General features: G+C 62.4%; 27 protein-coding genes (1 of these 27 cut by a window edge). 14 read left to right on the top strand and 13 right to left on the bottom strand.

What is annotated here, in order from left to right; all coding sequences use genetic code 11:
- Positions 1 to 458: 458 nt before the first annotated feature.
- Both uvrA and JIN81_RS14965 read right to left on the bottom strand, forming a co-directional pair.
- Positions 459 to 6,296, bottom strand: a complete 5,838-nt coding sequence (gene uvrA / locus JIN81_RS19520; RefSeq protein ID WP_200281555.1) for an excinuclease ABC subunit UvrA — start codon at positions 6,294 to 6,296, stop codon at positions 459 to 461.
- A 31-nt stretch (positions 6,297 to 6,327) separates the two neighbouring features.
- Positions 6,328 to 7,155: a YdjY domain-containing protein gene (locus JIN81_RS14965; protein ID WP_200281552.1), complete on the bottom strand. Its 828-nt coding sequence runs from the start codon at positions 7,153 to 7,155 to the stop codon at positions 6,328 to 6,330.
- Positions 7,156 to 7,241: 86 nt separating this feature from the next.
- On the opposite strand from JIN81_RS14965, the gene JIN81_RS14960 reads away from it, so the two are divergent.
- The 5 genes from JIN81_RS14960 (at position 7,242) to JIN81_RS14940 (ending at position 17,203) form a co-directional block, all read left to right on the top strand.
- Positions 7,242 to 13,832, top strand: coding sequence for an Ig-like domain-containing protein (locus JIN81_RS14960; RefSeq protein ID WP_200281549.1), 6,591 nt, complete (start codon positions 7,242 to 7,244; stop codon positions 13,830 to 13,832).
- Entirely contained in the window at positions 13,829 to 14,656 is an 828-nt protein-coding gene (locus JIN81_RS14955; RefSeq protein ID WP_200281546.1) for a hypothetical protein, read from the top strand. The genes JIN81_RS14960 and JIN81_RS14955 overlap by 4 nt, the downstream gene beginning before the upstream one ends.
- Before the next feature lie 174 nt (positions 14,657 to 14,830).
- Positions 14,831 to 15,580: a hypothetical protein gene (locus tag JIN81_RS14950; RefSeq protein ID WP_200281543.1), complete on the top strand. Its 750-nt coding sequence runs from the start codon at positions 14,831 to 14,833 to the stop codon at positions 15,578 to 15,580.
- Between the two features lie 53 nt (positions 15,581 to 15,633).
- Positions 15,634 to 16,173 (top strand): plasmid pRiA4b ORF-3 family protein, encoded by a 540-nt coding sequence (locus tag JIN81_RS14945; RefSeq protein ID WP_200281540.1) that lies wholly within the window; start codon positions 15,634 to 15,636, stop codon positions 16,171 to 16,173.
- 166 nt (positions 16,174 to 16,339) lie between these two features.
- Positions 16,340 to 17,203, top strand: a complete 864-nt coding sequence (locus tag JIN81_RS14940; protein WP_200281537.1) for a universal stress protein — start codon at positions 16,340 to 16,342, stop codon at positions 17,201 to 17,203.
- A 23-nt stretch (positions 17,204 to 17,226) separates the two neighbouring features.
- Here JIN81_RS14940 and JIN81_RS14935 read toward each other — a convergent pair whose 3' ends face one another.
- The 3 genes from JIN81_RS14935 to JIN81_RS14925 form a co-directional block, all read right to left on the bottom strand.
- Positions 17,227 to 18,636 carry a TonB-dependent receptor gene (locus tag JIN81_RS14935; protein ID WP_200281533.1) on the bottom strand — a complete coding sequence of 470 codons (1,410 nt, stop codon included), beginning with the start codon at positions 18,634 to 18,636 and terminating at the stop codon, positions 17,227 to 17,229.
- Complete coding sequence (locus tag JIN81_RS14930; RefSeq protein ID WP_200281530.1) at positions 18,633 to 19,601, bottom strand: hypothetical protein; 969 nt, start codon at positions 19,599 to 19,601, stop codon at positions 18,633 to 18,635. The genes JIN81_RS14935 and JIN81_RS14930 overlap by 4 nt, the downstream gene beginning before the upstream one ends.
- Positions 19,602 to 19,773: 172 nt before the next feature.
- A complete protein-coding gene (locus JIN81_RS14925) occupies positions 19,774 to 22,185 on the bottom strand; it encodes a transglycosylase domain-containing protein (protein WP_200281526.1) in 2,412 nt (803 codons plus the stop codon).
- A 145-nt stretch (positions 22,186 to 22,330) separates the two neighbouring features.
- On the opposite strand from JIN81_RS14925, the gene JIN81_RS14920 reads away from it, so the two are divergent.
- Entirely contained in the window at positions 22,331 to 23,329 is a 999-nt protein-coding gene (locus JIN81_RS14920) for a class I SAM-dependent methyltransferase (protein ID WP_200281508.1), read from the top strand.
- Here the strand turns inward: JIN81_RS14920 and JIN81_RS14915 are convergent.
- The gene (locus JIN81_RS14915) at positions 23,322 to 24,068 is read right to left on the bottom strand and encodes a spermidine synthase (protein ID WP_200281505.1); all 747 of its coding nucleotides are present in this window, start codon (positions 24,066 to 24,068) and stop codon (positions 23,322 to 23,324) included. The two genes, JIN81_RS14920 and JIN81_RS14915, sit on opposite strands and share 8 nt — an antisense overlap.
- A 137-nt stretch (positions 24,069 to 24,205) precedes the next feature.
- On the opposite strand from JIN81_RS14915, the gene JIN81_RS14910 reads away from it, so the two are divergent.
- Positions 24,206 to 24,949 carry a hypothetical protein gene (locus JIN81_RS14910; RefSeq protein WP_200281502.1) on the top strand — a complete coding sequence of 248 codons (744 nt, stop codon included), beginning with the start codon at positions 24,206 to 24,208 and terminating at the stop codon, positions 24,947 to 24,949.
- Between the two features lie 68 nt (positions 24,950 to 25,017).
- Here JIN81_RS14910 and recA read toward each other — a convergent pair whose 3' ends face one another.
- Positions 25,018 to 26,046 carry a recombinase RecA gene (gene recA / locus JIN81_RS14905; protein ID WP_200281499.1) on the bottom strand — a complete coding sequence of 343 codons (1,029 nt, stop codon included), beginning with the start codon at positions 26,044 to 26,046 and terminating at the stop codon, positions 25,018 to 25,020.
- A 171-nt stretch (positions 26,047 to 26,217) separates the two neighbouring features.
- Positions 26,218 to 26,937 carry a TFIIB-type zinc ribbon-containing protein gene (locus JIN81_RS14900; protein ID WP_325100891.1) on the bottom strand — a complete coding sequence of 240 codons (720 nt, stop codon included), beginning with the start codon at positions 26,935 to 26,937 and terminating at the stop codon, positions 26,218 to 26,220.
- A gap of 109 nt (positions 26,938 to 27,046) precedes the next feature.
- Here JIN81_RS14900 and JIN81_RS14895 point away from each other — a divergent pair, with 109 nt between their 5' ends.
- Positions 27,047 to 27,220, top strand: a complete 174-nt coding sequence (locus JIN81_RS14895) for a hypothetical protein (protein ID WP_200281493.1) — start codon at positions 27,047 to 27,049, stop codon at positions 27,218 to 27,220.
- A gap of 163 nt (positions 27,221 to 27,383) precedes the next feature.
- On the opposite strand, the gene JIN81_RS14890 is transcribed toward JIN81_RS14895, so the two are convergent.
- Both JIN81_RS14890 and JIN81_RS14885 read right to left on the bottom strand, forming a co-directional pair.
- Positions 27,384 to 28,268: a polyprenyl synthetase family protein gene (locus tag JIN81_RS14890; protein WP_200281490.1), complete on the bottom strand. Its 885-nt coding sequence runs from the start codon at positions 28,266 to 28,268 to the stop codon at positions 27,384 to 27,386.
- A gap of 3 nt (positions 28,269 to 28,271) precedes the next feature.
- Positions 28,272 to 29,273, bottom strand: coding sequence for an aspartate-semialdehyde dehydrogenase (locus tag JIN81_RS14885; protein WP_200281486.1), 1,002 nt, complete (start codon positions 29,271 to 29,273; stop codon positions 28,272 to 28,274).
- 167 nt (positions 29,274 to 29,440) lie between these two features.
- Between JIN81_RS14885 and ppk2 the strand changes: the two genes are divergently transcribed.
- Positions 29,441 to 30,241 carry a polyphosphate kinase 2 gene (ppk2, locus tag JIN81_RS14880; RefSeq protein ID WP_200281468.1) on the top strand — a complete coding sequence of 267 codons (801 nt, stop codon included), beginning with the start codon at positions 29,441 to 29,443 and terminating at the stop codon, positions 30,239 to 30,241.
- 56 nt (positions 30,242 to 30,297) lie between these two features.
- Here the strand turns inward: ppk2 and JIN81_RS14875 are convergent, their stop codons facing one another.
- Positions 30,298 to 32,115: an esterase/lipase family protein gene (locus JIN81_RS14875; protein ID WP_200281465.1), complete on the bottom strand. Its 1,818-nt coding sequence runs from the start codon at positions 32,113 to 32,115 to the stop codon at positions 30,298 to 30,300.
- A 401-nt stretch (positions 32,116 to 32,516) separates the two neighbouring features.
- Between JIN81_RS14875 and JIN81_RS14870 the strand changes: the two genes are divergently transcribed.
- The 3 genes from JIN81_RS14870 to JIN81_RS14860 are packed head-to-tail and all read left to right on the top strand — an operon-like array spanning position 32,517 to position 35,201.
- Complete coding sequence (locus tag JIN81_RS14870) at positions 32,517 to 33,281, top strand: polyphosphate polymerase domain-containing protein (RefSeq protein WP_200281461.1); 765 nt, start codon at positions 32,517 to 32,519, stop codon at positions 33,279 to 33,281.
- On the top strand, positions 33,235 to 33,933 hold the full coding sequence (locus JIN81_RS14865; protein WP_200281458.1) for a DUF4956 domain-containing protein: 699 nt from the start codon (positions 33,235 to 33,237) through the stop codon (positions 33,931 to 33,933). The genes JIN81_RS14870 and JIN81_RS14865 overlap by 47 nt, the downstream gene beginning before the upstream one ends.
- Complete coding sequence (locus tag JIN81_RS14860; protein ID WP_200281455.1) at positions 33,930 to 35,201, top strand: porin; 1,272 nt, start codon at positions 33,930 to 33,932, stop codon at positions 35,199 to 35,201. Before JIN81_RS14865 ends, JIN81_RS14860 begins: the two co-directional genes overlap by 4 nt.
- 70 nt (positions 35,202 to 35,271) lie before the next feature.
- On the opposite strand, the gene JIN81_RS14855 is transcribed toward JIN81_RS14860, so the two are convergent.
- On the bottom strand, positions 35,272 to 35,754 hold the full coding sequence (locus JIN81_RS14855) for a hypothetical protein (protein WP_200281452.1): 483 nt from the start codon (positions 35,752 to 35,754) through the stop codon (positions 35,272 to 35,274).
- A 406-nt stretch (positions 35,755 to 36,160) separates the two neighbouring features.
- Between JIN81_RS14855 and JIN81_RS14850 the strand changes: the two genes are divergently transcribed.
- Together JIN81_RS14850 and JIN81_RS14845 are read left to right on the top strand one after the other, a co-directional pair.
- Positions 36,161 to 39,229, top strand: coding sequence for a LamG domain-containing protein (locus tag JIN81_RS14850; RefSeq protein WP_200281449.1), 3,069 nt, complete (start codon positions 36,161 to 36,163; stop codon positions 39,227 to 39,229).
- Complete coding sequence (locus JIN81_RS14845; RefSeq protein WP_200281446.1) at positions 39,226 to 40,596, top strand: sulfatase family protein; 1,371 nt, start codon at positions 39,226 to 39,228, stop codon at positions 40,594 to 40,596. The genes JIN81_RS14850 and JIN81_RS14845 overlap by 4 nt, the downstream gene beginning before the upstream one ends.
- An 83-nt stretch (positions 40,597 to 40,679) precedes the next feature.
- On the opposite strand, the gene JIN81_RS14840 is transcribed toward JIN81_RS14845, so the two are convergent.
- On the bottom strand, positions 40,680 to 41,817 hold the 3' portion of the coding sequence (locus JIN81_RS14840; protein ID WP_200281443.1) for a sulfatase-like hydrolase/transferase. The gene runs 266 nt beyond the window's last position; the window shows 1,138 of its 1,404 coding nt (coding positions 267–1,404); the start codon falls outside the window, past its right edge — the gene reads right to left on this strand; the stop codon is at positions 40,680 to 40,682.

The following is a 41,817-nucleotide window of genomic DNA, read 5'->3' as shown; positions in this document are numbered from 1 at the left end:
ATCGCTTGGCCCCTGATCCCTCAGTCCCTGACCCCTTTGTCGGAATGGGCTGAAGAGATGGGGAAGCGCGAAAGGGGCGTGGAATGGGTGCTCCGCATGCTCTGCGGTTGGTGAGTGGGAAGGAAAAAGGAAAAAGGAGAAAGTGGAAAGTGGGGGAAGGCTCCGCTTGCTCTGCGGTTTTTGAGTGGAGAGTAAAAAGTAGAAAGTGGAAAGTGGCCGGGTGAGCTGCAGCGGCTTGGAAAGCCGCGCTCCTTATATGCTGGCATCGCTTGGTCCCTGACCCCTCAGTCCCTGAACCCTTGGTGGGAATGGGGCTCGGGTTGCTTTGGGATCACGGCCCTTCAGGCCGTTTTGTCTGGGCGCGGGTCTTACCCCAAGGCTGCGCCCTGGGCTGAGGGATGCCGGCCCGTTGGGCCTGGTTCTTTGGGTGTGGGTCTTGCTCGCGTCTGGACCTTGTCTCAGGCGAGTTCGGCTCTGAGGAATGGGGCGGTTCGGGAGCGCTTGGAGGCGGCGACTTTTTCCGGGGAGCCCTGGGTGACGAGTTTGCCTCCGCCTTCGCCTCCCTCGGGGCCGAGGTCGAGGATCCAGTCGGCTTCGGCGGCGACGGCCATGTGGTGCTCGATGACGATGACGGTATGACCTTCATCGACGAGGCGGTGCAGGACGTCGATGAGCTTCCGCACGTCTTCGAGATGCAGGCCGACGGTGGGTTCCTCGATGAGGTAGAGGTTGCGTGTCTTGAGGGCGGCGGAATTGAGTTTAGCCTTGGCGCTCCGTCCTTTGATAAGCTGGGAGACGAGCTTGATGCGCTGGGCTTCTCCCCCTGAGACGGTGGGGGACGGTTGGCCGAGCTGCAGGTAGCCGAGGCCGGTATCGGCGAGCAGCTGGAGGGGGGTGGCGATGCGTGGCTGGGACTCGAAGAAGGCGGCGGCCTGCTCGATGGTCATGTGGAGGACTTCGCCGATGTTTTTCCCGCGGAAGCGGATCTCGAGGGTGGCGGGGTTGTAGCGCTGTTCGTTGCAGGTGTCGCAGGGGATCCAGGTGGTCGGCAGGAAGTCCATCTCGAGTTTCACGCGTCCGTTGCCTTCACAGGTCGGGCAGCGGCCGTCGCCGGTATTGAATGAGAAACGGGATGCCTCGTAGCCGCGCATGCGTGCTTCGGGGAGTTGGGCGAAGAGCTTGCGGATGTCGTCGAAGACCTTGACGTAGGTGGCGGGGCAGGAGCGGGAGGTTTTGCCGATCGGGGATTGGTCGACGGTGTAGCAGGACTTGATGGTCGTCTGGCCGGTGACTTTCCGGTAGGTCCTGCCCTTGGTGGATTTGCTGAAGACGGGGGCGATGCACTGGTGCATCAGTGTGGATTTCCCGGAGCCTGAGATGCCGGTGAGGACGGTGAGGCGGCCGATGGGGATGGCGACATCGAGGTCGTCGAGGTTGTTGACGGTGCAGCCGGTGAGTTTGAGATGCTTGTGGGACTTGGGAATGGTCCGCCGCTCGCCGCGCATGGGGTGGGTGATGGGGTGGGTCAGGGCCTGATAGGTCGGGGATGCCTGTTGGGCTTTGGTCGGAGTCTTTGCCGTGGCTTTCCTGCGCGCGCTGCTGCGCGGGGTTTTCTTCCCGGGCTGGGGAGCGGCTTGCGCTGCTGTGCTGCCGATCCGGGGTGGGGCACCCTGATAGACGATCTCGCCACCGAGCCGGCCGGCTGCGGGGCCGAGGTCGATGAGGTGGTCGGCCTTGGCGATGGTGTCTTCGTCGTGCTCGACGACGATGAGTGAGTTGCCGCGGTCACGCAGGCCGATGAGGGTGTCGAGCAGCTGGGAGTTGTCGCGCGGGTGGAGGCCGATGGTGGGTTCGTCGAGGACGTAGAGGACGCCGCGCAGGTTGGAGCCAAGCTGTGCGGCGAGGCGGATGCGCTGGCTTTCGCCGCCTGACAGGGTGTTCGCGGAGCGGTCGAGCTGGAGGTAGCCGAGGCCGACGTGGTTGAGGAAGTCGAGGCGCTGGGTGATTTCCGGGAGGACGTCGCGGGCGATCAATTTGTCGCGTTCGGCGGTGAACCTGACCTTGGTGAAATGGCCGGTGGCGTCGTGGACGGAGAGGTGGGACAGCTCGGCGATGGACAGGCCTTGCGAACGGCTGCGGCTGGATTTGGAGGCATCGAGACGGACGGCGCGGGACTCGGGGTTGAGCCGGGTGCCGTGGCATTCGGGGCAGTCGACGAGTTCGTCGTCGTCCATGCGGGCGACCTTGCGATCGGCATCAAGCTCGGCGGCGAGGACGGAGTCGTGACCGGAGGCATCGAAGTGGCGGCGGCGTTTCGGGATGCGTCCGTGGCCGCGGCATTCGAGGCACCAGCCGTAGGGTGAGTTGAAGGAGAACAAGCGTGGGTCGAGTTCATCGAAAGACTCGTTGCAGGACGGGCAACTGGCTTCGGTGGAGAGCAGGACGAGTTTCTTGTCGGGAGTGAAGATCTTGAGTGTGCCCTTGCCGATCTCGAGGGCGCGCTCGATGGCCTCGGGCAGGGTGGTCGGTTGCTCCGTCTTGCCCCGGGTGGTGCGACGGGCAGCGGATGGGGATCGGCTGGGTTTCCGGGTGGGGTCGATCTCGGCGACGACGACGTCGATGTCGTGTTCCTGGTAGCGGGTCAGCCGTTGGAAGCCTTCGGCCTCCTTGAACTGCCGGTCGACGAGGAGTTTGGAGAATCCTTGTTTGAGTGCCCACTCGGCGATCTCGGTGTGGTAGCCCTTCCGGCCGCGGATGATCGGAGCCATGACGGCGACGGGGCCGTTCTTGAGGTGGGTGCGGATGGTTTTCTCGATGGCGGCGATGGATTGCTTCTCGACCGGCACATCGCAGTCCGGGCAGTAGCGGGTGCCGAGCTTGGCGTAGAGCAGCCGGATGAAGTTCCAGAGTTCGGTGACGGTGGCGACGGTGGATTTCATGCCGCCTTGTGAAACGCGTTGTTCGATGGCGACGGTCGGCGGCAGGCCGTTGAGGAGGTCGAGGTCGGGTTTCTCCAACTGCTCGGCGAACTGCCGGGCATAGGCGGACATGGAATCGAGGAAGCGGCGCTGGCCTTCGGCGAAAAGGATGTCGAAGGCGAGGGTGGATTTCCCCGATCCGGAGAGGCCGGAGACGACGACGAATTCGTCGCGCGGGATGTCGATGTCGACGTTCTTGAGGTTGTGCTCACGCGCGCCGCGGAGCTGGATGCAGGGCTTGGCTAATACGGCGGGTGCCGTAGAGGGAGCGGGAGCGTCGGTGGACTTGTCTTTGGCGCGGTTTTTTGAAGCGCGTGGTTTTACCAACAGTGGCTTGAGGTAGCGGGCGGTCTCGGTTTTGAGCCTGGCGATGTCTTCGGGTGTTCCTTCGGCGACGAGTTGTCCGCCGTCGGCGCCGGCCCCCGGGCCGAGCTCCATGATCCAGTCGGCGGATTTGATGACGTCGAGGTTGTGCTCGATGACGAGCAGCGAGTGACCGTTGTCGACGAGGCGCTGGAAGACGCCGAGCAGGCGCTCGATGTCGGTGAAGTGCAGGCCGGTGGTGGGTTCGTCGAGGATGAGGAGGTTGCCTTTCCTGCCGCGCTTCCTGCCGGTGTTCTCGGCGAGGATCTGGCAGAGTTTGAGGCGCTGGGATTCCCCACCCGACAGGGTGTTGAGTGGCTGGCCGAGCTTGATGTATCCGAGTCCGACTTCGGACAGAGGGCGGAGGGCACCGCGGATCTGGGCGTGACGCTTCTGAGTCGGCCCGGTGAAGGACGCGCTGTCCCCGTAGAACTCGAGGGCCTGGTCGATGGTCATCTCGAGGACCTCGGCGATGGACTTCCCGCGGTAGAGGATGTCGAGGGTGGATGGCTTGTAGCGGCGGCCCGAGCAGTCGGGGCAGGTCACCTGGAGGTCGGAGAGGAACTGCATTTCGACCTTCTCGAATCCGGCGCCGGCGCAGCGGTCGCAGCGGCCTTCGCCCGAGTTGAACGAGAAGAATCCGGTGTTGCAGTTGCGTGCGCGGGCGTCGGCGGTCTGGGCGAAGAGCTGGCGGATCTGGTTGAAGGCCCCGAGGAGAACGGCCGGTGTGGAGCGCGGGGTCCTGGCAAGTGGCGACTGGTCGACGAGCAGGACTTCGTCGATGTACTGGGATCCCCGTAGTTCTCGGATGGGAGCCGGTTCAGTCTCGCCGAGGGGTTTGTTGAATTTCTTCAGCAGGTTGGCGTGGAGGACATCGTGGGCAAGGGTGGATTTCCCGGAGCCGGAGACTCCGGTGAGGCAGACGAACAGGCCGAGAGGCAGTTCTGCGTCGAGTTTCCTGAGGTTGTGCCGGGTGGCACCCATGATGTTGATGGACTGCTCGCCGGGGGGACGCCGCGATGCGGGAACGGAGATTTTTTTCCGGCCGGAGAGCCAGGGGAGGGTGCCGCATTCTTCCTTGGTAGATGGTTTGGCGGTGTCCTTGCCTTGGGTCTCGGCGGGTTTGTCCTCGACCTGTGGCCGGGCATTCACCGGTCCTTGGAAGATCAGGGTGCCGCCGCTTTCGCCGGAGCCGGGTCCGATGTCGAGGAGTTGGTCGGCGGCGCGCATGACGGTCTCTTCGTGTTCGACGACGACGAGGGTGTTCCCCTTGTCGCGCAGATCGTGCATGACCTTGACGAGGCGCTCTATGTCGCGGGCGTGGAGTCCCACGGTGGGTTCGTCGAGGACGAAGAGGGTGTTCGAGAGCGAGGCTCCGAGGCAGCTGGTCAGGTTGACGCGTTCGATCTCGCCGCCGGACAGGGTGCGGGCGGGTCGGTCGAGGGTGAGGTATCCGAGTCCGACCTGGTCGAGGTAGCCGAGGCGCGAGGTGATCTCGTTCAGGACCAGTTCGATGGGTGCGGAGCGTTGCTTGATCGTCTTCTGGAAGCCGGTGAGGAAGGGGTGGAGGTCGTTGACGGGCATTTGCCACAGATCGGGCAGGGTTTTGCCGTCGATCCTGAAGCAGAGGGCTTCAGGCTGGAGGCGGCGACCGCGGCAAGTACTACAGGAGGTGTAGGAGCGGAAGCGGGAGAGGAAGACGCGGACGTGCATCTTGTAGGCCTTGGTTTCCATCCAGTCGAAGAAGCCCTTGACGCCGTACCACCCTCCGTCGCGCCAGAGGTCCTCCATTTCCTCCATGGAGGCGCCGGGGTTGTCCCCGTAGTAGATCCACTCCTGGGTGTCCTCATCGAGGTCGCCCCACGGGGTGTGGATGTCGACGTCCCGCTCCTTGCAGTTGCGGATCAGATCGCGCTGGCATTCTTCACCCCGATCTCCCTGGAAGGGCTTGATGGCTCCCTCGGAAAGCGTGAGGCCGGGGTCGGGCACGGCCTTCTCGAGGGCAATCCCGATGACCCGGCCGAATCCGCGGCAGGTCGGGCAGGCCCCGACGGGGTTGTTGAACGAGAAGAGTGAGGGGGTGGGGGGACGAAGGGTGGTGCCGGTGGCGGGGTTCTCCCACTTGGTGGAGAAGGATCGGGTTTTGAACTTCGAGGGCTTCTCGCTGAAGTGGGAGATGATGGAGGCGTCTCCCTTGCCGAGGGAGAAGGCGGCCTCGAGGGCTTCGAGCAGGCGGGTTTTGGTGCGCGTTTCAACCGTCAGGCGATCCTGGACGACCTGAATGACGGGCGCCGATTTTTTGGCCCCTCTGGACTTTTTCACCGGAACGGTGGTCCCGGAAGCGGGGGCGTCGTCGGTGCGGAGGATCTCGCCGGTCGGGGTGATGACGCGCAGGTACCCCTGCTGGTTGAGGAAGGGAAAGAGCTCATCCGTCGGGGTATCGGGCGGGATGGGGACGGGAAAGGTGACGAGGATTTTTTCGCCGCTCAGGTGGTCGAGGGCCCAGCTGGCGGCGGACTCGGGGCTGTCGGGCGAGATGATCTCGCCGGTCTTCGGGTCGTGGCCGGTCGCGGTGCGGGCGAAGAGCAACTTGAGGTAGTCGTTGAGTTCGGTGAGCGTGCCGACGGTCGAGCGGGTGGTGCGGATGTTGTTTTTCTGCTCGATGGCGATGGCCGGGGGGATGCCGTCGATGCGCTCGACGTCCGGCTTGTCCATGCGATCGAAAAACTGGCGGACGTAGGGCGAGAAGGTCTCGACGTAGCGCCGCTGGCCTTCGGCGTAGAGGGTGTGGAAGGCGAGTGAGGATTTCCCCGAGCCGGAGGGGCCGGTGACCACGGTCAACTGGCCGAGTGGGATGTCCAGATCGAGCCCTTTCAGGTTATGCTGACGGGCGCCGCGGATCTGGATGGATGTCGCGGGTTGGGTGCTCTTGTTGCTCCGTTTCTTGCTGGCCACGGGTGGAGCCTAGGCGCGAAGCGGCGGCTGGCTAGCGGAGTTTGAGGACGATTCGGACCGGGTGCTCGAGCTTGGGGAGGGCGGCCGCATTCGGCAGGTGGATTTCGTCGTTGTCGCGGGTGTCTCCGGGGTAGTTGATGAGGGCTTCCGGGTCACGAATGACGGAGATGATCGAGCCCTCGCGACGGGCCACGAAGGTGCCGTCCTGCTGGATGCGTGAGCCGTTGTAGAGCCACAGGGTGGCCGGGGCGGGTCCGGATGGCGAGGTCTCGCCGGCGGGAGCGATGGCGAGGGCTTCATGCAGGTGGATGGTCTGGGGCGGGCCATTCCGGTCCCATGTGACCGAGGCCTGGAGGGCGGCGGTGGGCGGGACCGTCATCGAGGAGTCAGCGGGCCCCAGATCGGCAGACGGGCGGATCCCGAGGAGCAGGGCGGCGAGGTGGATGTCCTGGGGGTCGGCGTCGGTGACGAAGACCGATTCGTGCACTTTGCCCGTCCGGGTCACGAGGAGGTATTCGACGGCGCCCTCCCGCATCAGGACAGAGGCGGGGATGGTGATGGTGCGTTTGGCTTTGTCGAATTCGATGGTGCCGATCTTGAACCGGTCGCCCCCCAGCGGGATGACGTTTGGCTCGGCGGGCTGGGCGTTTGGGGGCTTTTCCGGGTCTTCGGGCGCTGGATCCGGGGCGGTCTCCGGTGTCGGTCCGGGGGTCTCGGGTGCCGCCTCGGAGGCTGAATCCGGCCCCTGATGGGTCGAAGAAACACCGATCCAAATGACCGCGGCGGTGGCCAGAAAGATGAGGATCCTGGCGCTGCGGAGGATGAAGAAAAAGTGGCTGATGGGACGATTGTGTCTCAAAATGTCAAAAAAAGCGTGTTTTGATCGTGATTTTCGTCACGGTATTGGCTTTGTCACCACTGACACGCCCAACCCTCACTATGTCAATGTCACGAGTCTTGCAACGCTTCAGCGCCGGTCTATTCGCGATCGCCCTCACTTCGGTTCTAACGGCTGAGGATTTCCCACTCGGTCCTCTGGGAGGAACGGGGGACGGCATCGGTGGCTCGGGCCTCATTGTGATCAAGAGCCTGCAGTCCGGTGAGGCGGGCGAAGCAGCGGGTTTGCAGGTCGGGGACTTCATTGCGGGAGCGGATGGATTTCCGTTTGGAGTGCATTCGACGAATTCGAATGACGGCTATCAGGGGGCGGTGCAGGAGTTGGGGATGGCGATCGACCGGGCCGAGGGGTCGGATGGGGTCGTTGATCTTCAGATCATCCGCAGTGGGGTGGGTGGACTGAGTGTGCCGGTCACCGTGGGGACGGCTGGCAGTCTGGGGCCTGCGTGGCCGGTGGGCAGCAGCAAGAGTGATGCGATCTTTGAAGAGAGTTGTGATGGGATCCACTCGAAGGTGCAGGCGAGTTCGTCAGCGAACTTCGGCTACAACAGCGGTTGGTTCGGGATGATCCTGTTGGCCCACCCGGATTGGAATTCGACGACGGGACCGAACGCCTACCGCCTGTCCATCGACAAGCTGCGTGTGCGCTGTGAGAACTACTTGAATGGTCGTAGTTACGAACCGGTGGAGCCAAGCATCAACCAGGCGCTCTACGACACCCAGAGCCCCGGGCTGGAGAACTGGGATGTGTGCGCGAGTTCGATGTTCCTTTCCCTCTATCGCTCGAAGACGGGCGACACCACGGCCGACGCGATCGTCCAGACCGGTGCGGAGATGATCGGCAACCGGATCCAGCACTGGAGTCAGTACAATGACGCGGGAACGGTCTTCGTGGCGGGTGACGGCAGGATGGGGCACGGCGGCGTGCACGGTGACTACTCGCACTACAACGGGGCCGGTGGCTTGAACATCATGAATGCCCACGCGGCGACGGCGCTGGCGCTGGCCAAGCTGGCGGGTGCGGACATGACGGTGGTGCCGGGGACGACGCTGAACGATGCCTCGGGGAATCCGCTGCCGGATCTGGAAGAAAAGTTCCTCTGGTGCTGGAGCCGCATGAAGGTGGCGACGCGGACCGATGGTGGGGCGGACGATGGCAACGTGGGATATGTGTCCGTCCAGGGGGGCGGTGATAGTTCCGGACGCACCGGCGGTGCCTTCGCAGGCTGGAATCTCTATGGCTTGGCGGGCGATGCGGATGATGTCGACAAGGCCCAGCGCCAGGAAGACTACTTGGTGCGGCGCTGGTATCGTCAGCAGCACTGTCACGCCTACACGCTGGGTGGTGTGGCGCTGTCCCAGATGGCGATGCCGTGGGTGGCGGATCGCGGCCAGCAGCACTATCAGGAAAATTCGCGTTTCTTCGCCGTCTTGTCCCGCGAGCCGGATGGTTCGATTTCCTATTTCCCCGGGCGGCAGAACAACGGAGGCGACGGCTACCTGAACAAAGGGAACGTCGCCCTGGTGAATGCGGCGATCGCGACGGCTGTCCGCAGTGGCAATTTGCCGGGTTTCCCTGCTCCTGATGCGGACCGCCTGCACATCCACATCAAGAATCCGGTCAACAGCTGGCCGACGCTGGATGCGCGCGAGGCGAAGTTGGACGCGCTGAGCAAGGAGCTCGAGGTCGAGGTGACCGACGTGGACGGCAATGTGCTGGCTCCTGCCGCCTACACCGCGTCATGGACGCCGGTTTCGGGGCCGGGAGTGGCTTCCTTCAGTGCGCCATCCTCGGCGACGTCGATGGTCACCGTCCCGCAGGATGGCACCTATCGGGTGCAGCTGGAAGTGAGCACGGTGGACTACACGCTGACCGAGCCGATCGATCTGGTCGTTGATACCAGCGCGGGAACCGGTGGAGTGGCACCCTATGTGGTCAGCGACCCGATTTCGGTGTCGGCTTCACAGGGTGATGTGGTGAATTTCACGGTCACGGCGCAGGGTTCCGAACCCCTGCTCTACCAGTGGCGTTTGAACGGGGTTCCGGTGGGAGAGGTTTCCACCTCGTCGACCCTTTCGATCCCGAATGTGGCGGCGGCTTCGGCTGGCGACTACGACTGCGTGATCACTAATGGTGCCGGTTTCGTGACCAGTGGTGTGGCATCGCTTTCGGTCGAAGGTGTGGGCAGTTTCGCATGGGGCGCCCTTTGGCGTGATGTGTTCACCGGTCTTTCCGGGAGTTCCGTGTCCGACCTGACGAGTGCGACGAATTTCCCGACCTTCCCTGATGCGGGTGGTCCGGTCGAGAATGGAGAGGCCCCGGAGGGATATGGGGACAACTATGGTCAACGTATTTCCGGATGGATCACTCCACCGGAGTCAGGGAATTACCGGTTCTATCTCGCGAGTGACGACAACTCGGAGTTGTGGCTTTCCACGGATGCGACTCGGGCGAACCGGGCGCTCATCGTGTCTCTCAACGGCTATCGCGGCTTCCGCCAGTGGTCATCGTCGCCAACTTCAGCCCTGATTCCGCTGGTGGGTGGCGAGCGTTACTACGTCGAGGTCCTTCACAAGGAAAGTGGCGGAGGTGACAACTGCAGCTTCACATGGGACTGGCAATCGCCGGGCGTGTGGACCGCCCCTACGAACCTCGATGTGCCATTGCCCGGAGCGATCCTCGAGTATCAGGTGGGTGGGACGACGAGTGACACGGCGACACCGCCGGCGGACTATGTCCCGATGGCGGATGACCAGAGTCTGATCGTCTATGGAACGGATCCGGTGGCCGTGACGCTGACGGGGAGTGATTTTGAGCCTGGTTCCCTTTCCTTTTCGGTGATTTCGGGGCCCTCGAAGGGGTCGCTCACCGGCACGGCTCCGAATCTCACCTACACGGCGGATCCGGGTGCTTCGGGGACCGACATCATCGAATTCGAAGTGAGCGACGGTAGCAACGTTTCCTCACCCGGCACGGTCACGCTGACGCTGATTCCAGAGACTGGGAGCAATCTGAAGGTGTGGGAAGGTCTGACCGATTCCGCCTGGGCGGAGGCCGGGAATTGGCTTGCCGGAGTGGTGCCGGGATCAGGTGATGCTGTGATTTTCGACAACCAATCGGTGGCGAATCTGGCGACGAACACGGGGGCTGGCCTCGGCGTGGAGCGCCTGATCGTGACCGATCCGATCGGTGCCGTTGGCATTGCCGGCGGAACCCTGACGCTGGCGGATGGCATTGAGATGCTTGGAGCGGTCGAAGATGTTTCGATCACCGCACCGGTCACGCTGGGTGCGGCGCAGGCTTGGGCGATCGGTTCGGGTGGAAGTCTGACGGTCAGTGGAGATCTCGCGGGATCGAGCGCGTTGACCAAGTCCGGCCCCGGTTTGCTTGTCTTGAATGGCACGAGTCCATTCGGTGGAACGATCGAGGTGACCGGAGGCACCCTGGAGCTGTCTGGCGGAGGCTGGGCGCAAGGATACGTCGGTGGAGCGTCGGACATCACCATCCGTGAGGGTGCGACGGTGGTGAACGTGAACGCCCACTCCTTCGGCAACACGAACGGAGCCAATCGTAGTTTGGTCATTGATGGGGGAACGTTCCTCCTGGCGAAGGAGACATACGTCAGGGATGTGGAGATGACGGAGGGCTGGATCGATAACTCGGTGGGTGGTTCCGGGGATATCCGCTCGCGGTCAGGTGGAAGTGTGGTGACGGTCCGGGCGGCGGATGAATCATCGGTGATCGCTTCCGATTACAGTTCGGTGGGATCGACGACCTTCGTGGTGGAGGATGGGGCGGCTTCGAGTGACCTGACCCTGTCGGGTGCGCTGACCAACAGCGGCTTCGTGAGGAAGGATGGCGATGGCCGGATGACCATGGGGGGGATCAGCAGTCACACTGGGGGCATCGAAGTCATGACTGGACGTCTGGCGGTGACCGGCAGTCTGGCGGTGGGTGATGCGGTTCTGGTTGAGGGTGGATCCACCCTGGAGGGGACGGGTTCGGTCAATGGGGTGGTCACCCAGCAGGGTGGGCTGGAAGCAGGAGTGGATGGCGTTGCGGTCTTCTCGATCGGCACTCTCGATCAGGATCCGACGGCGGTGACCACGGTGGAGCTGGGCGGTGTGACGCCGGGGAGTGGCTACGATCAGATTCAGGTTTCGGGTTCGGCCGATCTAGGCGGAACGCTGAATGTGCTCCTGATCGGCGGCTTTGAACCCTTGGTGGGCGATGTCTTTGATGTGGTGGTGGCAGCAGGGCGGACGGGTTCGTTCGCGACCTACAACCTTCCGCCGCTCCCGGCCGGTCGGTCGTGGGAAGTGACTGAGGATCCGCTTGGTTCACCCGGCGTGCGACTGTCGGTGATGGGCGGAAACCAGGCACCTGCCTTCAGCTCCAATCCGATCGCTGGCAGCGATGCCACTCAGGGGATCTCGTACAGTGCAACGCTCGATGGTTCGGCTGTGGATCCCGATGCGGGTGACACGCTGACTTTCGGCAAGGTGGCGGGTCCGGCCTGGTTGACGGTTGCGGGCGACGGTTCGCTCTCGGGAGTGCCGGGCAATGCGGACGTGGGTCTGAATGTGTTCACGGTGGAGGTTTTCGATGCCCTCAATGCAAGGGATGAAGCGACGCTGAACATCACGGTGGTGAACGTGAATGATCCGCCTGTGTTCACCTCCGATCCGATCGTAGGTGGCGATGCCACCCAAGGCGTTGTGTATGGCGGAACTCTTGGTGGTTCGGCGGTGGATCCTGATGCAGGTGACACGTTGACCTTCGGCAAGGTGTCCGGTCCGGCCTGGTTGACGGTTGCGGGCGACGGTTCGCTCTCGGGAGTGCCGGGCAATGCGGACGTGGGCCTGAATGTGTTCACGGTGGAGGTTCTCGATGCTCTCAATGCAAGGGACGAGGCGACGCTGAACATCACGGTGATGAACGTGAATGATCCTCCGGCTTTCACCTCTGATCCGATCGTAGGCAGTGATGCGACTCAGGACGTATCCTACTCGGGGACGCTGGTGGGTTCGGTCGTGGATCCGGACAGTGGAGATACCTTTACCTATCAGAAGATCTCGGGCCCTGCGTGGTTGGCCGTTGCAAGCAACGGAAGTCTCTCAGGGAGCCCGCTGAATGCGCATGTGGGAAGCAATGCGTTCGTGGTCCAGGTCACCGATGCGGCAGGGGCGACCGATCAGGCAGCGCTTACGATTGATGTGATCAATGTGAACGATCCGCCTGCCTTCGGCGGTGGGACGATCAGCGCTCCGGATGCCGTGCAGGACGAGGCCTACATGGGTTCGATCGCGGGCAGCGCCTCGGATCCCGACGTTGGAGAGGTGTTGACCTACTCGAAGCTGTCAGGTCCCGCATGGTTGTCGGTGGCGGGTGACGGGGGGCTCTCCGGGGTGCCGGGGAATGATGACGTGGGTTTGAACACCTTCTCGATCCGGGTGGCGGACGACGAGGGTCTGGACGATACGGTTTCTCTCGAAATCGATGTGACCAATGTCAATGAACCGCCTGTCTTCACCGCCGATCCGATCACGGGAACTGATGCGACCGAGGATGCGGCCTATTCGGGAAGTCTTGCCGCGTGGGCAGACGATCCGGATGCGGGGGATGAGTTGACCTTCTCCAAGGTGTCGGGACCGGCCTGGCTAATGGTCGCCGGAGATGGCAGTCTGTCGGGCACGCCGGAGAACGAGGCCGTCGGCCTGAATGAGTTCGTGGTGGCGGTGAGTGATGAAGTCGGTGAATCCGCTCAGGCGGCGCTGAACATCACCGTTGTGAACACCAATGATCCGCCGGAGTTCTCGGTGGACCCGGTGCTGATCGGAGGAGCGGAAGAGGATGAGCCATTCCTTGGTGAAACGCTCGCAGGTCGGGCGACGGATCCGGACGACGGTGACATCCTGACTTACAGTAAAGTGAGTGGGCCCGGATGGTTGTCGGTGGCAAGCGATGGTGAACTCACCGGAACCCCACCTGCGGGGAGTGCGGGCACGGAAATCTTCGTGGTCCGTGTGACGGATGTGGACGGACTGACGGATGAAGCCTCTCTCGAGGTGGATGTGGCTGAGCCGGGGCTTTCGCTGCCATGGGAATCCAGTGAGCTCGGCAGCCCGTTGATGACGGGATCCGCGACCGACTCGGGGGGGGTGTTTTCCGTTTCTGGTTCCGGAAGGATCATCGGACGCAACGACCGTTTCCAGTATGCTTGGCAGACGCTTGAGGGTGACGGCACGATCACGGCCCGTGTGCACACGCTTGATGACACCGGTCCGAATGCACGGGTAGGCATCATGGTTCGTGATACGCTGGGGACCAATTCGCGCCATGTCTTCCTCGGGGTCGATGGGAGTGGGAATTTCCGCTGGCTGCGCCGGACGAGTCCTGGAGCGATGACGGCGACATCGCGGAGTGGCGACAGCTCCGGTGGTGATGCCTGGCTCCGCCTGCAGCGGGTCGGAGGCATGATCACCGCCTCGAAGAGTCTCAACGGCACTGATTGGATCACGCTCGGCAGCTTGTCGGCCAACCTGCCATCGACCTGTTACTTCGGTCTCGCGGTGGCGAGTGGGCATGACAACCAGCTCAATGAGTCCAAGTTTGATTCCGTGTCGGTGACGCCATGATGCGTGTCGGTTGGTGGTTGTTGCCGCTCGTGCTGGTCGGGGCTTGTCGCAAGTCATCGACCGACGAGTCGAGCGCGGCCGCCGAGCCAAGCCTCAAGTTCAGGGATCGCCCGGCCCGCGATGGGTCGGCTGACGTGGATCCGGTTGAGCGGGTCAGGCTTTCCTATGAGGAGGCACTCGTGCTGGAGGATTCTGCGGAGCAGCAGCGGGTGTTCGCGGAGGTGGCATGGGATGCCATCGAGTTGGACCCCGAGCTGGCTCAGGAGGCGTTTTCGCGACTTGAGACAGGCAGCGAGGCGAGCAAACGGCTGATCGGGCACTTCGTGATGCGACTTGCGGACGAGGATCCGGCCGCGGCTGTCGAGTGGGCGAGGGGCCTCGAAGATCCGGCGGAGAGGTCGGAAGGGCTGGGGCGTGCCGCGGTGGTAATCTCCAATCAGGACCCGCAGTTGGCGGGTGAGCTGGTGGTCAATGAAATGGAGCCGGGACGATCGCGGGATCGATCGGCGGTTCAGGTGGTCCAGCGGTGGTCGCAGAGCAATCCTGAAGCCGCGCTGTCATGGGCGGAGTCGCTGGACAGCCGGCCAGCGCGCCAAGCGGGGATGAGCGAGGCGGTCTGGCGCTGGATGGGCCGGGATGAAGCGGCGGTGGTTTCGTGGCTTGGTGCGGTCGAGGATGGACAGGCTCGGGCCGAAGCCGTGCTGGCGGTCGCCCATGCCCTGGGGCGGATGCCGGACGAGGAAGGCAAGCGGATCATCGGCTTGCTTGATGGCGAGCTTCGGGAGCGGGTGGAGGCACGCGTGGCGCACGGGCTTGAGCGCTGACGGGACTACTGCATTTCCAGTAGGGCGTCGGCGGAGTCTTGGTCGATGCGGAGGTGCCGGATGCCGCTGGTGAGGTCGCGGTGGTTGGCGGACCTGGTTTTCTTCCCTTTTCCGTGGATGGGTGGGGAGCAGTTTCGGCTGGCGACCGGGCGTAGATTGGGCGAAGGCTAGGACATGAGAATTTTCGGCATCCTGATGGCCTGTGCGACCTTGATCGGGGCGCAGGAGGAAGCCACGGATGGCGAAGAGGCCGAAAAGGTGCCGAAGCGATCCGTGAGGTTGCTGGCTGTGGGCAATGCGCCGCCTTACCGCCAGGAAGTGCGGGATGGCATCCGTTACGAGTTGCCGCCGCCGCCCGGGAGTGTGCCGCCACGTGAGTTGACCTTGGTGCGGCAGAACGAAGAGGAGATTCAGGAACTGGGGGCGTTCCGGGTGCAGTTGGGGCGGATCTCGGGTGCTCTGGAGATCCGTGAAGGGGTGGGGACGCTTCAACTGAGGGGTGAAGGCGGCGTGCCGTGGGCGAGTGTGAACTGCCCGGAGTCCGGGGATTTCATGGTGCTGCTGTGGCGGGATCCTGCAGTGGGAGATTGGTCGAAGCCGCGCATGAAGATCGTTGAGGACCCGCGTGAGGCCGGCACGGTTCGTTTTCTCAATGTCAGTCGACAGGCGGTTGCTCTGGTCGTGGATGGCCGCCGCCGTGCGCTCCGGCCGTTGCAGGGCTGGGTGACCGAGTTGGGTGGAGCCGAGCCGGTTTCCTTCCAGCTGGGTTTGGTTGGAGCGGATGGTGGGCTGGAGCGGGAAATGTCCGTGGCGCTTGAGCAGTCGGCGGATGAATCCACGCTTGTGATCGTTTCTGATGCGGATGGTCAGAGGGCCCGGCGCCCTCTGAAGATCACCCGATTACGGGAGCGGGTCCGGGAGTAGTTGAGGCGAAGGAAGCCGTTGCACAATCGATCCAATCTTGGCTACGGTCCGGCATGAAATCGGTCACGGTGAAGGTCTTCCTGTATCAAATCACCCCGCAGATCTGGCGTCGCCTGGCGGTGCCCGCGGACTTCACGTTTGCCCAGCTGCACGATGCGATCCAGGCGGCGATGGGCTGGGAAAACAAGCATCCCCACGAATTTCGTCACGGGAAGGGGAAGCGTCTGGTCGACGTGATCGGGCCAGTCGGCTTGGAGGATCAGACCCCCGGTGAATTCCAGGATGAGAAGAAGGTGACCCTCGCGGATTTCATCGGTCGGCGGCGCCTGCCCATCCGGATGCTCTACCGATATGATTTTGCCGAAGAATGGATCCATGAGCTCGTCTTCGAGAAGAAGGACGAGGAGGAGAAGGTGCCGGTGATGCTTGGTGGCGAGCGTGCGTGTCCGCCGGAGGATTTCGGTGGTGCCTTCCAGTACATGCAGGCTTCCGCCGGTGAGATTGCCTGGGATCAACCGGGATTCGACCCCGAGGCCTTCAACCTGAAGGCGGTGGACTTCACGCCGAAGAAGCCGCGCAAGCGGAGGAGCTAGGCGGCGTGGTCCGGCAGGATTCCGGGTGAAATTGTCATATCCACTGATTCGCTATGTGGATTCTGCCAAGGCATCGCACACGGCGGGCCGGGGAGTTATAAGCGAAGGTGTCCGGTCGGCTCTGTGAAGTGGAGTGACCGCCTTTCAGTTGATCCCCATCCTTGCCATGATTCTTTCCAAACCGGTGGTCGCCGCCGTTGATTTCTCCACGACTTCCCGCCAGGTCGTGACTCAAGCCGCTCGCATCGCGAAGATCGAGGGGGTCCCCTTGTTCGTGATCCATGTGGTCTTTCCGGGGCTGCTTCCCCATCGTCCGGGCTGCCGCTCGTCGCCGGAGGTGATCGACAATGCCCGCTTGAAAGCGGAGCAGGATCTCGACGAGTTGCTCGACGGGCTCGATCTGGAGGTTTCAGCTGAACGGCTGGTCGCGGTGGGTCGGCCACCGGATGAGATCGGTCAGTTGATCGAGCGGGAAGGTGCGGGGCTGTTGGTCATTTCGGCCAACAAGCCGGGTCAGAAGCGCTTGGGGTCGATCGCCTCGCGCTGTGTGCGCACGGTTCCCTGTGATGTGCTGCTGATGAGGGAGAAGAAGCACGACCGGTATCAACGAATTCTTGCATGCATCGACCTGTCGCTGGCCTCGGACCCGGTGATGGCGCGCGCGGTGGAAGGTGCGCGGCATGGCGCGGCGTTGGAGGTTGTCCATGTCACCTTTCCCGTTGACCGGGATCCCGGGCTCTGTGGGGAAGCCATGGAAGAGGTCGCGGACGATCGTGCATTCGTCGAGAAGGGCTTGGCTCGCGTGATGGAGCCGTATCAGGAAGCCTTGCAGGGGATCTCCCACAAGGTGAGCATCCTGGAGTCCTCGGTGCCATCGGTGGCCCTGACCTGTCATGCGGAGGATGTGGGAGCGGACCTGGTGGTGCTCGGCACGCGTGGGCACTCGAAGCTGGGCGCGATGTTCTTCGGCACCAACGCCGAGCGCATGCTTTACGATGTGGAGGCTTCGGTGCTGGCTGTCAGGATCTGAGCGCCCGGGTCAGGCCGGTTGACTCAGGCATCTGACGCCTTGGCTTTGGTCTGCAGGTGGAGGGCAGCGCGGTGAGCGACTTCCGGGACGTAGGTCTGCCATTCGGGGTCGCCCTCACGAATCAGGCGCTGGATGTCCCGCGAGGTGTACTTCAACAGGTCGAGATCCCGGTAGGGAGTGCTGTGGATCATGCCATTTTCCATGAAATGGCGGTAGAGGTGGGTGCAGTTCTCCGGCGGCCGGAAGGAGTCGGCGGTGACCACTTCGCCGGTGTGACGGTTTTTCCATGGGTAGACATGGAGTGAGACCTGATTGCGGAATAGGCGTCCAAACGATTCGAGCAGGCCACCGGGCAGGTTCTCGGACCACTTGGATTTGAACAACTCGTTGAGCAGGCCGATGCTCAGGATGATGCCGACGGGTGCGGTGGTGTAGCGGCTGAGGTAGCCGGCGATCCGGTGGAACTCGGCACAACGTGAGACGAGCACGGTCTTGCCGAGTGACTGCAGGGCGTCGGCGCGGTCGATGAAGTCGACGTGATCGATCGATCCATCCCGCAGCAGATTGGTCATCGAGATTTCGCACAGCTCGAGCGTGCGCTGGGCCTCTTTCGGTTCGAGGTTGGCGATGAAGCGCTCGCGGGTCTGGTCGAGCATCTCGAGGTGGAGTTTGGTCACCGGGTCGAAGGATCCGCGGAGGAGCAGGATGGGGCGCTTGTAGAGGGCGTCGGCGGCCTGCTCGACATCGCCGCTGGGCGGGAAAAGGGTGGCGTCGGTGAGTCCGCTCTCCACCAGCTGAAGGGCGCAGAGCCGGTTGTCGAAGAAGTCGTAGCCGTGGCCTTCGAACTTGAGCATGTCGACTTCCACCTGGCCGGGCTTCAGGTTTTCAGTCAGTGAGGTGACGAAGCGCTGGAGGTGCTGGCGGTGGTGGAAGGCGGCGTGGATGAAGTTCACGCCGACCACTCCGAGGGCTTCCATCTGGTCGACGTTCTCATCATCGAGCAGGCGCACGTGGATGAAGATGTCGGATGGCGGGTCGCCGGGACGGAGCTGGAAGCGCAGGCCGAGCCAGCCATGGCACTCGCCCCGGTCCTTGTAGCCGCGTGCCCTCACGGTGTTGCAGAACGAGAAGAAGGTGGTTTCATCCTGTCGGGCTTTCCCCAGGCGTTCGACGAGGATGCCGAATTCGTGGTCGAGCATCTGGCGGAGCCTCTGGCGGGAGACATAGCGCGGACTCTTGCCGTAGATGGCGTCGCTCATCGTCATGTCGTAGGCCGAGATGCTCTTGGCGACGGTGCCGGCGCTGCCGGACACGCGGAAGAACCAGTTGGCCGTTTCCTGTCCGGCTCCGATTTCGGCGAAGGTGCCGTAGACTTTGGCGTTGAGATTCAGCTCCAGCGCCTTCTCGTAGGTGCTTTGTTCAGGTTGGCTCATGGTGCTTCTTCAGTGATGACCCAGCCTCTGGCAAGGATGCGGTCGATGATCAGCTGGTTGTCGGAGGTGGCGTCATCCGGGTAGCGTACGCTCAGGGTGAAACGCAGGTCCTTTTCTCCGGAATTCGGCTTCAGGCGAAGGTCGATCTCGCCGAGGGAGGGCGCGTATCCATAGACGGCTTCGATTTTTTCGGGATCGGACAGGCGGTAGGACGACCACTTGGACTCGTCGGAGAAACTAAAGTTGTAGTAGTCGATCGGGTCGACGGTGACCCGTACGGTGACCGGTTCGGTGGGTTTCTCCTTCCGCAGGGTGGTCAGGTCGACCTCCGACCAGCCGGCCCAGCTTTCCCAGTCGATCTGCCATCTCCCGTCCTCGCGGACGAGCGCGATGGGAAGGGTGCGGAACTGGCTGTCCTCGACGCTGAGCATGGCCCATTCGCCGTCGCGCTCCATGGGCACGTTCCATTTGATCTGGCGGAAGCCTGGAGAGTAGTAGCCGTCGCCGTGGAGCTTCTTCATGCGCTGGAGGGTGCGCGTGGGTCGGCGGGTATGACTGGCGGCTTCCTCCATGGTCGGAGATTCGAGGAACTCCCTGATGACGGGTTCGAGTTGTTTGCGGACGAGATCGGACGAGAGCACGGTGTTGACGATGCTCTCGGGTTCGCGATCGGGCAGATCGATGAGTTCAGGCGGCAGGACGCTGGTGGAGTCACTGTCATCGGTGTCATTCCCCCCCTTGGGCCAGAGGAGTCCGGCGAGGAGGACGACGATGATGGTGGTGGCTCCGGCCATGATGATGCGGACCAGTGTCTGGTCCGGCCCCTGTTTCTTGGCGAAGGTCTCGTCGAAGATCTCAGCGGACTGGCGTTCGCGGCGCCGCTGGTGGGACTCGGCCTTCGGGGCTTCCTGCTTGGGCAGAACGAGTGGGGGAGTGGATTCGCCCTTGGTGGGCAGGCGGAGCATGCGGCGGCACGACGGGCACACGACGCCCCGGCCGGTATGGTCACCGGGCACTCGGAACACGTAGCGGCACTCTGGACACACAAAGGCGTTCCATCGCCGGGGTTGGACGCTGCTCTCAGCCACGGCCAGACGTTGCGCTAGGCGGGCGGGGCGGGGCAAGGCGGCATGCGCCTCATTCCGGGGAAATCTCCAGCCGTTTCGGGCGGGGGAGCTCGACGCCCTCCAGGGCATCGTCGAGGTCGAAGGAGTCGAGCACGTTGGTTCGTCCACTCCGAGCGCGCGCCTCGGGCATGTTTTCCGCATTCACGTGCAGGCTGTGATAGGGGTCGGCCCCGAGCAGGGTGGGTTCCTTCGGCCGGACCGGCGAGGTGTCGATCACGGCGAGGGCCGACAGGTCGATGGCACCCTCGGCGGGGTTGACGGGAGCGGAGCCGGAGTGAACGGAGCAGAAGGCGAGCTTCTCGGTGCCTGCGCGGAAGTATTCCTTGATGGCCGCAGGTTTCGAACGGAGACGGCCGGTGGCGGGATCCTGGACCATCTCGTAGCAGTAGGGGGTCGAGCGTTCCCCGGAGATCCGGCAGACGTCGGTTTCGACGATGGAGTTGGGTCGTGGGATGCTGCGGCCGCCGAATTCGTTGCGGGCGGCATTCATGGTCGAGGACCAGACGGGCATGGCAAGTTCACGGGCGAAGGCTCCTTCGTAGATGGTCTTGCCATCCTGCAGGAAGCCGATCCACACGCCGCAGCTGACACTGCCATTGTAGCCGATGAACCAGTTGTCGGAGAAGTCGTGGGTGGTTCCGGGTTTGCCGGCCCCGTTGAACGGGATTTCCTTGAGCTCATCGAAGGCACCGGCGGCGCTGCCCCGCATCATGCCGCCCTGCAGGATGCTGTGGATCTGGAAGGCGGTGGCGTCGGATACCGCGGCGCGGCTGTTGTTTCCCAGGGTGGGGCGATCGAAGCGGATGCTGCCGTCGGCTCCCTTGATGCTGGAAACGTACCATTGTTTTTCCGGACCCAGTTGGCCGCCATTGCTGAAGGCTGCGTAAGCGCGGACGGCTTCCTTGAGCGATGCCGATTCCCAGCCGACGGCGAGGCGTGGGAGTTGCTCGGCCTCTGCCATGGGAAGTCCGAAGGCGGATGAGGTGGCGACCACCTTGTCGAGGCCGACCTGATTGGCGACGCGGACGGTGGCGGCGACCTTGGAACTCTCGAGCGCGCGGCGCAGGGTGATTTCTCCCTCGTAGCGGGGATTGGTGATTTCCATCCCCCATTCGCCAAGAATGCCTTCGCGTCCTCCGACCATGACGGCGCGGTTGTCCATGGGGTCATCGTCCACCGCGCTGGCGGGGGTGTAGCCTGCCTCGAGCGCCGAGGCGTAGATGAATGGGTGGAAGGCGGTGCCCAAGGGGCGTCGGCCGAGCTCGATCATGTCGAAGGGGACTTCGGCGTAGTTCCGGCCGCCGACATGGGCGATGACCGCACCATTCCGGTGGTCCACCATCAGCACCGCGCCCTGCAGGTACTCCTTCGGGTCGCCCTTGCTGGCAGGGGTCGGGTGGGTATAGCCCTGCCGGCTTTCGGCCTTCCGCAGGGAGAGCTCGAGCTGTTCTTCTGCGGCCTGCTGCACCCGGGAATCGATGGAGGTGCGAATGGTCAGCCCTCCTTCCGACAGGCCCTCTTCACCGAGAAGCACGCGGATTTCGTCGGCGATGCGCTCGTAGACGTGACTGGTGCCACGGCGGAGCGGCTTGGGATTGAGCTCGATGGGTTGCCCGAGCATGCGGCTGGCTTCGGTCGCGGTGATGAAGTCCTCCTTCAGCATCCGGGCGATGACCATGTTCCTCGAGCGGCGGGAGGCGTCGATGTCGTTGAGGGGGGACAGGCCGGTCGGGTTCTTGATCAGTCCGACGATGGTCGCGCACTCGATGTCGGTGAGGTCGGTGGGTTCCTTGCCGAAGTAGCCGAGGGAGGCCGAGCGGATCCCGTAGAAGCCGCTGCCGAAGTAAATGCGGTTGAGGTAGTATTCGAGGATCTTGTCCTTCGGGAAGCGCTTCTCGATCCGCTGCGCCAGGAAGATCTCGACGATCTTGCGTTCGACGCTGCTCTCGCCGTTTTTCTTCCGGTCATCTTCCAGTGGGAAGGCGCCACGGGCGAGCTGCTGGGTGATCGTGGAGGCACCAGAGACTGCTTCGCCGGTCTTGAACCAGTCGATGGCGGCGCGGGCGATGCCGATGGCATCGAAACCACCGTGCTCGTAGAAGCGCTTGTCCTCGCCGGCGCGCAGGGCATTGACGAAGTTCTCGGGGACCTTGTCGATGGTCACGATGCTTCGGTTCTGGACGAAGATCCGGCCGATTTCGCCTCCATCGCGACCGAGGATGATGCTCGGGACTTCGACCTTGTCGATGAGTGCGAGGTCATAGGTGGCGGCGCGTTCCCGGTAGGGCCGGGTGTAGCGTTCAGCGGCGATGTAGCCGATCCCCCCGGTGATCAGGGCGAGCAGGAGGAGCGTCAGCCAGAAGCCTTTGCGCTTGTAGAAGCGCGTTTTCTTCCGCTTGTTGCGCGACGGAGACTTGGACATGAGAAATGGGAGGGCAACAGGGCAGCCGAGCCCCGATGAACGTGTCGATGGATACCGGGAAGATACCCATGAAGCAATAGCGGGCTTGAGCGGGGAAATTGCGCGAGAAATTGCTGCCAACGGGCCGATCCGCTTTGACCGATTCATGGCCAGGGCCCTGTATGAGCCGGAATCCGGGTATTACGCGCGTCCCGGCCGCCTGGTCGGGCGATCGGGCGATTTTTTCACCAGCGTGAGTGTAGGTTCGCTGTTCGGGCGGCTTTTGGCGGCTCATTTGGCGGCTTGGCGGGGCGGGAAATCGGGTCCGTGGAGGATTCTCGAGCTCGGTGCCCACGACGGATCCTTGGCGAGGGATGTGTTGGCGGAGCTTGCCAGCGCGCATCCCGCGGCCTTTGCCGAGGTGGAATATGCGATCATCGAACCGCTCCCGGCGCTTGCGGCGCGGCAGCGGGAAACCCTCTCGGAATTTGCCGAGGTGGTGAACATCGTGAATGCGGCGGAGGATCTGGAGCCCCGGCGGGGTATCCTGATTGCCAATGAGCTGATCGACGCCTTGCCGTGCCGGATTGTCGAGGCGACCGAGGACGGCTGGGTCGAGATGGGGGTCGATCTCGGGAGTGAGGGAAACTTTGAGTGGAAGGTGATCGGAGATGCCGGGGAGATCGCGGCGCTCCTGCCTGCGCGGCCCCCGGGCTACCGTACCGAGGTCCGGCCCGATCTGGAGTCATTCCTTTCGCCGCTGGCAGATCGGATCGGTCAGGGTCGGATGCTGTGGGTCGACTACGGTTTCGAGGCGGATGATTATTATGCCGATGGTCGCAGCGAGGGCACGCTGCAGACCTTTGTGAAACATCGCGCGGACAACGCTCCGCTGGATGCCCCCGGGAGCAAGGACATCACCGCGCACGTGGATTTCACGGCACTTGGGGCGGCCTGTGAATCGCTCGGTGGGCGGGTGGTTCGCTTTGAGAACCAGGCCCGTTTCCTGACCGAGGTGGCGCGTCCGCTTCTTTTGTCGCTGGAAGGCCGGATGGATGAGGAAGTGGCGAAGGTGGTCCGTCAGTTCCAGACGCTCACCCATCCCGGGCAGCTGGGCAGCCGCTTCCATGTGATGGAAGTGGATTTCAGCGGCGAAACTACTTGAGCTTTCGTACTTCGATCCGCTTCCAGTAGTCGCGGTCCTTGCTGTCGCGGAATTCGGAAGTCCAGGGGTTCAGTGCGGAGCCGGAGAGGACGGCATCGCCGCCGACGAGGGTTTCGTTCATGCTGTCCGGCGTGGTGACCGAGCGAACCGTGGTGAAGCTGCGTTTGAAGGCGGCCCGGGTGCGGCTCTGGATGCGCCGGTGCCCGCTGCCGGTCACCAGGTTGGTGAGGAAGAGACCATCGGGATGGAGCAGGCGGCGCAGCTTGTTGATGCCGCGCTCGGGTTTCTTTTCGGGTCGATAGACGTCGTCCTCGCCGGCGAGGTAGCAGTCGTCGATGACGACATCGAAGGTGTCGGTGCAGGTCTCCGCCCACTCGTAGGCGTCGGCGATGTGGATTTCGACCCCGCAATCATCGAGGGCCATGTGTTCTTCGGCGAGGCGGACCATTGCCGCATCGATGTCGACCGCGGTGAAACGACAATCGGGCAGTAGGTGACGGAGGGTGTGCAGGGTGGTCCCGCCGGCGAGCCCCAGCATGAGGATGGAGGAGGGAGGGCCGGAGGGGCGGAGCAGTGCGCCCGCCGCGAGGTTGTCCCACGCCAGGCCGGTGAGGAATCGATCGCGGTGCCACCAGGCATGGACGGCCCCGGCGACGCGGAACTCGCAGCTCGCGGATGAGCGCCAGATCTCCACATCCTGGAAATCCGTGGTGGCGGCATGTAGGCGGCGTAGTGGCATCCGAACGCACCATGCGGAGGCGCGTGGGCTCTGCCAAGGTCAACCGTGGGACGGCCGGTTTCTCGGTGTGGTCGGCGGGGATGTGGATTCCGTCGGGCCTTGCTACACCAGTGAGGGTTTGTCATGCTATTCCTGCCATGCGTTGCCACCCAAGCATCCTTTACACCCTTGCCGCCTGCTGGTTCCTGTCATCCGCGCTGCATGCCGAGATGCATCGCTTCAAGAGTGCCGATGGTTCCAAGGACTTCATCGGTGAGCTGACGGGCTACGACCCGAAGACCAAGGCAGTCAGCGTGAAGATCAAGCGCCGGATCCAGACCTTCAAGATCGACCTGCTCAGCGAGGAGGACCAGAAATACGTGATCGAGAATGGCGAGCGGCTGGCGGTGGCCAATGACATCGACATTTCGCTGGAGAGCTACACGGACAAGTACGTGAAGAAGAAGGAGAAGCGGATCGAGAACCGCATCTATCCGAGTGGCTATGAGGTGAAGATCAGCAATCGCTCACGGCGCACCTTTGAGAACCTGAAGCTGACCTACACCATTTACTACGGCGTCCAAGGCTACCTGAAGCCGGACCGCAAGACCGAGGAAGCCACCGGGGAACTGGTGTGCAAGACGCTGACCTCGCTGGGGAGCACCACGCTGCGAACCGAGCCGGTGAGCATTGTCACGGGCGAGCTGGAGCCCGTCATCGACAACCAGGTGATGCGCAATCCCGACGGGTCAACCTACATCGAGCCGATCGTCAAGGAACCCGGTGGCCGCCGCAAGGACCAGCTGATCGGCTGCACGGTAAACGTGCTGATCGATGGCAAGGTGGTGAAGACGGTGACCGAGGGGAAAATCCAGCTGGACCAAAAAAAGCGCGGCTTCTGAATCGAAGCCACGCCCTGGATCCCGGGGGGATGGGATGATTGGTGCGTCGAGCGCCGCGGACGAGCCGCTTACTTCTTCGACTCGTTGAGCTTCTCGAGCACCTTCTCGGTGATCTCCTCGAACAACTCGGGGTCCTCCTTGAGCGCGACTTTGGCGGCGTCCCGACCTTGGGCAAGCTGGTTGCCGTTGTAGGCGAACCACGAACCGCGCTTCTGGATCAGGTCGAACTCCAGTGCCATGTCGAGCAGTGACCCGGTCGAGGAAATGCCCTCGTTGTACATGATGTCGAACTCGCAGGTGGTGAAGGGTGGGGCGACCTTGTTTTTGACCACCTTGATCTTGGTCCGGTTGCCCTGCACGGTGCCGTCGGTGGCCTTGATCTGACCGATGCGGCGGATGTCGACGCGGACGGACGAGAAGAACTTCAGTGCGCGCCCACCCGGGGTGGTTTCCGGGTTGCCGAACATGACGCCGATCTTCTCACGGATCTGGTTGGTGAAGATGCAGACGGTGCTGGCCTTGGAAATCAGTGAAGTGAGCTTCCGCATCGCGGCACTCATCAGGCGGGCCTGGGCACCCACGGTGGAGTCGCCGATCTCACCGGCGAGTTCCTGCTTGGTGACGAGGGCGGCGACGGAGTCGAGCACGACGACATCGAGCGCATTCGAGCGCACCAGCGCTTCGCAGATCTGCAGGGCTTCCTCCCCTGAGCTCGGCTGGGAAATCAGGAGGTCATCGAGGTTCACGCCGAGCTTGCGGGCGTATTGGGGGTCGAGCGCGTGTTCGACGTCGATGAAGGCCGCGAGTCCGCCGCGTTTCTGAGCCTGGGCGATGGCGGTCAGGGTGAGGGTCGTCTTACCCGAGGATTCCGGGCCGAAGACCTCGATGATCCGGCCGCGTGGGAATCCGCCCACGCCGAGGGCGCGGTCGATGACGAGGTTGCCGGTGGGGATGACGTCGATGTCGAGGGCGTTCTCGTCACCCATCCGCATGATGGCGGTTTCGCCGAACTCCTTCTGGATCTGCGAAATCGCCATATCCAGGTTCTTCTTCCGTGCGTCGGCCAATTTGTCGGATGCGTCACTGCTCTTTGCCATGACCGAGGATGTCGCAGCTCGTCGGACTTTCGTCAACGGAAATGATGTTCGGTTGAACAAAAATGAGCCAATCGAGGAATGGTGACTTCGACTCGAGGCGCGGGTGGGGATGGGGCGTCGAGGGGCCGGATGGCCCCGGAACACCGGGGGAAAGCGCGGTTTTTCGGGGATTCAGTCGGATAGGGCCGAGAGGATGCCGCAGACGGCCGCGCCGATCAGTTCGAGGGCATCGAATCCCGAGCCGTGCGACGACGAGGGGTGGGGGTCGTATTCGGTATCGAGCTTCGACCAGTCGACCTCGCTCATGGCCTGTCTGCGAGCGGCGGACACGCGGGTGGGTGGGAGTTTCAGGGCGTTGAGTTTGGCGATGCGTTCCTGCTCGTTCTGCTGGTGGAGGTGTTTGCCACCTGCGGCCCACCATTCCATGAGTCGGCGGAGTTCGCCGCCCTGAAGCCACACGCCGTGGGTGCCACAGTGGTCGATGATGACACCGCTGCTGCCGCCGAAGTTCCGGTGGCTCATGCGTTCGTGGCACATCGGGCACTGGAGGTAGATCACCTCGTGGTTGTAGCCGTAGTTCTCGGCGATGCCATTGAGTCGCTTCTGGTCGGTCCAGACGAAGTCGTGGGTCTGGTCTTCGATGAGTTTTTCCAGTTCACCGGGATTGAAGAAGATGCCCATGCAGCTCGGGCAGCGTTCGACGCTCATGGGTGGGTCTGTGCCGATTTCGATCACACTGAGTGCCGTCCGGCAATCGGGGCAGGGGAGGGATTGGTCACTGCCGAGATCGCGAAACTGGATTTTCCGCAGGTCGATGTCCTGACGGCTTCCGCAGAACGGGCAAACCATCATGTTTCCTTCGAGTCGTCCGCTACACTGGCTGCACTTCACGTAGGTGAAGATCGCGAGAGCATCCCGATCCGGACAAGGAGAATCCGGGAGGGAAATTGGAGTGGGTCTTTCCCTGCCTTTGTCCCACCCCGTTTTCTACGATGGTGCCATGAAATCGACAAAACCATCTCGCCACTGGATGATCTTCGGCAAGCCACGTACGGGGGAGTCGCGCGAAGCCTTCAAGAAGCGCGTCCGCGAATCACTCATCGAGCGTGGGGTGTTCTCCCGGGAGACGGGCAAGCTGATCCAACCGGGAGCGCGTCGTCGGGGTCCTCAGTAGGGGCGCGGGGCGCTGCCGCGCTTTTCGACCCCGGATAAAGTGGGGTGACGATGGCCCTGCCAAGTGAAGCGGGGCAGCGCCCCGCGGTCCTTGTGTGGCGGATGAGATGGGGGGCTGGATGATGGAAGCGAAGCGGCGCTGCGCTCCGCGGTCCCTTGGATGCTCAGTAGTCGCGCTCCAGCAGGTACTCGGCGATCTGGCGGAGGTGGAGGGCCTTGCGGCCGAAGGGCTTGAGTGCGGCCATCGCCTTGTCGGTGTAGCGATGGGCTTCCTTGCGCGCTTTTTCCAGACCGAGCACGGCGGGGTAGGTGGCTTTGGCCACGGCTTCGTCCTTGCCGGCGGTCTTGCCGAGTTTCTCGGTGGTCTGGGTGACGTCGAGGATGTCGTCGATGACCTGGAAGGCCAGACCGAGGTTGTAGCCGAAGATGGTGAGGGCTTCGAGGCGGGCCGGGGTGGCATTCGCGCTCATCGCGCCGAGACGGATGCTCGAGGTGAGCAGAGCGGCGGTCTTGGCCTCGTGAATGCGGATCAGCTGGGCCTTGGTGAGATCCTTTCCTTCACCTTCCAGATCGAGGACCTGGCCGCCGATGAGCTTGGTCGAGCCGCCGGTGATGGCGAGTTCGGCGACGAAGGCTGCCATCGGGTAGCGCCGGGTGGGAGAACTCTGCGCCAGCACGATGAAGGCTTCGGTGAGCAGCGCGTCACCGGCGAGCACGGCGATGTTGTCGCCGAAGACCTTGTGACAAGTCGGCCTGCCGCGGCGAAGGTCGTCGTCGTCCATGCACGGGAGGTCGTCGTGGACCAGTGAGTAGGTGTGCATGAGTTCGACGGCACATGCGGATGGCATGGCTTCCTCGATGTCGCCCTGGCAGGCTTCCGCCGCGGCAAGGGTGAGGATGGGACGCAGTCGCTTGCCTCCGGCGAAAAGGCTGTAGCGCATCGCCTTGTGGATCGTTCCGGGGCGCGTGCGGGCGGCGGGCAGGTAGGCGTCCAAGGCGGCATCGACCTCCTTGGCGCGTTCCTTCAGGTATTGCTTGAGGTCTTCCATGCCTCAGAGGATTTCGGCGATTTGCACCGCGTTGAGGGCCGCGCCCTTGCGCACCTGATCGCCGACGATCCAGAGGTCGAGGGCGTTGTTGAAGACGGTGTTCTTGCGGATGCGTCCGATCTGGCAGTTGTCGCCGCCGGTGGTGTCGAGAGGGACCGGATAGAGGCGCTCGGCAGGGTCGTCGGTGACGATGATGCCTGGCTTTCCGCTGAAGGCGGCGCGGGCGGACTCGACGTCGACCGGGCGCTCGAACTTGGCGGTCACCGAGATCGAGTGCGAGCGATAGACGGGCACGCGCACGCAGGTGCAGGACACGCGGAGGTCGGGAAGGTCGAGGATCTTGCGTCCTTCATTGAGCATCTTGAGTTCTTCCTTGGTGTAGCCGTTGTCGGTGAAGGCATCGACTTCGGGGATTACATTGAAGGCGATCTGGCGGGGATAGACCTTCGGGGTGAATTCGCGGCCGTTGGCAATCGCCTGGACCTGCTCTTCGAGCTCGATGATGCCTTGGGCTCCGGAGCCGGATACGGCCTGATAGGTGGAGGCAATGATGGCCTTGAGGCCGAAGGCTTCATGCAAGGGTGCCAAGCCCATCAAGGTGATGATGGTCGAGCAATTCGGGTTCGCGATGATGTTGCGCGGGGCGTTTTTCGCGGCCTCGGGGTTGATCTCGGGGACCACGAGCGGGACATCCTCGTCCATGCGGAAGGCGGAGGAGTTGTCGATGACGATGCAGCCTGCCTTGGCGGCCGATGGGCCGAATTCCTTGGAGATGCCGCCACCGGCGGAAAAGAGGGCGATGTCGATGCCCTCGAAGGAATCGTGGGTGAGCTCCTTGACGGTGATCTCCTCGCCTCGGAATGGAAATTTCCTGCCTGCCGAGCGGGCGGATGCCAGCAGGGTGAGGGACTTGATGGGAAAGTCGCGTTGCTCGAGGCAATGGCGCATTTCCCCGCCGACAGCTCCGGTCGCTCCGACGATGGCTACATGTTTGGCTTCACTCATGGCTCCTGAAAAGGGGCGTAGTGTAGTGCCTCGCGGATGGCTTGCAACCGAATCGTGAGGGGACCGGGAAGAAGGAGCGTCAGTCGGGAGGGAAGTCCTCGTTCTGGACTTCTGCGGGCTTTCTTCACTGACAGGGAACCGGGGCGGCAGCTAGGGTCGGCGACGTCATGGGAAAAAAGAAGAAGTCCGGCAAGATGGACAAGAAGGTCTATGAGGAGGAACTGGAGCGGTTGCAGATCGAGTTGTGCAAGCTGCAGGACTGGGTGGTGGAGAGCGGCGCGAAGGTGCTGGTGATCTTCGAAGGGCGGGACACGGCGGGGAAGGGGGGCGTGATCAAGCGGATCACGGAGAAGGTGAGTCCGCGGGTTTTCCGCGTGGTGGCATTGCCGGCGCCGAACGAGGAGGAGAGAACCCAATTCTATTTCCAACGCTATGCGGCTCACCTGCCGTCGGCGGGGCAGGTCGTGATCTTCGACCGGAGTTGGTACAACCGAGCCGGGGTGGAGAAGGTCATGGGTTTCTGCACGGATGAAGAGTATGATGAATTCCTTCGCATCTGTCCGGGATGGGAGTCCGCTCTCATCCGCTCGGGGATCCTGCTCATCAAGTATTTCCTCGTCGTTAGTCCCGAGCAGCAGTTGAAGCGATTCGAGGCCCGGATCGAGGATCCGCTCAAGCAGTGGAAGTTGAGCCCGATGGATGTGAAGGCACGTGACCACTGGTATGACTACTCAAAGGCCTACGACCGGATGTTCGATGAGACCGATACGGAGGAATCGCCGTGGAATCTGGTGCGATCCGATGACAAGAAGCGGGCGCGATTGAACTGCATCACCCACCTGCTCAAGCAGGTTCCCTACAAAGATACGGGGCGCGATGAGGTGAAGCTTCCTCCGCTGCAGGACGCCGATGGCTTCGACGTCGATGCGATGTTTGAAAAGAGGAAGTTTGTCGACGAGGGGTTCTGAGGGCCCGGCGAGGTGTGGGGCCTTTGGCCTGTCCCCGGGTCCGGCTGGTCAGGCGATCACTTGATCCCGGCGTGGAGGCGGAGAATTCTCCAGACTTCCTGCACGGTCTCGTCCCGGTTGACCATTCCGCGGTGGTCGGCGCCCTTGACGACCACTTCGGACACCGCCTCATCGAGGTGGGAGCTGGTGTAGGGGACGAAACCATCGGTGCCTTCCTCGATGGGGGTATCCGGGTCTTTCTGGGCGACAATGGAGTGGATTTGGACGCCGGGTCGGACAGGGCAACTCAGGAAGGCTCCGAGCAGTGGATTGTCCGGGCGTAGGCTGGTCACGCTGTTCCTGGGGCGCTGGCTGGCCTGCTGGGCAACGTCGGTCAGGGCATCAACCACCTCGATCTGGCCGAAGACGGCGTCAACCACGTTGAAGGGCAGCCGGATCAGGCTGGCGCCGAATTGGCCGATGCGATTGGAGGCGAAGGCGCTGCCACGGAGTGGCGCGGCAAGCAGGATGGCCCGGTCGATATCCGGGTTGGCTTTGAAGTAACCGTAGGTCTTAATGTCGTTCTCCTGCTCCTTGGAGAGGTCGAGTTGGTTGAGGTCCTTGGTGAAATAGGCGTCGTAAACGCGGTCGCCACTGGAGCGGATCTGGGCATTCGAGATGATGCCGCCCATGCTGTGGCCGAGGATGACCATGTCCCGCATCTTCGGGTTGCTGCGATTCGGGTCGTTCCGCCGCTGATAGTCGGTCAGCGCGGAGCGAAGCTCGGCGGCACTTTGTGAGATGGGCACGCCGGTTGGATAGTTGAACAAGACGATCTGGTAGTGCTCACGGACTGCAGGGTCGGCCAGCAGCAGATTGATGAAGGGATACCAGGCCTCGGCACTCGAAAGCAGACCGTGGACGAGAATGAGTGGAATGCGGTCGGGGTCGTAGGGGCGAAGCGAGAACATCCCCTTGGTGTCCTGGTATTCGTTTGGATTGAGCAGGGCCTCGAGGCGGTTCATCCGCCGGACATCGGCATAGTAGCTGAAGGAGACCGCTGCGGAAAAGTTGGCCGCCAGTGGGACGCCGGACGAGGTGGTGGAGCGGTCCATCAGGTCCTGGATCACGAGTCGCGCCGTCTTTCCCTGAAAGTCGATCCGCGCATTCAGCGGAAACCCCCGACCGGCTGCGGGGATGAGCGGATCGGCCTCCTTCCGCTCCGGAGTGGCGGCCCGGTGTCCGACCATGGCGGCGCCGACCCCTTCCTGGGTGATGGATTTCCACTTGATGCCGTCGGTCTTCAGCCAGCTGGCGGGGACCACGAGGTCGTAGTCCCTCGGGTCCACCTTGCCCGTGCCTTCATCGAGCTTGAGCTCCCATGGGTGGAATGAGCCGGAGACGCGGCGGGATCTTCCTGAGGCTTTCGGCTGGTCGCGGATCAGGCGGGCGACACGCGCGGACACGTAGGCGTACATCGTGCGCTCCGTGGTTTCGATGCCTTGGCGGCTGGCGGCGAGGGCCCCGTCGCGGGTGAGCCAGGCGGCGTCGAGGTAGCGCCCGAGGGCATCCAGCGGTTGTTGCCGGGTGAGGATGTCGGCGGAATCCGAGCTCATTTCAGCGAGTGCGAGACGGCGTTCCGGGCTGGGTTCGGTCTTGAACCGGCGTGCCATCTCGGAAATCGCGGCATGGGAGTCCTTCTTGTAGAGCTGGAGGAGGTCCTCCTGGCGGAGAGTGCGCCGGGTTTCCTGCTCGAGGGCGGTGGAACTGGTCAGGGCGCGGGCTGTTTTGGTCTCGCTGACCGGGCGATCGAGGATCTTGACGTTGGGGCCACTGCAGGCGGCGAGGGTCAAGATGGCTATCGCACCTGAAATGGTGAGCTTTCGTGAGATCATTACCCGGCGATGCATAGTGCGAGATCATGGAAACCCAACCCAAAAAAGGTCATCCACCGCGGGAAGGTGGCTTGGGGGGCGGGACCCGAGGATGCCGGATCGTTGCCGATGCGGGCGGAGGCACGCGAACCGGGTCGGCGTGGAGCGGGTGAATGGGAGCCGGTTCCGGGTGCGTGAAGGCGACCCCGGGGGACGGTTTCCATGACTCGATTTGTCTTTGCGCTGAGGATCGGGTCGAAATGGTGAAGGGGATCTGGTGGTGAGGTGTTAGATCAGGACGCAAGATGGAGTAAGAATGGGATGCGTGAGGGTGCTGTCGGCTGCACGGCATGATGATGCATGCATATTTTTGGGTTGTGTAGTCGTCTCCCAATGGGCTTTGTTGTTCAGCGCTCAAACCCATGGATGCTGATCAAAACCGACTTGAATTCAAATTTCTGCTGCCCGCGGGGATTCTCGATTCGGTGCGTTCGCAAGTGGCGGATCAGCTTGAGGCGGACCGTGATACGGTGGACGGCTACCAAGTGCGTTCCGATTATTTCGACTCGGAGGACCGTGACAGCTACTGGCAGAAAGTACTATCGAAACCGAACCGGCGCCGCATTCGGACGCGGACCTACGTCGACCCTAGTGGCAAGCTGACGCCGGTCCACTTCATCGAGATCAAGCACAAGTTGTCCGGTCAGGCAGTGAAGCGGCGCATGGAGGTGGACGAGCCGGCTCTTCAGGGATTCCTGCGCGGTGAGATCCCGACCTTTGCTGAAGCAGGCGATGACCGGTTCCGTGATGAATTGGTTGCGCTGATGAAGGATCCGGAGCAGAAGCCGGTGGTTCGGATCCAGTATCATCGCTGGGCCTACGACAGTGGGCCGGAGGGGACGATTCGGATCACGTTCGATCACCCGGTCCGCTGCATGTTTCCCGACTACGCGTCCGGGGAAGAAAGTGAACCCGACCTCGAACTGTTGGAACCCGGTGAGGCGATCATGGAAGTGAAGACGATCGGTTCGGTTCCCTACTGGTTCCGCGAGTTGATCGGCAAGCACTCGCTGTCACCACGGGGCTTCAGCAAGTTTGCGACCGCTCTCGACCGTTACGAGATGCAGCGCTCCGACACTCATGAATCTGGACACCCTATTCACCGATCTCGCTTCGCCGAATGCTGAGGGGATTCCCGGCCCTGCCGAGGTCGCTCTTGCGATGCTCATCAGCATTGGTCTGAATCTTCTCATCGGCAGCCTCTACCGGAAGACTTACCAGGGGACGCGTTATTCGCAGGATTTTGTCCAGACGCTGATCGTCATCGGCGTGGTGACCACCATCCTGATCATGGTGGTCAGCGGGAACGGGGCGATTGCCTTCGGCATGTTCGCGGCGTTTTCGGTGATTCGTTTCCGCCGCACGCTCGGTCAGTCACGAGATCTTGCCTTTGTCTTCTTCGCCATGGCAATCGGCATGGTGGTGGGTGCCCGGCTTTATCTGATGGCGTGCATCATCACGGTGATCGTGGGTCTGGCGATCTATCTGCTTACCAAGACGAATGCCTTCGCCGCGCGTCGTGCATCCCACATGATGACCTTGCGGCTGACGAATGACCATGACTTCGAAGAACTGCTGAACCCGATCTTCGAGAGCTTCACGGTGCGCACCCAGCTCCTGCGCATTTCCTCGGTTCAGGCGGGCATGATGACGGAACTGCGATACGGATTGCAGCTGAAGGACAACATGCGGACGGTGGATCTGCTGGAAGCCGTGCAGGCGGCAACTGGGAACAACCGGGTGGTGATCGCTCCAACCGAGAAGGAATTCGATTCATGAAACCAGAGAGGATGAACTTGTCACCGGCCTTGGTCGCAGCGGCATGGATTGCATGGCCTCTGGTCCATGCAGGAGATGGAAGCATGGGCTCCAAGGAGGTGGTGGAGCCGTTGGAAGAGCCTGAATCCCGGAGCATCTGTGAGTGGATCGAGGATTCGCCGGGATTGCTCTACGAGTCCGATGAGAACCCCTACGTCCAGAGTTGGGAGATCGGAGGGCGTTTCCAGTACCAGGTCGCCTATCTGGACGGCAGGGACGTCAATGGTCGCTCCTTCCATGACACCTACGACGAGTTCCGCCGCGTGCGGTTGGATACCGAGGTGGAGTTCCTGAGATTCCTCAAGGCCGAGTTGAGCGTGAACCTCGTTGACGACCGACGGTTCAGGGACAGCTACCCGTTCGATCTGTCGTGGGGGTATGACACGATCGACCAATTGACCCTCGAGGTCGATTTCGACAAGGCATTCGATCTCAAGTTCCTGGACAAGCTGGAGTTCACCTATGGCAAGATGAGGGTCGCGGTGGGTGAAGAGTCCCACCAGTCGTCGAGGGAGATCCTGACCATTGAGCGCTCGGCGATCATTGATCGGATCGGCGGTGAGGAAGGTCGCCCGACGGGTGGTATGCTGTCGGCCGGTCGGGGTGACTGGGAGCTTTCACTCGGGGTGTTCAGTGGTGATGTCAGTGGCGAGTACCTCAGTGGTTGGAACAACGGGCAGTTCTACTACGCCAGCCTTGAATGGGAACCCAGCAAACGATGGCGCTTCGTGTTCGACCAGGTCATGAACGATCCGGACGGCATCGATCTGGCGCTGGGCTACGCCTGGGCAAGCTCACTGGCCGGTGTCTATACGGGAGACCGGTGGGGGATTCTGGTGAACGGGATCTACGGGGACAATGGAGGCATTCAGGAAGGGCACGTCCGCCAACGTCGGCAGGGTGATTTCTGGGGTTGTGTGGTGATGCCTTGGTATTGGCTGCTCGAGGACAAACTTCAGTTTGTCGCCAGCTACGAGTATCAGGCGTCCGAGGAACTCGAGGGGATCCGCCTCGACAGCCGTTATGTCAGAGCGCGCCATCAGGACGTGCTGGTGGATGTCGGAAGAGGTCGCGGGGACCTGAGCCACAAGATTTACGCCGGCTTGAACTACTACATTTGTGGTCACCGCTCGAAGATCATGGCCGGAGTCTCGCACACCGAACTCCGCGCCCGCCGGGGGGATGTACGCGTCATGAGCTATCTCATGGCCTATCGGGGCTACTTCTGAAGCCGGCCAAGGGGCGTTGGCGTTGATCAGGACAGGGCCGGGCCCGTTCTGAAGGTCCTTGAAAGGGCTGTTAGTCCTTCTGCAGGCTGGTGGTCGGGATGTCGGGCATTTTCTTCCGGCCCATGGCCCGCTTGACCGAGCTCCATGCGCAGTTCTTCGGGTCGATCGGGGTCCACAGGTTGGTGGCTTTTCCTCGCGTCCCATCCGGGTAGGTGATCTCCCGCCGGATTTCCAGAGTGCCGTCCTTCATCCGCCATACCCCGGTCTCGAAGGTCCCATCGCTGAAGGTTCCCCAAGAGCGGATTTCCTTCTCTGCGGGATCCCAGTAGACGGTCTGGCGCATCTTCCTGAGTGGCTCCTTGCCGAGCTGGATTTCGAAGTTTCTCTCGAGGAAGCGCCCTTCATCCAGCCAGCGGCTCTTCACCCGGACGGTGGTTCCTTCCGACTCGTGGACCCAGGTGCCTTCCATCCATTTCAGGGACTCGAGTTCCTTGATGGGCGCGGCGTGAATGCCGCCGAGAAGAGCGAGGGATAGGAACCAGAGTCGGATCATGGTCCGACCATGGGCGGGATTGGTGTCTGGGTGAATTGAAATTCGGCGGGAATCGGTGTCGTGGATCTTTTCGGCCTGCTGCTCCTCCAGAGCAGGGGTTTGTCCAAGGTAGAGGCCTCATCGGCATGGGGACTCCGTTCTCAGGGCAGGTTCTTCTTCGACTGACATGGGAACCCTTCCTCGGCATTCCCAAAAAAGTGGGAAGGTCGTTTCTTTGATCAGAGTATTGAATACCGACCTACGAAAGAATCGCCACCTCAGAACCCTTGGAACAAATCGCGACCCAGCTACCCTCCATCGTCATACTCCCCGCCAGCCTGATGCCTTCCGCGGAGCGGGTAGAGAACCTTCCGAGTCTGGAAGGGGCGTCCGTCCCTGAGTTCAGAAACCTCCGATGGATCAAACCATGAAGATACCATGTTTCCCAACTACGTCCGGTCTGCGGTCGCTTCTGGCCGCGGGTGTGATGGGCTCCGCGTGTGCCGCGACACCCTTGTCACCACTGATGCCCCGCACCGGTGACTTCACTTCGATGTGGTGGGCTGAAGGGTTTCCTGGGACGACCGAAGGGGCTCCCTGGCTGCGGTGCATTCAGACCGGTCACTATGCCATGGTGCTGGATACCGAGGCGATGCGGATCAACCAACTCGGCCCGGTGCCGAAGGGTTCGGATTACGCGACCTTCGGGAAAACTCCGGGGACGTCCTGGGGAGCTCCATCGCCTGCGGATCTGAGTCTGGTTCTCTCGACGAATGGAAAGCGCTACCGTTGCCGGGAAGGCGGGAAGTGGAGTCGTCATGGCGGCCCCCGATTGATCGAGTCCGGGCGCATCTTCCAACGAGGCGATGTGACCGACCTGGTCTTCGCTGCGGATGACGGGGAAAGGTTGAATGTTGAGGCCCGATTCGAAACCGCGGCATGGCCGGATCGGTTGGGGCTGATTTTCGCCGCACGTCCCGGCTTTCAATCCATCCGTGCAGGCGAGTCTTCGTTCGGGAAGGTGGGGGGTGGTTTCGGTCTGGATGGAAGCAACCATTTTGAGGTTGCTCACGACCCTGGCCTCGACCCCGAGAAGTTCACGCTTGAGTTGTGGGCCTTTGTTCCGACCCACCACAACCTGTCGAAACACTCCACTGCCTGGCTGGTGTGCAAGAACCGCAATGAGGCGGCCGACGGGAGTTTCGGCATCACCCTTCAGCGGGGGGTGCCCCATGCGCGACTCAATATCGGTGGTGGCCGCGAGGGACAGTTCACGGTGAAAGCGGATTCCCCGCATTCTTTGAAACTGGATGCATGGAACCATCTTGCGATGAGTTACGACGGCGATTCCTTGCGGCTGTATGTCAATGGCCGGGCCGTAGGGTCCGAGAAGATCGGTCTGAAAAGGACGCCGGGTCGAGACCCGCTCGTCTTTGGCCGGAGAGGGGACAACCACGGAGACGGCTATCATTTCCGCGGCGTGGTGGATGAGATCCGACTCCATGACCGGGCTCTGAGTGCTCAGGAGGTGCGTCAGGCATTCACGCGCCCTGAATCACCCCGGCCCTCCGCACGGGGGTGGAGCTTCCGGACGGACGGCTTGGCTTGCGAGTCCGCTCCACGTGAAGTGTGGCGGGATGTCTCGATGGAGATGAAGCTGTCGACGGCGGATGGGGCCTTGAGTCTGATGGACCGGTGGGCTCAAGCGAAGGATCAGACCTGGTCTTCCGACGAGTGGCGTCAGGTCGCCCTCGCCCTGGATCCAGTATCGTTCGAGGAGGAGCCCGCGACGAATCCGGTGAAGGTGAGCGCGAGTTCGTCCGGTAACCGTCGCGCGGTGAAGTACGAGCCGACTCTGGGATGGCACCGGATCAATCTCGACGGCATCGAACCTGAGGTGCCTGATGGCGTGAAGCCCCCGAGCAATGACGCAATCGAACGGGTGAAACTCGTTTTGTCGAATCCGACCGATCGTGAGGAAGTGGCCCGCCTGATGTTCGAGAAGACTGCAGGGGGAATCAAACAGCGTATCGGGTCACCCATCACCGGGATCTCCGCGATGCTGCGGGATGTGGAGGGAAACCCGACCGGCATCCCCGTGCAGCTGAGCAAGAATTGGCACAATGACCCGGCGGGAGGGGTTTATTCGGGGATGTGGTTTCATGGCATCAGCCAGATCCACATGCCACCTTCCAGTCGGGTGGAGCTTGAGCTCGTCATCTCCTATGGTCATTGGGGAGGACTTCCCGCCGCGTCCCATGCCCAGCTGAGTCTGGTCGGATGGGGCAGCAATCAGCTCTGGCACCAGAGCGCTCTCGGGGCATGGGGCGAGAGCATTTGCTACGAGCCGGACCAGGTGCAGGCGAACTGCACCATCACCGATGTGCGCCCGGCATTGGTCAAGGCAGGCAAGGATGCCAAGCCGTGGAAGTGGAGTGGCAACATGGGAGGTGGAGACTTCTTCCGCTTGTTTGATCCCTCCGGGAAAAGGGTGGCCCACTCGGCGATGCGAACCACCGCCACCCGACAGGGACCCTGCCTTACCGAAGTCACGTACTCCGGACGACTTGGAAAAGGTGTCATCCACTCAAGCACCGTTAGCCTGGCCCGGACCGATGACATCGTGCGGGGTACGTATCGACTCCGTCTCGACGTGCAGGAAGCAACCGATTTCTCCCGCTTCGTCGTCTTCCAGGTGGGAGCGGATACCTACAACTCGACCAAGGAAAGAAAGATGGCGCTGGGCAACGAGACTGGCTTGATCAAGGAGTGGGATACCCAGTGGGGTGGGAACAAGTACCGCACCCAACCCATCGCCTGCAGCGGTGCCACCCCATGGATTTCCCTGCACCAGAGAGTGGTCGACCCACAGGACAAGCATGCCTCCGGAGCGAACCGCGGGATTGTGATCCGCTCTTGGAACGCGCGGATCGGAGGGAAGGAATGCCCAGTCTGGATCGCCGAGAGGGGCCTCACCCGAGGCAGGAGCGATTCCTCCACCATCGACCTGCTTCCTCCGCCCGGAGTCACTCGTCTGGAACCGGGCGACTTCATCGAAGCCACGATCGAGCACCTCATGATTCCGCAGTTTGCCAGCGACTACTACGGACCTAATACCTCCCTGCGGGCGGCACTTGCCGAAAACGAGGATAGCTGGAGGATGGTTTCCCGCGAGGCGATCGAGAATCACCGCGAAGCCACGTTGAAGATCGGGCGGTTGATTCAGGCGTATCCGGATCTTCGCATCGAGACCGAGAATGATGAGGCCGAATTCATCCTTTCCGGCGGACTCGGCCATGTTCCGGTAACCCTCACCCAGCTCTCGTCATCCACCGCCGGAACCTTGCTCGTCGATGGGCAGCCTCTCGATCAGAGTGTTCATGGTCGTGACTTCTGGCAAACCGACTACGATGCGAAAACCCGCCGCTGGACTCGGACCTACAACATCCCAGCGACGCGGAAATCAAGCCAACTCATCCAATTCAAGTCTGAATGAAGTCACTCCTCGCACTCCTCCTGACAAGTGTCCTGGCCTTCGCCGACAGCCGGCCGAACATCCTCTTCATCTTCGCCGACGATTGGGGGTGGGGGGACCTGAGTTGCCATGGCCACCCCTACGTCAAGACACCGAATCTCGATCGTCTCGCCGAAGAAGGCACGGACTTCCATCGCTTCACCGTGGCCAGTGGGGTCTGCTCGCCGAGTCGCACGGCAGTCATGACCGGGCATTTCCCCGCGCGCTATGCCATCGACGGTCACTTCGCCTGGGTTCCCAGCAACAAGAGGCGTGGGATGCCGGACTGGTTGAGCCCGGAGGCTCCCTTGTTGCCTCGCCTTCTCCAACAGAATGGCTACGCCACCGCTCACTTCGGGAAGTGGCACCTCGCCAATGACATGATCCCCGATTCGCCGTTGCCGAGTGAATACGGCTACGACGAGTACGGAGCATTCAACTGTGCCGGCGAGCAGATGCCGGTTCACGATGACGCAAAGCGTGCGATCGAGTTCATGGAGATGAGCCAGCGCGAGAAGAAGCCGTTCTTCATCAATTTGTGGATTCACGAGCCGCATACCCCGTTCCACGTGCTTCCGAAGTACCGCTGGAGGTTCCCAGAGCTGGATGAGGCGGACAATATCTACGCGGCCGTGCTCTCCCACGCGGACGATCGCATCGGTGAGGTGCTCGATGCGCTTGATCGCTTGAAGCTGAGTGACGACACCCTCGTCATCTTCAGCTCCGACAACGGACCGGCACGTGCGAAGAAACCAGTCGATCCTGCACTCACCTACGACACCGCGACGGGTGCCGGCTTCGGCATCGGTGCCGCCAAGGGGGTCACCGGCGGACGAAAGGGCTACAAGGCTGCGCTCTTCGAAGGTGGCATCGGCGTGCCATTCATCGCCCGCTGGCCCGGGAAGATTGCCGCCGACAAGATCGACGCCACCTCCATGATCTCCGCCGTCGATCTCCTGCCAACCTTCTGTGAGTTGGCAGAGGTGAAGCTCCCCGACACCTACACACCCGACGGTGTCAGTCAGGTTTCCACGCTCAAGGGCGAAGCCAAACCCAAGCGGGAGAAGGCCTTGTTCTGGCGCATGGCTTCCTCCGGGAAACCGACAACGCCCGACTCGTTCCACTGGGTTTCCCATGCCGTTGTGGACCAGCAATGGAAGCTCCTGAGCAGTCGCGATGGAGATTACTTCGAGCTCTACGATCTCGTCGCCGATCCCTTGGAAAAGATCAACCTTGCGGATCAGAAGACCGAAGTCGTGGCTGAGTTGAACGAGAAGCTCGAGCAGTGGAAGGCGACCCTTCCGGAAGGCCCGGACCCCAGTTGTTTCTCTTCCTTACGGAACCGGTAGCCCGACCCGATCACGGGTGCGTTGGGAGACCACCTGAATTGAAGAATTCCGTGGCGTGGATGCCGGCGATGTGATTTGGAGCATTAAGGCTGCGTCACGGATCGGTACCAGTTCCGCACGAGCTGGGTCAGTTCCTCCCGCTTTTCGGGGTGCTGTGCCGCGAGGTTTTTGCTCTCGCCGGGGTCTTCGGTGAGGTCGTGCAGTTCCGGACGGCCACCATCGAAGTCGCAGAGTAGTTTCCATCGGCCGTCACGCACGGCGAGGTCCGGGAGGTTCTTGAACCCGTAGTGGTTCTTGCGGTCAGGAGGGCGGCTGAAGAAGAGCGGGGCCGTTCTCGATTCATCGCTCTTGCCAAGCAGGGTGGCGGAGATGTCTTCGCCGTCGCGGGAAACGCCAGGGGGCGCCGAGGCGATCCGGGCAAGGGACGGGACGAGATCGATGGCGGAGAATACGGACTTGGTGTTGCGGGTTCCCACGGTGGAGGGCGCGATCAGACCGGGTCCCCAGACCACCAGAGGCGAGCGGATGCCGCCCTCGTAGAGATGGGTTTTGTAGCCCTTGAGCGGCGTGGCCATGCCGGCACCTTTCTCGGGTCCGTTGTCGGAGCAAACGAGAATCATTGTGTTGGATCGCAGTGAACGGTCGTTGCGGATCCGGTCGAACAAGCGACCCAGTTGTTGGTCCATGGATTCGAGTACACTCAGGTAGAGGTGGCGCTTGCTTCCGTCTCCCCACTCATCCACCGGCGGCCAGAAGGGTGAATGGACATCGTCCGGCCAGAGGTTGATGGAGAAGGGCTTCTTGTTGGCGACACTCTGATCGATGAATGCCAACGCGGCATCCACGAACCCGGTGGTGATTTCCGAACGCTGCATCCACGTCACCGGTTGGCCCAGTCGTTCCGCGTCCTGCCAGATTTTTCCGACGGTGCCATCGGGCTTTCTGGTCAGTGGCAGGAGCTTGGCACCCATGCCTTCAAAATTCGTGAGTGACTCGTCGAAACCGTAAGCGGTGATTTCCGGTGCGTCGGTGACGTCGCGCTGTCCGCCCATGTGCCACTTTCCGAAGTGGCCGGTGGCGTAGCCGGCTTGCTTGAGGTCGCGGGCCAGCATCGGTGCCTTCGGGTCGAGCCACTGGCACTGACCGCGCTCCTCATTCTGCTTGCGGTGGCCGAGGTAGGAGGTGATTCCCCAGCGCTGGGGGTAGGTGCCGGTGGATACC

The organism is Haloferula rosea, from assembly GCF_016595525.1.
Lineage (GTDB): Bacteria > Verrucomicrobiota > Verrucomicrobiia > Verrucomicrobiales > Akkermansiaceae > Haloferula > Haloferula rosea.
This window is presented reverse-complemented; position numbering and strand designations above follow the sequence as displayed.

Bases quoted from the DNA above. Each gene is read 5' to 3' on its own strand.
- JIN81_RS14935 (WP_200281533.1), bottom strand. From the start codon at position 18,636: ATGAGCCAACCTGAACAAAGCACCTACGAGAAGGCGCTGGAGCTGAAT.
- JIN81_RS14865 (WP_200281458.1), top strand. From the start codon at position 33,235: ATGAATCTGGACACCCTATTCACCGATCTCGCTTCGCCGAATGCTGAG.
- JIN81_RS14855 (WP_200281452.1), bottom strand. From the start codon at position 35,754: ATGATCCGACTCTGGTTCCTATCCCTCGCTCTTCTCGGCGGCATTCAC.
- JIN81_RS14860 (WP_200281455.1), top strand. From the start codon at position 33,930: ATGAAACCAGAGAGGATGAACTTGTCACCGGCCTTGGTCGCAGCGGCA.
- JIN81_RS14945 (WP_200281540.1), top strand. From the start codon at position 15,634: ATGAAATCGGTCACGGTGAAGGTCTTCCTGTATCAAATCACCCCGCAG.
- JIN81_RS14940 (WP_200281537.1), top strand. From the start codon at position 16,340: ATGATTCTTTCCAAACCGGTGGTCGCCGCCGTTGATTTCTCCACGACT.
- JIN81_RS14895 (WP_200281493.1), top strand. From the start codon at position 27,047: ATGAAATCGACAAAACCATCTCGCCACTGGATGATCTTCGGCAAGCCA.
- JIN81_RS14890 (WP_200281490.1), bottom strand. From the start codon at position 28,268: ATGGAAGACCTCAAGCAATACCTGAAGGAACGCGCCAAGGAGGTCGAT.
- JIN81_RS14870 (WP_200281461.1), top strand. From the start codon at position 32,517: ATGGATGCTGATCAAAACCGACTTGAATTCAAATTTCTGCTGCCCGCG.
- JIN81_RS14925 (WP_200281526.1), bottom strand. From the start codon at position 22,185: ATGTCCAAGTCTCCGTCGCGCAACAAGCGGAAGAAAACGCGCTTCTAC.
- JIN81_RS14920 (WP_200281508.1), top strand. From the start codon at position 22,331: ATGGCCAGGGCCCTGTATGAGCCGGAATCCGGGTATTACGCGCGTCCC.
- JIN81_RS14885 (WP_200281486.1), bottom strand. From the start codon at position 29,273: ATGAGTGAAGCCAAACATGTAGCCATCGTCGGAGCGACCGGAGCTGTC.
- ppk2 (WP_200281468.1), top strand. From the start codon at position 29,441: ATGGGAAAAAAGAAGAAGTCCGGCAAGATGGACAAGAAGGTCTATGAG.
- JIN81_RS14955 (WP_200281546.1), top strand. From the start codon at position 13,829: ATGATGCGTGTCGGTTGGTGGTTGTTGCCGCTCGTGCTGGTCGGGGCT.
- JIN81_RS14845 (WP_200281446.1), top strand. From the start codon at position 39,226: ATGAAGTCACTCCTCGCACTCCTCCTGACAAGTGTCCTGGCCTTCGCC.
- JIN81_RS14915 (WP_200281505.1), bottom strand. From the start codon at position 24,068: ATGCCACTACGCCGCCTACATGCCGCCACCACGGATTTCCAGGATGTG.
- JIN81_RS14875 (WP_200281465.1), bottom strand. From the start codon at position 32,115: ATGATCTCACGAAAGCTCACCATTTCAGGTGCGATAGCCATCTTGACC.
- recA (WP_200281499.1), bottom strand. From the start codon at position 26,046: ATGGCAAAGAGCAGTGACGCATCCGACAAATTGGCCGACGCACGGAAG.
- JIN81_RS14910 (WP_200281502.1), top strand. From the start codon at position 24,206: ATGCGTTGCCACCCAAGCATCCTTTACACCCTTGCCGCCTGCTGGTTC.
- JIN81_RS14850 (WP_200281449.1), top strand. From the start codon at position 36,161: ATGAAGATACCATGTTTCCCAACTACGTCCGGTCTGCGGTCGCTTCTG.
- JIN81_RS14930 (WP_200281530.1), bottom strand. From the start codon at position 19,601: ATGCTCCGCCTGCCCACCAAGGGCGAATCCACTCCCCCACTCGTTCTG.
- JIN81_RS14960 (WP_200281549.1), top strand. From the start codon at position 7,242: ATGTCACGAGTCTTGCAACGCTTCAGCGCCGGTCTATTCGCGATCGCC.
- JIN81_RS14950 (WP_200281543.1), top strand. From the start codon at position 14,831: ATGAGAATTTTCGGCATCCTGATGGCCTGTGCGACCTTGATCGGGGCG.